The organism is Methanomassiliicoccales archaeon (assembly GCA_038740345.1).
Lineage (GTDB): Archaea > Thermoplasmatota > Thermoplasmata > Methanomassiliicoccales > UBA472 > JAJRAN01.
Genome location: JAVYMA010000002.1, coordinates 1 through 57671 on the forward strand (window position 1 = coordinate 1; position 57671 = coordinate 57671).

Consider the following 57671-nt stretch of genomic DNA (forward strand, 5'->3'; position numbering starts at 1 on the left):
GGAGACGAGAAAAATGGCCTTGCGCTCAGAAACGCTGTCCACCACATTGCGCAAGAAGCGCACCACACCCTCGAAGCCATTGTTAGAGATCAGATACTGGATGTCATCGAGCATGATCACTGCCTTCGGCTTTTGCTCCAGGAAGGACTCTATAATGCTCATGATCCTCTCCAGCGAAGGAGGGATGGTCTTTTCCTGAGACGACTCCCTATCCGTGAGCCATAAAAGCGTTAGGTCCAAATTACCTGCGCGGCTTCGCAATGCTTTGGGATGGCCACGCACAATGCCTAGCGAGGCATACCCCTCCTTGGCCTTGGTGAGGAGCAGCCTATGCGCGATCTCTGGCTTCACCTCCTCCACCAGGTAGGAGTGGCCATCCGTCAATTCCGAGCGTGGGAGGGCGTGTGGGACCTTGGGAGCCTCGATTCCTAGTATCTCGTGGGCCTTCTCCAAGGTGATCTCGGATTTGAGCAAGGAGGAGAAGGCCACCACTCGATTCAGCCCTCCTTCTAGCTGACGCACGTTATCCCTGAAGACCTCAGCTATTAACGTTAAAACTTCTTTAGGGACGCGCAGCCCCTCGGTTTTTACCCTTCGTTCCAAGATGGCAAGGCGCGTCTCCAGGTCAGGAGGCTGTATGTCTGCTAGCAATCCCGATTCGAACCTGGTGACTAATCTTTCACTGAGGGAGGGAATCTCCTTAGGCGGCCTATCTGAGGTCAGGACCACTTGCCCTCCTCGATCCAGTATGGCGTTGAATATCTGGAAGAGCTCCTCCTGCATTCGCTCTTTGCCTGCCAAGAATTGAGCGTCATCGATTAGGAGAACATCCGCCCGTCGGTAAGCTGCCCGCAGCTGATCCAGCGTCCTGTCTTGGATGGCATTTATTATCTCCGTTTCAAGAGCATCAGTGGGAGCGAAGATCACCAAGGCCTTAGTGGATTTTGAGATGTGATTTCCAATGGCCTGCAGCAGGTGGGTCTTCCCTAGGCCAGAGCGAGAGTAGATGAACAAGGGGTTATAGGAGCGCCCTGGCGCCTCTGCCACCGCTTTGGCCGCAGCCTCAGCGAAGCGGGAGTTGGGGCCGACCACGAAGTTCTCAAATGAATAGCGTGGATTCAGGGGACGACCGAAGGAAGGCTTAGTGGAGGTCGGGGCACAGGTGGGGCATGCCCCTGTGACATCCAATGAACTTCCGCAGCGGGGACATTTGGCTGGACTGGGGGTTTGACTGGTTATTTGTTTATGATACTGCATGATGAGCTCGTACACCCCATCAATCTTCTCATCCACCCTTTTGCGCTCCAGCTCTTTAAGGATCTGGGCCTTGGGGGTCTCCTCGGGAAGCTCTTCGAAACCCTCGATCTTCCGCCTAAGCGTCTCCAGCTCGGTCTCGATCTCCAAGACCTTTTCCGGGTCGCGCATCCTGCGCATGAGGGACTCCGCCTCCCTTTCATAACCCTGAGTGTCTAGGAAGCGCAGAACCTCTTCCAGTCCTTGAAGGCGCTGTATGTTGGCCTCGAAGTAGGGAAGAGAACGTGCCGCTGCTTTGGGGTCTGATAAATAAAGGCGGATGAGATTGCTCACATTGTATCCTTCCTTAGCCCAACCGTGGATGCGCAAAGCCACCTCGTCACTTCTGCCAGACAATCTCTGCACATCTCCAACCAGGCGGGGATTGGTAAGATTGGAAGGGGGGCCTAACTCCAGCCTCCCTATCTTGGCATCAGGGTGGCTGCGCTCGATGTCTTGAATGCTTACTCGGCTGTGCAGCGAGATAGAAGATTCAGGCAGAAGAGAATCCTCCCATATGAATTCCACGGCCTGCGCTCCTTTGTACAGCCGCTGTGACTTCATCACTCCGCCTTTGCGGAAAGCATATAAGGCCAGAACCGGCTCGCCGCTATTGAATACCAGGACTCCCTCCGCTCGGTCGATGTTGAACTCGAATTGAAGCTTTATATAACCAGAGAAGGCGTACCTCTTCACATCTTCCAGCACCCTTTTTAACACTCCCTCTCCACCACGATATCGATCTACCACCTGACCCTCGGGAATGCCCAGTTCCGCCAGCAAGGATACCCCTTGTAAAAAGGTCTTGGCCCGATATATCACTTTGGTTCAAGCCAGATTAGTTCATGAGGAAAAGTCACCATCGTTCGATACCGTGCGGGATTCGCTGAGTACCTGGAAAGGTTTAAATGAGGTAGGCCTGTTGGAGGATTTTGTGCCACTGTAGCTCAGCGGCAGGTCGGGCCATTCCCCGGTCCGCTAGAGAGCGACAGTTTCGTAAACTGTAGGTCGGGGGTTCGAAACCCTCCAGTGGCTCCATTCATCCCCCTTCTGGTTTCCCCCTTTGTTAAGTCTTCTTGAGATAGTTTCGAACAATCTTGATTGCACAAACGTCGCCGCACATGGAGCATCCTTCCATGTCCTCATTATGACCTCGAGCACGGAGGGCCCGAGCCTTTTCAGGGTCGAGCGCTTGGGAAAACATGCCTTCCCAATCTAGATTGCGCCTGGCCAAAGCCATGAGGTCATCTTTTTCTCTGCCTCTCCCCCTCGCCAAATCAGCAGCGTGAGCAGCTATCTTAGAGGCTATGAGCCCCTCCTTCACATCCTCAGGAGTGGGCAGAGAGAGATGCTCCGCAGGAGTCACATAGCAAAGGAAATCCGCACCAGCATAGGCCGCCATGGCCCCCCCGATGGCAGCGGTTATGTGATCATATCCTGGAGCGATATCCGTGACCAAAGGACCTAGGACGTAGAAGGGGGCCCCATCGCAGACCGCCTTCTGCAGGCGCACATTGGCTTCAATCTGGTCCAGAGGGACATGCCCCGGCCCTTCCACCATGGCTTGGACCCCAGCCTCCCGAGCCCGCTTAACCAGTCTACCTAGAATGAAGAGCTCGGAGAGCTGTGCTGCATCGCTGGCATCGTGAATGCAGCCAGGCCTAAGTCCGTCCCCAAGAGATAGTGTGAATTGGTGCTCTCTCGCCATCTCTAGCAGGTAGTCGAAACGCTGGTAAAGAGGATTCTCCAAATCGTGGTGTAGTATCCATGCTACCAGGAACGCCCCTCCCCGCGAAACTACGTCCGTTAGCCTTCCGGATCTCCTCAACCAGGAAACGCTCTCTCGGGTGATTCCACAATGGACCGTCATAAAGTCCACGCCATCCTTGGCATGCAGCTCTATGCCCCGAAAGATATCATCCTCATCCATGTCCACCACTGCGCCGTGCCTTGCCAGGCGCAATCCTGTCTGATATATAGGAACGGTCCCTACAGGGATATCAACCACCTTCAGTATGGATCTCCTCATTTCGTCAATATCTCCTCCAGTGCTAAGATCCATAATGGTGTCAGCGCCATAGCGCAGAGATATCCTGACCTTCTCCATCTCCTCCTCTGGAACGCAATGATCCCTAGACGTGCCTACGTTTACGTTCACTTTCACCCTCAAACCTTCTCCTATACCGCATGGCTTGGGGGCATGCCGTGGGTTTCGTGGTATGACGATCCTTCCTTTAAGAACCCCTCGGCGCACCGTTTCGAGTTCGACCCCTTCCTGCTCAGCCACCTCTTTTATCTCTCTCGACATTTCGGTGCAAAGTCTCTCCATCAATGTCATTCGTTCCCCTAGCCTGCAGCGTCCTATTTGAAAGTTCACCTAGAGAGCGGAACTCGTCTTGAAGACTAAAGGTAATCCGAGGTGAAAGGTGCTCGAACCTCTTCCCTAAAGCTCATGTTCAAAGCGCTTTCTCATTTATATATCCAGACAATCCTAGAAGGATATAAATACAATCAATCCTTTAGGAATTATCGTCGAAGGGGATGGGAAAGAGTGAACTCTCCAGTTAGTTCGCAGCGACCTTTGACCTAGGGCAAAAAGAGCATCACGGGTGAAATCGATGGAGGACTCAAGCTACACGGCCGATCGCATTCAGGTTCTCGAAGGTTTGCAGGCCGTGCGCAAGCGGCCAGGGATGTATATAGGATCAACAGACGCAAGAGGGCTGCATCACCTCGTTTACGAGGTGGTGGATAACAGCATCGATGAGGCCATGGCGGGATTCTGCAGCCGCATCGACGTCACTATAAATCAGGACGGAAGCGTCACTGTGGCCGATGATGGGAGGGGCATACCTACAGGCATCATCGAAAAATATGGAAAACCTGCGGTGGAGGTAGTTCTCACTCATCTGCATGCTGGTGGGAAATTCGATAGGAAATCCTATAAGGTGTCTGGCGGACTGCATGGCGTAGGCCTCACGGTAGTCAACTCTCTATCGTTATGGTTAGAGGTGCGCGTGAGGAAGGAGGGTAGGGAAAAGGCCATAAAATTCGAGCGTGGGGAACTGGTCGAGGCCCTGCATGACATCGGCCCGGCAGAGGGCACAGGTACCACCATCACCTTCAAGCCAGATCCAGAGATATTCCCTGATACAAATTTCGATGATGAGACCCTGGCCCATCGCCTAAGAGACTTGGCCTTTCTCAACCGGAATGTAGTGATTAATTTCAAGGACATGCGGAACGGAAGGGAAGAGCATTTCCATTATGAAGGTGGCATAAATGAGTTCGTAGCCTCATTGAACAAGACTAAAACTGTTCTGCATGAGAAACCGATTTACATCTACGCTGAGCCAGAGGGTATGGTGGTGGAGCTCTCTATGCAGTATACGGATGCATTTAATGAGAGCATCTTCACTTATGTAAACAATATTAACACCATAGAGGGGGGGACGCATCTAGCGGGCTTCCGCTCGGCCCTCACCAGAACCATCAATGATTATGCCAGGAAGTATAATTTCTTGAAACAGAACGATGAACCTTTCACTGGTGAGGATGTACGTGAAGGCTTGACCGCTATTCTCAGCATAAGAGTTCCAGAGCCTCAGTTCGAAGGACAGACCAAGACCAAGTTGGGCAATTCTGAGGTCAAAGGTATCGTGGAGAGCACGCTCAACACCAAGTTATACGAGTATCTCGAGGAGAATCCTAAAGTGGCTGAGACGGTAGTCAAGCGTTGCATGCTGGCAGCGCAAGCGCGGGAGGCAGCGCGCAAAGCTCGAGACCTAACCCGCCGAAAGGGGTACTTGGAGTCCACCTCTCTGCCAGGTAAGCTTTCGGACTGTACGGAAAAGGATCCGGCCAAGAGTGAGCTCTTCATCGTGGAAGGGGATAGTGCCGGTGGCAGCAGCCGTCAGGGTCGTAATCGTGAGTTTCAGGCCATATTGCCCATTCGAGGCAAGATATTGAATGTGGAGAAGGCGCGTATGGACAAAATCCTAAAGAACCAAGAGATACGCAATCTCATAACCGCTCTAGGCTGCGGAATAGGGCAGGATTTCAACATAGCCAATGTTAGGTATCATAAGATTATCATAATGACCGATGCCGATGTTGATGGAGCACATATCCGCACCCTTCTGTTAACCCTCTTCTTCCGCTACATGAGGCCGCTCATCGAAAGCGGCTACGTTTACATCGCTCAGCCCCCCCTATATCGTGTGTACCGAGGCAATCGAGAGAAGTACGTTTATACCGAAAAAGAGAAAGCCATGGCCTTAGAGGAGCTGGGCAAGGGTGCCCAGGTGCAACGCTATAAAGGACTGGGGGAGATGAATCCCCATCAGCTCTGGGAGACGACCATGGATCCAGCGAGAAGGGTGATGAAGCAGGTGACCATCGAGGATGCGGTCAGGGCGGATGAGTTATTCACCATCCTCATGGGTGACGAGGTTCAACCCAGGCGAGAATTCATCATCACCCATGCTAAAGAAGTCGAGAATCTGGATGTGTAGGTGGTCGAAATGGAAGGTGCAGAAGTTAAAGAGCCGCCCGCCCTGGAGAGGAAAGCGGTGGTTAACCGCCCTATCGAGAAGGAGATGGAGAAGTGCTACATTGATTATGCCATGAGCGTGATCGTCTCCCGAGCTCTACCAGATGTCAGGGACGGATTGAAACCGGTCCATCGCCGCATCCTTTACTCCATGTACGATTCGGGCATCACCTCAGGGAAACCTTATAAAAAGAGCGCCAGGGTGGTGGGTAACGTTCTGGGTCAATTCCATCCTCATGGAGATATGGCAGTGTATGACGCCTTGGTGCGCCTGGCCCAACCTTTCTCGATGAGATATGTGTTGGTGGATGGGCAAGGGAATTTTGGGTCCATCGACGGTGATGCCGCTGCGGCTATGCGTTACACTGAATGCCGCTTGAACAAGCTCGCAGAGGAGATGTTGGTGGACCTGGAGAAGGACACCGTGGATTGGGTAGATAATTTCGACAGCAGCCTCAAAGAGCCATCAGTTCTTCCTGCCAAGCTTCCTAACCTGCTGATAAATGGCACATCAGGAATCGCCGTGGGCATGGCGACCAACATCCCTCCTCATAACCTGAGGGAGGTAGTGGATGCTCTCACTGCCCTTATCGACAGGCCTGATATGGAAGTAAATGAGCTAATGCAGTACATCAAAGGTCCTGACTTCCCTACTGGTGGCATAATCTACGGGATGAATGGAATATTGGAGGCGTATTCCACTGGTAAAGGCCGTCTTAAGGTCAGAGCCAAGACCAAGATTGAGGAGAAGAATGGTAAAAAGAGCATAGTTGTGACCGAGATACCTTATCAGGTGAACAAGTCCACTCTCCTAGAGGGCATTGCCCAGCTAATCAAGGACAAGAAGGTGGAAGGCATCACCGATCTAAGGGACGAGAGCGACCGTGACGGTATGCGCATAGTCATGGACCTGCGCCGCGATGCGATGGAGGAGATAGTCCTCAATCAGCTATTCCAACACTCTGCGCTAGAGGTCACTTTTGGGGTCATCAACCTCGCCCTGGTGAACAATGAACCCAAGGTATTGACTCTGAAGGAGACGCTGCAACACCATCTGAATTACCGCAAGGAAGTAGTTACACGGCGCACTCGCTATGAGTTAAAGGAGGCGCAGAAGCGCCATCACATCCTTCAGGGGCTTATAAAGGCAGTTGATTCCTTGGATGAGACCATAGCTATTATCCGTTCCGCCCAGTCCACTGAAGAGGCCAGAGACGGGCTCATGGCCCGCTTTCAGCTCGATGAGGAACAGGCCAAGGCCATCTTGGAAATGCGATTGCAGAAGCTAACAGGGCTGGAGTTGGAGGCATTACATAAAGAATTCACCGACGTAGTTGAATTAATGCGGAAGCTGGAGGAGATATTGGCCTCAGAGCAGAAGATAATGAGCATCATACGCTCCGAGCTGCTTGAGCTTAAGGAGAAGTATGGTGATGACAGGAGAACGGAAATAATTCCATACGCGCAGGATCTGGACGAGGAAGATCTGATTCCCATCGAGGACATGGTGGTCATGATCACTTCCGATGGCTATGTAAAGCGCATTCCCTTATCCACGTACAAACAGCAGAGGAGAGGTGGTATGGGGCTCATGGGCATGGAGACCAAGGAGGAGGATCACGTCACTGACCTCTTCGTTTCCAGCACTCATGACGATATCATGTTCTTCACTAACAAGGGGAAGATGTTCCTGCTCAAGACTTATAAAATTCCTGTAGGGCAGAGGCATTCTAAGGGAAAGCCGATTGTCAATCTGCTTCCTCATTTGGAGGAAGGAGAGAAGGTAATTGACAAGGCGCCGGTGAAAAAGTTCTCCGAAGACCTCTTTGTGGTATTTGCCACCAAGCAAGGTATGATCAAGAAGACGCGCTTAGATGCTTATAAGAATGTGCGCTCAAATGGTATTATTGCATTGGGCCTGAACGAAGGCGATGAACTCATAGATACCAAAGTAACAGATGATAACAAGGAAGTCATCCTGGCCACAAGGGATGGTCGTGCCATCCGCTTTGACCTGAAATATGACCCGGAAAAAGGAACTGGGGTTAGGCCGATGGGTCGTCCTGCCACAGGGGTCATTGGCATACGCCTGCGAGAAGGTGATGAAGTGGTTAGCATGGCCCTGGTAACACCTGAGTCAAGGCTGCTCACGGTGACTGAGAAAGGTTATGGCAAGGTCTCTGTGGTGGGTAAACCCTCCTCCGTAGAGGAAGAGGACGAGGATGAAGGAGAAGAGGAGGAGACAGAGGAGGAGCAGGAGCGGGATACCTTCCGCAAGACCCATCGCGGAGGAAAAGGGATCAAGGCCATCAGGGTAACTGAGAAGAACGGTAAAGTAGTGGCTGTGCTGGCCGTTTCTGAGGAAGATGACATCTTAATCGCCTCCGACCGTGGAAACGTCATACGCACAAGCGTATCCGAATTCCGCGTCACGGGAAGGGTCACCATGGGCGTCCGGGCCAAACGCTTGGAGGAAGGAGAGAAGGTCATAGCTGTAGAGAGGCTTGTAGGCGAACATGAGAGGGCGACTGTGGCAGCTACGGATGCCAGAGAGGATGACAGCATGTTTCCCACCGATACCATTTCGGAGAGCGAAGACACCAATGGTGAATGACATGTCGATGTATGATTATCACCAGCTGATTCAACTCCCAAAAAGTTTTATAATGCTAGACCTGATTGAATTCTCATCCATCAGCGGTGCGCATCATGTTCAAGAACTCGATACCAGGCCTCGAGAAGGTATTTCGCACTGACATCGAGGCTCCCAAAGTGGTTCTAGTCACTGGACCTCCCGGCTCTATGAAGACAAGCTTCTGCTATTCAGTAATGTCCTCCTACCTAGAGAGAACAAAAGAGTTCGGACTCTATGTGACTCTGGAGGAGAGCGGGGAGTCGCACTTGCGCAATATGCGCTCATTAGGCATGAAGCTCTCCCCTAATCTGGAAATATCAGACTTCACTGACTTAAGGGAGCTTGATGAGATCGTGGAGGTAGATAATCCCACGGATTATGTACAGTTCGTGGAACAAATGCTCACGTATTATAAGAAGAAACATGGGGACAAGTTCACCGTCTTCACCTTGGATTCGTTAGGGGCCTTATACTCTTTGATGGAAAACTCTACAGGCATGAGGAAGCGCATGTTCTATTTCTTTAAGGCCTTGAGGGACCTGAACCTTATTTCCTTCATTGTGATGGAGCGCGCGCCTGGCTCTCCCTCAGATTTATTAGGAAATGAGGGCTTTCTGGTAGATGGTATCATTGAGATGGGACTCGATCGCTCGAAGGGGAAGATGGCGCGGTATATGAGAGTGGAGAAGATGCGCGCCTGCGAGCACTCCATGGAAAGGCACACCGTTGAGGTGAGTCCTGGTGCAGGCATGACCATACTTGGTCCCACAATGACTTAGGTCGACCACTTTGAATATGATTTACGAATCTGGAAATACTGGAAAAGGATTAATAGTGTGTTCCGTCAATTTCTGGCACGCTCTACAAAATAATCGTTGAGCTCATTGGAGGGGTAGATCTGTCCGGCGACAGTGTTCCGATCTGGCAGGTAATCGAGGAATTCAAAGAGAAGATAAAGGCGCAGGAAGCGGAGATAAAGAAGCGCAAGGACGAGCTCGACGCGGTGGAGGCGACACTGCGCCAACGCGCCGATTCCCTGGACAAACGGGAGGAAAAGCTCATATTACGTGAGAAAGAGGTCGAAGCCAGAGATGCCGAACTCAAGCCGAGGGAGATGAATGTCGCCAAGAAAGAGAAGGATTTGATTATGCTGGAAACTTCTTTGCGAGAGCTCCAGGATGAGATCAATATGGCCCGCATCACGATTGAGAAAAGGGATAAGGAACTTACGGAAAAGGAAGCTGAATTACTTCGCCTTTCAGAGTTATCCTCTCAATACGAAGCAGCGATTAAGGAATATGCAGCCAAGTATCAAGCTTTAGAAGAGAAGATGCTCTCCGAGGAGAGGAATTTGGCCAAAATCCTCGATGAATTATCGAGCCGGCGCGAAGAGATGCTGGTTAAGATAAAGGCGCTGCAAGAGCAAGAGGATCTGCTGGCAGAGAGCAAGCGCTTGGTGATGGAGGAGCAGAGAAGATTCGTGGATTGGGAGAGGAAGCTGAACGATAGGGAGGCAGAGCTAGCAAGAAGGGAGAGGACATTGGAGAAAGCTTCAAGCATCGCTAAAATGGAAGCCTCCTCGGAACCTCAACCTATCTGGCAGCAACCGACTTCATCAGAAAAGACTGGGGATAAGGCAGAAGTTGTAAACCAAACCGCAGCTGTAAAGGAAGTTGAAACATCTATAGTGGAGAGCGAGGAATCGGGCCTAGCCGAGATTTTCTGCCCTGAATGCCGCACCATCGTCAGCGCTTCCGCGGATTCTTGTTATGCTTGCGGGGCTGACCTGAAGAATCCAAAGCCCAAGGAACCCACAGTATCAGAGCCAAAGGCACAGCCCGTGCAGGAAAAGGCAGAGGAGAAGGTCGAACAGAAAGAGGAGCTAAAGCCTTTGGAGCCCAAGCCAGAGGAAAAGCGGAGCGAGGAGGAGCGCAAGGAGACCGAGGGGAAGAAATCGGTGTCCATTCGCAAAATCATCAAACGCAAGTGAGTTCATATCGATACTGGCTAAACTGATTCGATGCTATGGATGCGCTTGATGCATCTGTTTTTATCATCGATCTTTAGGTAGCGTTTTTCTGACTCTAAGAATTCAAAAAATACGACTTGTAAACGAATCTATTTATAGCCAGACTTTGCTTATTTCTGCAGGTGGAACCTCGAGTTAGGTGGGTGTCGCATGAGCAGTTCCATTGAGAATAGGATAATTAGCTTTGCAATTGTATGGTGTCTAGTGACTTCTCTGTTCGCCGGACTTCTAATAGTCGTCCCTGAAGAGAGTGAGGCTGCATTGCCCTCCATTCTGCCGAATGGGGATGTGATCATTGGCTCAGATTATGAGTTCAGTACTTGGCCGATAAATCCTAATCTTAACGGCGCTGAGATTAAGATGAGAGGAAATCTTACCATTCGATCCGGCGGTATTGTAACAATAAATGATGGTACGCTGAGCTTTGCCCAAGATATTGGTATGGATCGCATCCCTGGGACCGCTGACGATCATGTGTACAAATTAATAATAGAAGACGGCGGTCGACTTATCCTGAATCGTGCCACCCTTACCACCCATCTAGATACCATCTTCAACTATCCTAGCCTGGGTGTGCTGGTTCGCAACGGTGGGGTTCTTCAAGCCACCGACTCCGTGCTCAAATTCCCAGGTCATATTGTGGTGGATTCGTCTCAATTAGTATTGACGGATAGCGTGGTGACGGGACACTTATCAACCGACATAAGCAAATATTGTATCCCAAGCTATTTCCCATCCGATTTTTTCGATGACTCGGCTGTGATTCTATCGGTCTCTAGCACCTGCACTTTGATGAACTCGAGAGTAGAGCGCATCTATGAAAATTCGAGCGTGCCTCTCCCGCCAAGCACGTATAATCACAACTATCCCTTCGCCTCTGATGATGCTACGAGGAATCTCGTGCAGTACACCTTATCCAGAAATGTTAATTCCTTTACCGCGGCCAATACTGCCATGGGCCCTTTGGTGAATATAACCATGGATGACAGCAGGTATGTGATGGTAGGGCCTGGTCAGACCCTTTCTTTGGGGTCTGTGGCCATCGATGGATTGGTATTCCCCGCGTCAACAAGCTATTCCATCACCATGCATGTTAAATATAAGACCGATTTAGGCTATGACGGAACATCATACTTCTTATGGAGCTATGAGAACGGTGCCTTAACGACCACAACCATCCAGCCTCGTGACACACACCTCTCATATGATCCTAATGTGAACATCGAGGCCGTGGAATCATTCGCTATGCCAGCTATGTCCTCCGCCGATTTGAGGAATCTAAACATCAGTTTCTCCAACAACGCTGTCAGTTCGCCGGGCTTCGTTTATATCAACAGGGTATGGTTCGACATCACCTTCTCTCTACCTACTTATCGCAACATCACCATGGCAGGTTCGAGCAGCCTTATTGCCCTGGATACTTATCTGGACGTTGATTTCAACAACGATCGCATAGCTCACAATCAGCTGAATGTGAGAGATGCGTCAAATGCCTATTTGTATGGTGTGTGGGGGGATGTTGAAGAAGAGGACATCGAATATGAGCGCGTACCTGCTTACTTTATCTCCTCAGGCACAACTTCTGCTTATCCTATTTCTAAAGGAACTCTTGACAACACTACCTCCTCCTTGGCCACACTCAGGAGCGTGGATGGAGTATACTATGATGTGGCAGCCAATCAGGTAATGGCACTTGAGAACTTCAACGTAGGAGACATAAGCGGACCGTTATCAGCTGTCACCTTGACTGTATCTGTGAGAGTTGCAGCTGGCTATGTCGTTGATCAATATGTAAAATGGGGGACTTCATGGAGTTTGTTGTATAATACTAGCATTAGACCATCTTCAACTACTTTAACAACGTATAATTTTGATTTATATTCGGCAGGAATCACAGACGTTTCGAAGCTGAATAACTTGAAGATTTCGTTTACAAACACCAGAGCACAATTGGTACAGTTTGACCGCATTGCGATAACAGTTGAAACTGGACCTGCCATATACGTTTACCGCTGGGCGGATGTGAACGCGGTAGATGAGCAGCAGCTTCCAATAAGTGGTGCATTCGTGAATGCCACTTTGTTGAGCAATGGTGGACAAGCCTATTATTATACCCCATCTGGAGTGTCCCCTGTACCGCCCTCTGAAGTGCTCAGCTATTTGAATAGAAATACTGAGAACTACAAGATAACGAATGAGTCGGGCTCCGTAATGCTGCCTCTACTTTCAGATATTCTGACCCGAACTGACCAGCTACCAAATCTGGTACCCATCCATGGTTACAATTTATTCATTAATTATACGAATGTCAGCTCCGTGTTCTATTCAGGCCAGGTAGCGATCTCATTCGACTCTTATCCCGCGATCGGAAAAGAAAATCAAACAAGGATAATTGAGTTCACCATGCCTGATTTGTACTTGGATAGGCCAGACCTGCAGATCAATTCCATGTCTGTAGCACCTTCCACAATCTTCGTGGATGACATCGCCACAATCTCGGTTCAAGTGCGGAACAACGGTCTCACAGGTGCTCGGAATGTTGTGGTAAACTTAACTGATTCGCTAAGCACTTGGACAGGTGAGCAGACGGTGGGCATAATTGGACCGGGGGCCACGGTGGAAGTGCAGTTCTCTTGGGTGGCTACGCCAGCAGGTATGCACACGATTACCGCCCGCGTGGATCCGAAGAATGTGGTTGCGGAAAGTAGCGAGGTGAACAATGAGAGGTCATTATCTTTCACCGTCTTGGCGAATCTGCCCGAGCTTTCAGTTACATCCACCGACATCTCTTTCACTCCGCAGCCAGCCTTTTCCAACAGTCCTGTGACCACGACGGTAGTGGTATCTAATGCATTGGGCAGAGCCGACGCCAAGGACGTCACTGTATCTTTCTACATCGGAGATCCCAGGACAAGCGGTCAGTTAATAGGAACGAATATAATTAACGTCACCAAAGGTGCAGCCAACACTACAAATTTCGTCTGGACCCCGACTGAAATAGGAACATACGACATTTATGTGCAAGTGAATGCTGGACAATCTCCAAAAGAATACTCTTATGCCAATAACCTGGCGAGCAGAGCGATAACCGTTGATTTATCTCTTATGGACACAGATTTGGTAGTGGACGACTCAAATGTAGTGACATTCTCAGGAGCTTCGTTTAGTCAGCGTGGCCGCGTGATAGTAATGGAGCAAGGAACTCTTATCATCCGGTCGGCCACATTCACTATGTTCGAGGATTATGATGGCCAATTCCAGATATACGTTATGGACCAAGGAAGATTGATAATCGAGGGAGCCACCCTGGCTACGACCAAATCGATTTGGATGTATGTGATGGAGGATGCGATCGTATGGGTCAACGATTCCTTGCTCTCTGATGGGTTGAAGATTAAACTGGACGGTTATTCGCAGTTCAGCATTGAGAGGTCAACTGTTCATGCTGAACTGGTCGCCCCGACTTCATCGAATTCGATACTCAGGGCATCTTCTACTACTTTCACCAAATCGCTATCCTCGTTCGGTGGCAAAGCCATCGCCTATTTGACAAGCGTTTCCACTCCTTCTTTGGTCGCCAAGGAGAACGCACTCATCTACCACTATCGCAACATAGAGGTGACGGTGGTAGACCTGGCCAACAATAGGATAGCTGGCGCTGAGGTGGTATTGCGTTACTATGTCAATAGGAGTGATGTCTCAGCCGCGGTGACAAACGTGGCGGGTGCGCTAAGGTTCGCAGCTCTGTGCGATGTGATAACCGCGACTGGTAGCATGTATCATGGCAGGTATGCCTTGAATGCTTCATACGCTTTCATGGCACGGACATATTACGCATCTGAGGCTGCAGTTTCCCTGTCTCCCTATTCTGCTCCCTTGTCTGTGAGCGATGCTAAAATAACTCTCGTCATTCAAGCGATTATACCGATAAGCGAGTGGGACATCATAGTAGATGATAATAATATAGTGGAATTGGAAGGAACCACCTTCAACCATCGTGGCCGGGTTATCGTTATGGATAACGGGGCGCTGAGGATCAGAAATGGTGGTTTAGCCATAGATCAAGACAGCAATTATCAATTCCAGATATTCGTCCAGGACAACGGGCGATTAGAACTGTACAAGGCCACCTTGAGCTCCGACTTCAATATTTGGCTGTATGCATCAGGGAATGCTGTAGTACGCATCGAGGAATCCACGGTTCATTCCTCAGTAATTATGAGACTTGACGGCTTATCCAAAGTGTACCTCCTGAACTCCACCATTGGCTCCGGCATCTCAGCTCCCTCAAGCTCATCTGCAAGAGTGTGGGCCTGGAATACTACTTTCCTAACTTCGTGGAACGCCTTCGGTGGTAATGCCGTAGCTTATCTTGTGAGCGTAAGAGTCCCAGCCTTGAGACCGATTGAGGGCGCACTTGTGCTCCACTATAGATGGGTAAAAGCGACAGTTTTAGATGGTAATAATTATGCCATTCCCAATGCCGTGGTCCAGATCCGCTTCTATGTCAATGGTACCCTATTCAGCTCGGTACGCGCATCAGCGGACGGCACGGTATTGTTCGCTGCGCTTTGCGATCGAATAGACGCCAACGGAGCAAACTACCTGGGTAACTATAGGTTGAATGCCACTTATTGGTTCCAAGGCACACCATACGAATCCAGCGTGGTTCCAGTTTCCCTAGCACCATATGCAGAGCCATTATCAGCGTTGAGCTATGTCAAATCGATTAGCATCCCTTCGGCTCTACCGGATTTGGATCCGCCAATCTTCGTTTCCAACTCGCAGCCATATCGCAACGAGAATGTTACCATAACCACTCATGTAACCAATGTGGGAGTAGTCGATGCTAACAATGTGATGGTACGCTTCAAAGATGGCACCAGTGTCATTTCCGATATTATAGTACCAAAGATATCGCCTGGGGAGACCGTTATCGTGAGTGTTGTTTGGAGGGCGAGTTATCCACTAGGTTTGCATAACATCTCGGTGGTCATCGATCCCTTGAATTTGATAAAAGAGCTCACCGTGGATGACAATACAAATTGGACCTTGGTCGAGGTGAGAGGAGTAGTAGACTTATACATTAGCGAGGTAGATGTTACTGTGACTCCAGCATCGCCTACTACTAACTCTTCAGCATCCATAACTGTGGTTGTGCACAATAGTGGTGACATCGCCGCAAGCAATGTCAATGTATCCTTCACCGACGTGATGCCGGGCGGTCAGCAAGTGCTAATAGGATACGCGTTGATTCCTACCGTCCCGGGCCTTGGGGGTACTGGAGCAGCGAGTGTTTCCTGGGTGCCAACAATACCGGGGAATCATGTCCTAATTATAAGGGTGAATGTGGGCATACCCCCCATTCCAGAGCAGATAACCTCTAACAACAACGTGTCCTATCCTGTCATAGTAAGGAACTACGCTGACCTAACTCCTAGCAGCATAACCTTCAGGCCTCTAACTGCTATCTACGTGGGGAATCAGGTCTTTGTCGATGCAGCCATAGCCAATATCGGTCAGACGGCTGCGGCCAATGTCGTGGTCAACTTCTGGGAGGGTTCCATCGGGACAGGCAGGCTATTCGATACCAAGACCATTAGCTCTGTGGCATCTGGTCAGACAGTCACTGTTACCGGATCCTGGATAGTACAACCCATAGCTGGTGCCAAGTTCCAGACACGCACCATTTGGGTGGATGTGAACCCAGCCCGCACCGTGATCGAGACCAATTACAACAACAACCGCCTCTCACAGGGCGTGATTGTGGTCGATAACCGTCCTGATCTCATGTTCGTGGGTACCTTGAATTTCACCTCTGGAAGCAGCGAGGTTACCGAAGCCGTATTGGGAGAGACAATAGTGATGAGAGTCTCTCTAAAGAACGATGGCTTCACTAATGCTATGGGTGTAAAGATCAGGTTTGAGGCGGGAGACTCTGATGGCTACTATATGACTCTCTTCATAGTCTCGCGCGATGTGAGAGCCAATGAGACGATAAGAATAGAACAGTCCTGGATAGTGAACACCACCACATCGGGGAACTATACCATCCGAGCGACAGTGGATTACAATAGTCAGGTCAATGAAACCAATGAGGGCAATAACATCCTGACTAAAACGTTCAGAGTGAATCCGCCTGTGCCTCAGATCAGCATTAGCGTGCCTCTTGGAGAGCAAAAAGTAGACTCCAATATCATCGTCTCGGGAGTGGTAACCAATTCGCGTACAGGGGCGCCATTGCCCAACCAAGCGGTGGTGCTGACCATAATGACCACTGGCCTGCCTAGGCCGATAATTGAGAATGTGACAGTTTACACCGGCCCATCTGGCGTATTCCAGGGCACTCTGCATATACCAGCCAATGTGAAAGAGGGCACTTATGTGGCTTCAGCGAGTGTAACCATTGACAATAAGACCGTCTCCGTGATGTCCGCAGGCTTCCAGATCGTAAGAGGCCCTTCGGAGACTTCAGTGCCCTTCTGGGTATGGTTGTTGATAATTGCCTTGGTGGTCCTGATAATAGTCGCATTCTCCTTCAAGCTCTACCGCGGCCTGGGGAGAATGGTGGAATGCGGTGAGTGCGGTGCCCTCATACCGGAAAGCTCAAAGCGTTGTCCCAAGTGTGGCGTGGAGTTCGAGACGGGCACAGCCAAGTGCAGCAATTGTGGTGCCTGGATCCCCGTCTCCTCTTCGGAGTGCCCTGAGTGCGGTGTGAAATTCGTATCCGAGCCTTTGCCCGAAGAGGAAAGTGATTACGTGCGCAAGATGAGGGAACAATATGAAGCCTACGTTGCGCCATTCCGAGAGCAGGGCAAACAGGCACTGGGGAAGAAATACAGTGAGGCGAAGTTCCAGGAATGGTGGAAGAAGCAGCCTTCGTACATTTCCTTCGAGAAGTGGCTTTCTCAGGAAGAGCAGAAGAGAAAAGCTGCTGGATCAGCTTTCCCTTGCCCCATCTGTGGTACTTTGAACCCTAAGGGTTCGAATATCTGCAGCAAATGCGGCACCGTGTTCGACAAGACTATGATGAGCGAAGCGCCTACTACCGCATCCACGGAGCAATCCTCGGAGCCCTCAAAGCCTGCTCGTCGGATAGTTCGCAGAGCTGCAGAAAAGAAAACCATCACCAAAAAGCCTGAGGAGGCGGGGCAGCCATCCGAAGAACAACAGCAACCAGAGGAACAGAAAGCTCAGTGAGCCAAACCTCAAACCTTTTCCTTACCTTTTAATATCGATCTTATTTGTTTCTTTTCAAGATCTTCAGAGACCAATGAAGGTTTAGAATTTTTTTTAGAAATCGGTCATCATTCACATTTGAAATCATCGAAAAACAAGACCTTGAAGTTAATCACCTTGTTTTCTTGGACCTCAACTCCCTCCAAAGCTAGTAGCGAAGCCTTGATCTTAATTTTTTCTGGATCCGAGCCATGATAGCCACCTAATCTTCCATCCGACATCACTACTCTGTGGCAAGGAAAGTATGGTGAATAAGGATTAGATCTTAATATGGCGCCTACCAACCTGTAAGCTCGCCCTAATCCTGATGCTTTGGCCAGAGCGCCATAGGTAGTCACCCTTCCTTGGGGGACTTGGCTAAGGAGCTCGTAGACTCTCTTGGCTTTTTGCGTGGTCTCTATTCTCATATGTTCTTGCATCGTGCGTTCGCTTTTTGAAGACAAACTTTCCTTGGATAGGATAAATTATTTTAAGGGAGTTCTTGCATCTTCTCCCGAATCTCCTTGGCAACACGTTCTGGATCCTTATAATAGCCGGAGATGACTTTTGCCACCTGGCGATAATTATCGAATCCAGCCTTCTTCATGTATTCTAATATGTCCACTCGCCGTTTGATCTCTCGCTCCATCTCCCTCGGCGACCAATTCCGTATGGTACGAACTTTCTCATAAACATAAGAATGACCTGAATAGTTGAAGGTGTCATCCGCTGGGTTCCAGGTGTAAACAGAATTGGTTATCAGCTCTCCTGTCTCAGGGTCCATGCCGACGATTTCCGTGAGCGATTTCACGCGTCTGGTCATCTTCGTTCCCACCTTCACTTGCGCTTGCAGCAAAACGATGTCTAGGGCGGTCATGAGTGCGCGCGGGAGATTGATGGGGTCATTCTCCATTCTATGGACCATGGCCTGCACATCCTCAGCATGGAAGGTGGAATAAGCAGTCTTTCCTGTGGCCATGGCTTGGAATACCACATAGGCCTCTTTACCTCTGACCTCCCCTACCATCAGATACTGGGGCCTTTGGCGAAGGGCAGCAGTAAGCAGCTCGAACATATCAATCGTGCCAGCAGAAGAGGATTTCCTACCCCCGAACCCCTCTCTGGTGAGTGAAGGTATCCAGTTCTCATGGGGAAGGTTCAGTTCTCGAGTATCCTCTATGCTGACGATCTTCATTTGGGGAGGGATGAACAGAAGGACAGCGTTTAGGGTGGTGGTCTTACCTGAAGCCGTACCTCCACAGACCAGCATGGAGCTGCCGTATTCTGTGGCCGTCCAGAGATAAGCCATCATATCCGTGCTCATGGTCTTGAACTTGAGCAGGTCGATGGGGGTAAAGGGGTTCTCTTTGAATCGTCGGATGGTGAAGCTCGATCCTCTCTTGGTCACATGCTTACCAAGTGTGGCATTCAATCTAGATCCATCCGGTATGGTGGCGTCCAACAGTGGATCTGCCACCGAGATGTGCTTGCCACACTTCTGCGCTAACCAGACCACATAAGAGTCTAGGTCCAGCTCGTTTTCGAACTTGACATTAGAGCGTATAGATCCATATTTCCTATGGAATATGTAAAGGGGGATGCCGACACCATCACAGGAACAATCCTCCACGTTCGGGTCAATCATCATAACGTCGATGACCCCATAGCCTATGAAATCGCGGCGAAGGTAATAGAAGATCCTTTCTTTCGAAATTGGGTTGAGATTGATATTCATGCTTCGCATGAGCTGGTCGGTAGCCTCCCGCAATATCGACTCCTTCCCCTTCACATCCTCACTCTGAGCCAAATTCAACGTCATTACCAGTGCTTGCTTTAAAATGGTAAGAAGCTCTTTCTCGTCTTCTGTCAGTTGTGGCTCTATCACCTCATACGTGTATTCAGAACTTACATTGTCATAGAGGATTCTCACATAAGTGTAAGGAGGAGTAATCTGAGCCACTTCCACTTCTTCCACATTAGGATCCTCGATATGGGGGATCTCGGTTATAGACAACGACTCTCCTGTAGAGGTCTTTGCAGGCATGCGCACCCTGATAGGGCGATTCCTGATGCGGAGCAAGAGTTTCTGATAGCCAGATAGAAGGTCCACTCCACCACGTTCCTGAACTGCTCTTGCCCCTTGCTCTTCGCTGCTTGCCGCCATCTTCTCAGCCTCCGATTACTCTGGTACCTATCAGCCCTATCAGCAGCATTATGAAGCTGTGCCTCATCCCATTCGCGATCCTTCCGTCTTGGAGCACTCCTGCAAGAATGCCGTCCCCAAAGGCATGTATGACTACCGAAACGATGAAGATCAATTGTATGGTTGGGATTACTTCCGTTTGTATGCTCACAGGTAGCGACGATGCCCCTCCAGTTTGCGCCATGCCGGTAGTGATGGAGGTACCTGCCTCCACCATCTTAGGCAGGAAGGTAACATTGAGAATGAAAATGGTGGCAATGAATACGATGAAGGAAACGTAAATCACGACCGTGTAGGTAGCCATGGCAATGCGTCTCTCGTCCTCGGAGAGCATGACTTCTCTGGCGTCATGCGCTACCATGGTCAGGACATCAGCCACATTTCCCCCCGCATCGTTGGCCTTGATGATTATAGACATCATACGGTTGGTCAAAGGTGTGTTGACTCGCTCTGCGAAAAGTCGCATTGCCTCCGCGGCCGGTACCCCCCAATCGATTTGCGCCGCCATTCTCCTTATCTCTGGCGTCAGGCCTCCATACCTTCCACGCGATGATACCTTCACGGCTTCAGCGAGCGTCATGCCGAATCTGCCAGCTTCGGCCACATCGCGCAGGAAATCAGGTAGACGGGACTCTATCTCCTTTATCTTCTTATGTTTATAAGTGGCATAGAAACCATAAGGGCCGCATATGGCCATTAGACCAATGGCAACGTAATCGATCCAAAGGAGTCCTGTTTGCAATCCGCCTATGGCGTCCAAGGCTCCAATTAAGAAGAAAACTGCGCCTACTGCCAAGCCACCATAGAGAAGCAGCTTGGAATAGTCCTTTTTCCTCTTGGTCAATTCCCGCATGTCTAATATCTCTTCCTTCTTTGCCATGGCACCACCTTACATGGAAGACTCCTTGGTCGAGTTCCAGATGAAGAAAATGAAACCGAACTGCGAGATCGGCACCATCAAGAGCACCACCATCCAGAGAAGCATCACAGTGAAACTGGCGCTCCCCCCTCCTCCAGGGACTATAGCCATGATAGCCATGATGACGATTAGGAACAAGGGAAATGCTACCACCACCGTGACGAACGACTCTGCCATTAGCCCTAGTGTTTCCAGCTGAGAGCGCATTTCAAGCTTTGCCTCTTTCTCGAACTGTTCCGCCTTCTGCAGGAAATAAGGTTTCAATTGCCCTCCTGATGTTGAAGTCGTCACCACTCCTTGTAGGAATTCTTGGAACTTAGAGGACGGAGTCCTCTGCGCGGCTTTACTTATGGCAGTAAGTATGTCTATGCCGAGCAGCTCCGTGTCTCTGGTTATCCATTCAGCTTCGTTCTTTATCTCCCCATAGATATCCTGTCGCGAGAGCTCTTTGAAAATGACGTCAACGTTAACATCAGCTGAAGCCATGGCAGATATAAAGCTCATGGCGGCTCCGATCCTTTTGTCGATATCTCTAGCTCGAGCCTTCGCTTTGCTCCCTGGGCTAGAGATCAGGATCATATACGTCATCAGGGGAGGCAACATCACAATCATCACAGAGAATATGAGAACGAAGGCTGCATCAATCCCTAGCAAAGCTACGAATGTAGCCCCTAGGGTTATGGCAATCACAGCAGCAATCATGCCTACTAATATGGTCGTCATCCAAACATAGGCCATATATTCTTCAGGGCGCATACGCATGTGCGCCTGTAGGAGTGAAAGCTCGAGTTTAGGATTGGGCTTGGCTCTCATCTTCACCATTCTGCCTAGCGTGCGCCAGCAAAATTGCTGGTATTTTGTTAGCTTAACATATTCTGGCACGGCACCCTCTGGCAGCTTGATTAGATGAGGTCCGAAGTGTAAAGGCTCCTCCTCTGAAGTCTTGGTTTTCAAATAGCGCTTTTTGGACGATTCCAATCGAGCAAAAATATCAGAGACTTCAGGCGCCAACTTTTAAACCCCCCTCTTGCATTTCCTTGCGCACGCGCTCTATCGTTTTGTCTGGCTCTTTATAATATTGGTTTATCAGAGACCAGATCTTCCTATGGTCGGTCATGTCCTTGAATACCATATAGCGCACGATGTCTACCCTGCGTTCGAACTCGGCCATCATCTGCTCATGGGTCAAGGACTTCATCTCCATTATCTTGTCAAAAAGGAAAGAGTGGCCTTTGTAAAGGAACTTGTCCGTGGCCTGGTCCCATTCATATACGGTGTTGGTGATGAGCTCATTGGTCTCTGGCTCGAATCCTACTATTTCTATGACTTGCTTAATCCTTCTAGCAAGTTCAGTACCTACTCTAACATGGGTTTGTATGATCACGTTGCGTAGCGCTGTCAGCAATATCCTAGGACAGTTAATTGGAGGGTTTTCAAGTCTGTTGACCATGCTCTTCACGGAATCAGCGTGCATGGTAGAATAGGTGGTATGTCCGGTGGCCATGGCTTGGAACATGATGTAAGTCTCTTTGCCGCGAACCTCTCCCACTATGATGTAGTTCGGCCTTTGCCTCAGGGCAGCCCTTACCAGATCATACATGTCTATCTCTCCCGCGGCCTTGCCTCCTACATCCTTCTCCCCCACTCCAGTTCGCGTGGTACCGGGAATCCAGTTCTCATGGGGAAGGTTAATCTCTCTGGTATCCTCCATGGTGACGATCTTCGCCCCTGGTGGGATGAACAAGGCTATGGAGTTTAGCGTGGCCGTCTTGCCTGAGGCCGTGCCTCCCGCTATAATCGCAGATTCGCCATGCTCCACAGCTATCCAGAAATAAGCTACCATTTCCGGGCTTGCCGTCCCGAATTTTATGAGGTCAACGGGTGTAAAAGGCTTCTCCTTGAAGCGGCGGATGGTAAAAGTTCCTCCGCGAGTGGTTACTTCTCGAGAATATGTGGCTTGAACACGATGTCCTTCTGGCGTGGTACCGTCTAATATGGGATTGGACACAGAGATCTGTTTTCCACACCTTTGTGCCAGGGCTACAACGAAGGAATTAAGGGAATCCTCATCCGCGAATTTCAATTGGGTGCGTATACTCTCGTATTTACGATGGAATAGGAATAGCGGTACGCCCACGCCATCGCAAGAAATGTCTTCCACATTCTCATCGCGCATAAGAGGATCGATTGGTCCGTAACCCACGAAATCTCTTATGATGTAATAACCAATCTTTTTCCTGGTGATCTGGTCCACACGCATCCCGCGCGTTTCGAAGAAGGAGTCCACCGCCTCTCGCAAGTATTTGTCCTTGTCCAATTGGGTAAGCTTCTCCCATTCATACCCTAAGGTACGCTCTAGAGTATCCTTTACTAGCTTCAGCAGCTTCTCCTCTTCCTCGCTCAGCTTAGGCTCGATGGTTTCCAGCAGGTACTCTGAGTTCTCATTGTTGAAAGTGACTCTAATGTAGCTGAAAGGTTCATTCACAGGGTAGATGTCCGCCAGTTCTATGTTGGGGTTCTCGATCTTAGGTATCTCCGTGATTACCGAACCTTTTCCCTTAGACCAATCAATTCTCTCTTGGATTTTTCCTGCTGGTAATCGTACCATGGCCCCTTTCCTAGGCGATAGGCGAAGTAGGAACTTGTAATAGGAATCCCGAAGCTTGTTGGATTTGACCTTGTCCTCCTCTTGCGCTGAACCAGTCTCTACCTGACTCGCACCTCCGACCATGTCCTTCTTTAAGTTTTTCATATGCACACCTTCGCCTCAAGACATCTGCAGCGCCACCTGAACTACGGCCCGACTCAAAGAGAAATTACCCGCTCCTAATATTTTCAAGGTGACATTGTTGGAGGATTTGGAAAGTTGGTAGTCGCTGTTCTCTGCCATATTCTGGATATTCTCGATATAGGATTGGAGATAGCTATACCAAGCATCTGCATTCAAAGTCTTGAATTCAAAAACGACTGCACCATCGATCTGATAGGCCTGAGAATCGAAATGAATCAAATCTATATTCAGGCCTGCACTTGAGGTCCCGGCCACACTGCCATTACGCCCGATAAAATCCACTTGAGTGAAGCTTATCTCCACCTTAGAGGTGGCTAAAGGTTTGTCCAGGTTGAAGCTGGGAAATGCGCGAACGGTCTGACCATCCTCTTGACGAATCAATATGGCACCATTCTCATACGTCACCCACTGTTGGACATAATAGCGATTAGGGGCGTAGAACATTATCATACCACCCCCTAATTGATCGTAAAGTATGCTTGACGTGCCTATGGTATAATTGAATTTGATCCTAAGGCTGCTTTCTCCAATGGTGAAAGGGCTATAACTGAGAACACCAGCAGTAGGAGCTGCGAATACGGGTATGCCATCAGCCCCCAGATCCACGGGCTGATACATATTCAGATCGCTCATCCCAGAGATCCGTGCCCCAAGACTGAGCATGTCCACCTTGCTCTTCAACTCCCCAAATTGGTTGACCACAGTGTTCATGTGGTTCCTCTCATTATCTATCATCCAGACTGGTATGTATGAATTAGTAAAAAGGGTAAGAAAGGTTAAGAACACGAGAAGAGCCATTATGGTACCGACCGTCGATGCCACTCCTCTTTCATCACGATCCCGCTTTAAAAAGCGGCTTACATCCGTATTTTTCCATATATTTCGCTTGGGGCGCTCGAGCATACCTTGACCAGTCCCCCAACCAGCCTGGGATAATTGACGTTTTAAAGAATATATAAACGTACTGCTGCCAGTATCATCTGGGAGGGGGTAAATATAAATTTATTGCAAGGATAAAGGGCGATTTGCCGGAATCGAGTAAGTCTTTCTAAAGTGACTAAGTATCGCTTCGCCTAGGTCTCCTAGCTCGTGATGTACTCGCGGTCGATCTCATGCAATAAATTTAATACAGTCCTTCCCTTTTCACGATAGGCCCGCCGCAGTAACTCAGCTGGGAGAGTGCAAGACTGAAGATCTTGAAGTCGCTGGTTCAAGTCCGGCCTGCGGCACTTTTCCTTTTCTCTTAAGGTTGCTGAAAAATTCCACAAAATACTATTATTGAGCTGAACTATGAAGGGGAGGCATAATCATGCAGGTCAGGAATTTCGAGATCTCAGTAATCGAAGCCAAGAGGTTCTCTAAGGCGGGAGAGAAGGTGACTAACATAAGAATAGATCACAATAGCGCCGTAACCCAGATCTCAAGAGGTCCGGATGGGACGGCGTTGGTGGATTACCGCTTTACATCCAATTACGCAGGCCTGGGCTTCATCAAGATTGAAGGTCAACTAGTCCTCCAAGGAGATGTGGAGCCATTGTTGGATGAATGGACCAAGAAAGGCTCAATGCCTCCTGAGTGGGCTAATCTGGTGCATAACACCGTGGTCCCTAATTGCATACCCACGGCCCTATTGGTAGCCAGGGATATCCGTCTCCCTCCGCCCGTGCCCATGCCCCACATCAACATCCAACAGCCGCAGCTTGCCAAGCGACCAAGTCCCAGTCCAGAGATAACCTAATTTCCGCCTTAGGTTCTACAGGACAGTTGGTGCAGTTCTAATTCTAGCATCACCTTATGTGGTCCAGGGAGAAGGATCCAATGCTCAGGCCGTGCTTTCCCACGGTGTATCTGATGTAGGAGCGCGATTGCACCTCACATATGCCTTGCACGGAGAAATAGGTCTTCAGCTGGTCGAGCTTGAAGTCCACCATTCCATCCATGATCGATCCCAACATTTGTATTTCTTGCTCGCCGTGCATGCCCTTCTCTATTACATACATGCTTACCGCACCATCTCTCTTCCTGCGTCCACAGAAAGGATTGAGGAAGCGGAAAGCGGTGTTAGGATCAGAGTAGGCGATCAAAGTGGATACTGAGCGGAAGGCAAGACGATAATATTTGTGCTTCTCCTTGAATTCCTTGGCAACCTTATCCGTGGCTTCCATTATTCGGTCATGGTCAGTCGGTTCATCGATGTATATAGCATATGGATCCTCAGTCGTCTCTCCCATGCTGCGTGAGTAGGAGTCGATATACCTGACCAGCCCAAGGCGCTCATATTCCTCATAGCCAGATATTATCGGTCTCATCTCTTCCCGGATATCCTTCGGGGTCTTATCGGTGATCACCCAGATGCACGGTACACCTTTCTTCAGACCTTCAGCTATGAATTGGTTGATCATTATCTCCTTGCCGATGAAAGGAGGCCCGTGGATAAGCACATTAGAGCCGAATGGAATCCCGCCCAATAACAGATCGTCGAAGCGAGAGTTGCCTGTCTTTACCTTGGCTACGGTATATTCAATAGCCCTTTCCTCCTCGCGACGACGAATTTCGTCTTCTATGATTCCTTGTTCGCGAAGGCGCAACTCCTCCATTTTGGCGTTAAGGAACTTCTCTTTGGCGATTAGCTCCTCCTCTTTGCGCTGCACTTCCGCCTTTAGCTCCTCCAATCTCTTCTTCAATTCCAATTCGTCAATATTTGTGCTCTCGCGCTTGGCCTCGTCCAATTTTCGTCGCTCGCTGGCCATGAGTTTTTCGCGATACTCGAGATCCTCTTCGCGACGCAGCAGCTCTTGTTCCTTATAACCCACTACTTCCTTGATCTTGCGCAGCTCATCATCCCGCTCACGCAATTCTATTTTGAGCCTGGCAATCTCCTCCTCCATGAGCATCATGCGCTTCTCTTTGAGCTGTATCTCCCGCAGTTTCTGCTCCATCTCCTTAGCGGCCTGTGATGTGTCCATCTTGGCGAATTTGAGCTCGTCTTCCTTCTGTTGCTCCTCCAGGCTCTTGCGCTTCAATTCTTCCGCCAAGTACTCGACCTTAGCCTTATAGTCCTTCTCCTTCTCTCTAAACTCCATCTCTTTCTGGCGCAGCTCCGCTTGGAACCGCTCCTCCAACTCAGAAACGGAGGCCACGTCCACAGAATCCAGATACCCCTCCTCACGACCAATCTTGCGCGATTTCGCCTGGAGCAAAGCCTCCCTTTCTGCTAGCTCCATCTGCTTCTTTATTAACTCTTTCTGATCCTGGGGGAGGGTTGACATGGCATTCTCGAACTCTCGCCTCATAATAAGATTGGCCTGTTTCTCCTTCTCCAATTCAACTCGAAGATTTTGGTTGGCCTCCACGATTTGCTTTACCCTCAGCAACAACTCCTTTGGGCCCATATCTATTAAGGACTCCATGGAATAGCCATCCCCCAAAGCCTCCACTATTATGGCCCTCAAATCGTTCATGCATGCATCATCAATTAGCAAATGCTCTCCCTGTTCTATGGTTGATTCCGCACTAGAGGTGGAATGGGGGATCACTTCGGAGTTCTCAATGGGCTCCGATTCGCTGAGCCAAGAAAGAAGGTTGTCCTCCTCGCCTGTAAGCCATCGGCGAAGCTCCTCGGTTTTGTCAGCGTTCGCCCCGTCGGTAAGGGGTTCCGTCGAACCTAATTTCTCTGGCTCTGCAACCATTGGCTCATTTCTCAGCTGCGCGGCCTTCTTGGTTGTTCCCAACCCTCTTCACTCCTGATTATATTAACTACTTCGTTTCGCACACTCACCCAGACCATATTAATATATTTCGTTATGAATAGCATATTTGATTTTCCAGCTGGATGTAGCGTTATTTGCAGGATTGATATTCAACCCCTTCAGGTCACAGGTATGAATTTCAGTGATACCTGCTTTTTAGGGGCTTTTTGCCAGCACAAAAAAAGATTATATATCGTGGTAACCTCCTTACTAAGGGAACGGTCCATCGGAGGTACTGGATGACAGAGACGAAGGTTCATGTCAAGATCAGCAAGGATGGAGACATGACCCTAAGGGAAGTTTTGCGTAAGATACAGGAGATTCAGGAGGAGAACCCAGACCTAGATGTATTCTTCGATGGGGATATGTATGCCATATGCTCTAGACCACGTAAGCCAGAGGAGAGAAGAAGAAATTAAAAAGGGTAAGAGGGGCTCGTGGTGAGAGGGACAAAGTGGAAATACTAGGTTTCGATACATCTCTCGGTTGACTCCATGGTCAAAAGATCTGATGTGTTGAAGGAGAAGGTCAAAGCCATCGATTTCGATAAGATCACAACGGTCGCGGACCTGGTCGAGGCTTATAAAGATAGCTCCATACAAAGTAGGGCTCTTGCCACCTGTGCTATAGTTTACGAGAAAGCACTTTCAGATAAAAGCCGACCTACAATTATTCTCGGTCTAGCTGGCCCCCTCGTCGCCGCCGGCTTGAGAAAAGTCATCGCGGACATGGTCAAATTCGGCATCGTGGATGCCATTGTGAGCATTGGCGCCATTCCTTATCAGGACTTCTATCAAGCGCGCGGCTATCATCATTGGAAGACATCCCCGCGCACGGACGACTTGGCTTTGAGGGAATTGTTCATCGATCGCATTTATGACACCTTGGTGGACGAGAACAAGTTCCGCGAAACAGACGCCTATATAGGAAAGATCGCGGGAGAATTGGAACCGAGAGCATACTCCAGCCGCGAATTCATGTCCATCTTGGGCCAGGAATGCGAGAAGGATAAGGCATCGATCCTGGGCAACGCCTACAAATACGGCGTTCCCATATTTGTCCCTGCTCTCAATGACAGCTCCATCGGCATTGGACTGACAGGGCTGTACGTGGAAAGGCGGAGGGCCGGTAAGGACTTCATGCGCATCGACCCCATACGTGACAACTGGGAGCTAACGCAATTGAAGATACATGCGGACAAGACCGCCGTCATTTACATCGGTGGAGGAGTGCCGAAGAACTACATCCAACAAACAGAGGTCATTTGCGAGACGCTGGGTTATGATAAAGGAGGACACCACTACGCTATTCAGATTACTCAAGATACACCCCAATGGGGAGGGCTATCGGGCTGCACCTTCGAAGAGGCACAGTCTTGGGGCAAGATAAATCGGGATGCGGAAAAATCTGTGGCCTATGTGGAAGCGTCTATCGGCCTGAGCCTTCTTGTGGGTTATATCCTTCAGAAAAAGTTGTGGAAAGGACGGAAGCGTTTAAGCTACGAGTGGGACGGAGATATGCTGAAGTCAGTAAAGCAAGTTCCGCTGGGACTCTAATTACTACCTGAATGAGCCCCAAAATTAGTACCCTATGCCCCAAAGAGGAGAGATGACGCGCAAAAGAGGTAGAGCTACCATCGGGCTATGGAATTCATATGACCCCAATAATTTTCGGGAAGCTCACCGGCGCATACTCGCTCGCGCAGGCCCTCTAGCCTTGGCCTATGAGATGAATCTTGCCACCTTCGGATTCCCCTTCCCGAAAGAATTGAACACTCCCCAAGAAATGGCAGATTGGATTGCTACCACAACGAGTATAGGAGAGGATGGTTCTTATCTTAAGGAGCTGGCAAAAAAAGGTCGATTCCAGAGCTTTTCCTACTTCAGCAGAGGCTCGCCTCCCCAGCTAGGAGAGCTCGTTTTGACTACTTGTGAACCAGACTCGGCTAAGGCAAGGATAGTTGATGACATAGTAGATCTGCTCGCTTCAGGGACGAGCATTTGCCTTATTTTCGGCACAGGACCGAAGGGGGTGCCTAGGGATTTGCGTGAGCTGGTATCAAATCATCTTGACATCACCTTCGGTGGGCATTCCTTAGAGACATGCACCGCTCTGGGGGCAGTAGCAGCCGTAATCGCGCATAAAATGCGAGACCGATTTCTTCTGACAGAGTTACGCTCTGGAGACTTACATGTTTGAAGCGTTCGGTCGCACCGCCAATAAGAAGGATTCGACTGGCGAGAATTCAAAAAGGCTCAGCTTTGTTAACAACATATTCCCTTCCAATTTTATGCCAGGCATTAACATCCTCTCTCCTACATTCTTGACCCTCGGCTCATTCATATGCCTAATCATCTGAACTCTTCTGAAGGGCGTCGGAGCGAGCTCCAAGAGACCTGAAGGGGACACGCAATCGATTAACCCATTTTATTTGTTATCACTTCGAGCACAATTAATCACGATTAACTCATGCCCCTTTCTGTGAAGATATCGCAAACAAGTCACGCGGTAAATCAGGTCGGGCCCTTTTATTCAAGCATATAATCTTTGTATTTTCCTCTACAAATGCCAAATCGCCTAGGCCTTCGCCAAATTCAGGAATCACAACTCCATTCTCCCCTCTTTCCAATTTTTCGTAGCAAGGGCGTCGCCACGTCTCACTGAAATGTGACATCAAGGCTCTGCCTGATAGCTCTGCTGAGCATAATTCACATAAAAGTTAAGGATCAAGCATTTATGCTTCCCCTGGCGAAACATCCATGAGTATAATTCGCCATAAATCTCCAATAACCTCCAGTGATGATTGAGATAGGTAAAAGTAAAACGATTTTGAACCTCAACCAAGATAAAAGCCCTTCTTGCCCATCAAATCATATTCAATAAGAATGATATTCTAGGTCCAGAGGAGAACAGACGACTCCTTGGCCCTCCTCAACGCTCCCCACGATCTTGGCTCCTTTCCCTAATAGTTGCAAAGCTTCCTTAGAATCATTCTCTCTGAGCACTACCGCGAATCCCATACCCATATTGAAGGTCTGATACATCTCCTTATCTTCGATGTCCCCAAGCTCTTGTAGAAGTTGGAATATGGGTTGAGGTCTTAGCGGTCTGGAGATGGTGAAGCGAACGCCTTTTTTCAAGCGAACGAAATTGCGCAGACCCCCTCCGGTGATATCCACCATGCCTGTAGGGTGCACCACTTCGAGCATTCTTAGCACCTTTCGGACATAGATAGCGGTAGGCTGCAATAACTCCTCACCCACCGTTCTTTTCAACTCAGGCGGGCGCTCATGCAGAGGTACCTGACTTCTCTCCAACACCTTTCTTGCCAATGTAAGGCCATTAGAATGTACGCCCGAAGATGGCAAGCCGATTATGACATCTCCCACCTTGACTTCAGCACCAGTCACTATCTTATCCTTTGGGACGAATCCGAGGCAGCTGCCCGATAGGTCCACTCCTTGAACTATCTCAGGTAGCACTGCTATCTCTCCACCAACAATTTCACAGTTGGACAATCTGGCACCCTTTTCCAGCCCCATTCCGATGGCCTCGGTTATTACAGGATCAGGCCTATCCATGGCGATATAGTCAACGAAGGCCAAAGGCTCAGCTCCGACGCAGATGGTGTCATTAACGTTCATGGCGATGCAGTCGATCCCTACCGTATCCCACTTTCGCATGGCCTGGGCTACCAATAGCTTTGTGCCCACCCCATCTGTGCAGAGGGTTAGCGCCACATCGCCAAAGTCGATGAGGGAGGTGAATTGGCCCTTGACCTCCATCATTGTGCCTCGGCCACCGCGTCTATGTCTCAGCTGTTTTATCAAGGAAGATATAGCTTTCGATTTCGCCTCAATGTCCACTCCGGCTTTGGCGTATGTCATCCGTTCCTCGCTCATCCGAATCGCCTAAGTAATCAGACATGATGGAAATAATCTTCTGCCTAGGATCTCTTTATCTCAGGGCCTTTGAGGCAATGATAATCTTCCTTGAGAGAGAGTTCTAGATGGACAGGGCAGTCATGGCAAAGGCAGCCCAGCCGCTTGTCTATGCACATGGGGCTGCGCGAGGCCACACAATAAAGGCGCTCCGCGCTCTTCTTAGCGCACTCGTTGTGCGTCGGGCAATTGTAGCATTGACAAATATCCATTCTGGATAATATCCAGGCGGTGAACTCCTCATCGGGCATCCTCTCGAGGTTCCTTTTACTCGCCCCCCCTGGCCTTGGGCTACCTCTCATCCTCTCACCTTATGGATTTGATTCTCCTTTGAATATTTCAAATGATGCAAGAAAATAATACCAAATTTGTCCATTTCCTCGTTTACGAATCCTCGGCTAGCCACCTCATCCGTCCTTATGAAATTCGTTCCGATACGGTATTCTACCTCGCTTTCGACTCCTTGGGGGAATATGAATTCATGTCTAGCATCATGCGATGGGGGGAAGACATCCAATCCTTTTCTTCCATCCTTAATACAATTTTACAGACTTTTTATTGACCTCTGATTCCTTTTTTTAGTGTTCAACATCGTGGACAAAGCTTTATTCCTGTGATCGGATGGGTAACTCATGTCAAAGCGCTGGCTAGCAGAGCGCAAGAAAGATCCATATTATAAGGCGGCAAAGAAAATGGATTACCGTAGCCGAGCCTCCTTCAAGCTTATGCAGATTGATGACAAGTTCAGGATTCTCAAGCCTGGATATACCGTGGCCGATTTGGGGGCGGCTCCAGGTGGATGGCTCCAGGTAGCGGTGCAGCGGGTGGGCAAAAATGGAAAGGTAGTGGGCGTGGATCTTCAACCGATAGAGCCGCTTGATGGCGCCGTGACCATACAGGGTGACATGCGTAAGGAGGAAACAGTCTCAAACGTTCTAGAAACAATAGGTGGGAAGGCCGACGTTGTGCTTTCTGATATGAGCCCCAACATCTCGGGCAATTACAGCATGGACCACGCTCGCTCGGTGGATCTTTGCGAGCATGCGCTTAAGTTCGCGGTCGAGGTGCTCAAGCCGGGAGGGACGCTGGTGATGAAGGTGTTCGAGGGTGACATGATGCAAGATCTCATGAGGAAGGTAAAATCAGTTTTCAATGAAGTCAGGCTGTATGGGCCCGAGGCTTCGAGGGCGAGCAGCTCGGAGATCTATATCATCGCCCGAGGATTCCGAGCGAAAGAGGAGAGAGGGCTGTAATTTCGTATCATGCAAGCTAGACTTCGAAAAGGTTTATTGCATATATTTGCATGCATGAATCGATGCTGACCTACATCACGGTAATATTCAGCTCGGAAGGAGCCAAGCCCTCCAAGGTTTTCGACGCCTTGAACAACATGGGGTTCAAGCCCACAACAGGCAACTATGATGCCGTCTACACTTGGGACAAGAAGGCCACTTTAGAGGACGCTATTTTCTTGGCGGACAAAGTGGTGATGTCTCTCAAGGGAATGGGGGTCCTGGTGAAGCTGGAGACCGTGGGCAATAACGAAGATAAGCATGAGGATTGAACCGAGAAGCTCCATGCGTCCGGGAAAGATCGTCTGTGTAGGACAAAACTATCATGCCCATATAAGAGAGCTGAACTCGGAAATACCACAGGAGCCAGTGCTATTCCTCAAGCCCTCTTCGGCCTTGGTGGGTGATGGCGACGACATACTCATCCCGAGAGGTTTGGGCAGGGTGGACTACGAAGGGGAGCTGGCGGCGATCATCGGCAGAAGAGCCAGTCGGGTAAGCGCAGATGAAGCGTTGCAATACGTGGACTCCTTAGCCGCTTTCAACGATGTGACTGCCAGGGATGTGCAATCTCGCGCCCGGAAGGCAGGTCTGCCCTGGTCATTGGCCAAAGGAATAGACACCTTCGCGCCTCTGTCTGCACCATTCCCTTTGAAAAAGGTACCTGATGTCAAGGCGCTAACTGTAGAGACACGCCTGAATGGAGAACTGAGGCAGAGAGGTCGAGTGGCGGACATGATATTTTCATTGGAGGAATTGATCGCGTTCATCTCTAGCTATATGACTTTGGAAAAAGGGGATGTCGTGGCCACTGGGACTCCAGAGGGTGTAGGTCCTCTCAGGGACGGAGACGTGGTGGAAGTCACCATTCCCGGTGTGGCCAGGGTGAGGAATAGGGTTAAATCGATCTAGATCAGCTCAGTCCCAGAACCTCTTAGTGCGAGCGTAATTGACCTCCGCCATGAGGATGTCGCGCAGGAAATCGTCCTCCTCCTCGTGAAAGCCGCTCAAAATGCGAGCCGCTGCATCAGGGCCAACTCCCCTCGCGGCCAGGCAAAGCAGCGCCTTTGATCCATTGCCATTTACCAGGCTAGCGTTTTTGTACATGCGCTTCACTTCCGCCGCCTCATCTTCCGTCAAGGGCCGTTTGGATAGCAGCTTGACATGGTCCTTATTATAAGCGCGGAGAGCGGCTACCATCTTCCCTCCGCAGCGTTGGCAGAATATCTTATCGGGAGAATCCTTGACTTTGATCTTCCATTGCGCCTGACATTTGAGACAGGTAAGGAATAGCTGTTCCTCCTCTAGACGTTTCTTTAAAGCCATTAGAATGGAATGATCTGCGCGCTGAGGGGCAATTAGCTCTTTAGAATGCTCCAACCCGGCACGACCTATAGGCGTCAGGGAGGTTACTTCGATGCGAATCCTACCCTCCTGTAGCCATCGCATAATGCGCATCGTCCCCTCCAAGTCCAAATCCTCCCATAGCACGCGGTTCACGGCCTCCTCGAACATCGGGGTACCTTCATACGCCTCAAAAAGGCGATTGAAATTGATGGATTGATAGTCTGCATCCTTCTCCACCGCCCCGAACTTCTTAGCCACATAAACGAATCTCCAGCGCAGGAAAGAGGAATTCTTCATCACCATGCGCATGAGGGCTTCCACGTTTTCAGCCTTAATGGATAAAAGCGTATCAAGGATGGTAGCCGCACGCACATCCCGGGGAAGTTCCAGAACGATGCGATAGGGGTCAGTATGGGTGGCCACGGCCTCTCCCAGTCTAGCGGTCAAGAGCACTGATAACAGCTTTGAGAGGGTCTCATTTACTTTTGATCCGAAACAACAGTTAAGGATGGCGAGCTTCTTTCCCATTTCTAGCGTGAGCAGCTCGTCCGTAGGAACTTTGCCCACTGACTTCTGCTCTTCCAAGTAACGACGCAATTTGCCAAGCGCTTCCTCGTCGCCGGGATAGTTATGATAGTCCTGCAGGCGCCGTAAACGTCCTACTTCCATAGCCACATTGAAAGGCACAGGGATATCCTCGCCAACCCAGGAGGGTATTGAGCCTATCTCCTTAACTTGCTCCACTAGCAGCTCATCCTCCTTTATCTCGATAATGCGCCAGGAACGCCCCCTGGTGATAAACGTGGCATAAGGCTCAGCAAAGGAGATAACGAATGACTCATCCAACTGCCCTACTATCTTCCTGGTGGAGAGATCGCGTATGCGAAAGCTCTTTTCATCAGGTATCATAGAGAGGTTGTTATAGAAATAGCGCATGCCTCTGTTGGAACGTCGATATTCCTCGTTATTGATGAAGACCAGCCCTATGGAGCCTAATTGCTGGAGCACCGCTTCGAACTTCTCCCTGGTTAATGAATGAAAGGGATAGGCTCGAACTATTACGCGATAAGCATCGTCCCGGCGCACAGGACCAGACATGGCCATGGCCACCAATTGATTGGCCAGTACGGTGAGGGGGTTTTGCCTAACCCTCAGAGGCTCTAACTCTTCCTTGGCCGCTTTGCGCGCGATCACTAGCGATTCAGCCACCTCATCAGGGGTAGAGGCCACGACAGCGCCCTCGGATTTAACCCCCACCCTATGACCGGCTCTTCCCATCCTTTGTATTAGCCTGGCCACTTGGCGCGGGGAATTGTACTGGATGGCGAAGTCTGCGCTGCCTATGTCTATCCCCAGCTCAAGCGATGAGGTGCAGATCAGCCCTTTCAATCTCTCCTGCTTGAAAGCCTCCTCCATCTCTATGCGCGTCTCTTTGGATAGGGAGCCGTGATGAACACCGATGGGAAAAGTCTCGTCCCACACGTGGAAGCGTGCCGCTAGGGCCTCGGCGGTGTCTCTTGTATTAACGAAAAGGAGGGTGGATCGATGCGATTCAATTATGTCCTTGCAGCGCCTCATGCAAGCCACTAGTTGGGGATCACTCTGCAGCATCCCTGCTAGCTCCATATCCTCATCCTGCACCGTTGGGCTCTGTATTTCCACCGTCATGTCCTTAGCCACGCTTGCCTTCACTATGGTTACCTTTCTCCCCTTTCCAGCCAGATATCTAGCCACCTCTTCCACGCTTCCTATGGTAGCGGACAGGCCCACCCTCTGGAACTCACCTGACTCCTCCACAAGGCGCTCCATTGCCACCGCCAATTGCGCACCGCGCTCGTCCTCCGCCAACTCATGTATCTCGTCGATCACGAAGAAACGAACATTGGAGAGATGTTCTCTCAACCTCTTGCCTACGAACAATATTTGCAACGTCTCGGGCGTGGTTATAAGGATGTCAGGGGCTTTTCGAGACTGCCTGCTCCTTTCGCATTGAGGTGTGTCACCGTGTCTAACGGCCACGTCCAAACCTAAGGCGGTTCCGAAATCTTCCAGCCTGCGCAGCAGATCTCTGTTAAGAGCCCGCAAAGGGGTAACATAGATGCACCTTACTCCCTTGCCGCTGTAACTGAGCAAGCGGTGAAATATGGGAAGCATGGCGGCCTCGGTCTTTCCTATGCCCGTGGGAGCGACTAGAAGAACATTCTCTCCTTTGAGGATATGGGGTATAGCTTGACGCTGAGGGCCAGTGGGCTCGTGGATGTCCCTTTGCTTGAGCAGGATGCGGATACGCTCATCAAGAAGTTCGAAGACCATTCATCGCATCCAGAGTTTTGCGGTACATTAACCTATCGGGTCGATCTAAGCACATAGCGCAATGATTTCACCATTCCATGCAAAAACATTATTCTGACCACATCAATAAATTAAGAGGATATCTTGGTGAAACATTCGAGATGAACTCTCAGCAGCACATAACCTCTCAAGGAAACGGAAGCCCTGAACCGCATTCTCGTTGTTACGTCTCGCTATCCACGAAATTAAATCCTTTCAACGCCCACCAGTCTCAAGAGGGAGAGGTCGCTTGCGCCAAAAGCTCTGCAAGGTCTACCACCTTGATGTTAGAGCCAATCTGCTTCGCCCCTTGTTGGAGATTGAGTACGCAGAAGGGGCATGTAGTAACTATCATCTCTGCCCCCGTCTCCAATGCCTCCTGCACTCGCTTGGCAGCGATATTCACGGCATAATCGTTGAATTGCGACTTGAACCCTCCACCTGCCCCACAACAATGCGAGCCCATTCGGTTGTAACGCATCTCCACCAGCTCGATGCCGGGCACGGCCTTTATGACCTCCCGCGGCGCCTCGAAGACTCCTGCATGACGACCTAGATGGCAGGGATCATGGTAGGTGACCTTAGCTTTGATCTCCTTGGTGAACTTAACCTTCTTCTCCTTGATGAGCTTGAGGGCATACTGGGAGAAATGATAGACTTCAAAAGAGGGTCTGGAATAGAATCTCTTGTAGTCATGCAGGGTCGTTTTATAGCAACCGGCGCAAGCAGTGACCATAGCCTTGGCCCCCATGCGCTCAGTCTGGCGCACATTGTTCTCGGCCGCTTCCCTGGTAGCCTTGATTTGCCCCGTTCTTAGCATGGGCGAGGTGCAACACATCTCATTCTCTCCCATGATATTCTGTTTCACGCCGCAGCGGTCCATGAAGATCACCGCAGCCTGGGATATGCGTTGCATCCTGTAGGAGGCGGTACAACCGGCAAAGAAGCATATGTCCGGGTTCAAAGATTCCCTTTTTATGCTAGCGGGGAACCAGTCCCCCCGTTTGCTTGGAGGCTCACGGTAAGGGTTTTTATTGGCCAATATACTCTCGCCCAGCTTTTTATGAGCTGGAAGTGGGCCTTTCCCCTGTTCGACCACCCATTCTCTGACCTTCTCCCAGAACTCGGCGAACTCGATCTCGACATGGCATACTTGCCAACAGGCCGCACATCCAGTGCATTTGTATAACGCCTCAACGAACTCCTGATCGATCTCCACCTTTCGCCCAAGTAGCTTGTCTAAAGGCGTCTTGTTCTGCAGCTGCTTAAGATAATACAGCTTTCCACGGGGGCTGTTGGATTCCCATGGCTCCTGTGCGTATGTATCGCACACGCGAACGCAATAGCCACATTGGAGACAGGCCGACAACTCTCTGTTGATGTTCGGCAACCTTGCCATGCCACGCACCTCAAACCATTACCGCTTCAGCCGGCTGTATATGAATGCCCGCAGGGACCGGGGCAGGATTACTCTAGGCATGAAACCTAGGTATTTAGTTTTATTGACAGCCTACTGGTAACTCTTGACCTAGTGAAATTAACGCCTTTAATTAATCTTTACGGAAATATCATCCTTCAAGGATAGGCCCATATCCATACCAAGCCCCTTCAAGCTTGAGCATATGCAGGTTCTCCTCCAGAATTTCTTTATGTCTACGCTCCCATTTGACAAGCTCTTCTAAGGTAGCTCTGGTCCCATCATCCAAGCTCATTTTTAGCGCGTCTTGGTACATACGTATGGAGTTTTCCTCCACCTCAATCCCTTTCTGCAGGGCAGCGATCTCATCGCTGAGCGTCATGCATGAGCCCTTGGGCTTAACGAAGACCTTCTCCGGCAGTATCTTTAGGTATTCATCTATGGTCTCTACCTTGGTAGGATCGAGCCCCTTGGAGGCGCGCGCCATCTGGTCCGTGAGGATGCGCAAGTGCTCCCCTTCATCGTTTCCCAGGCCCCTTAACAGTGCCGAGCCCCTCTTGTCCTTTACGCACTGGCTCAACTCAGAATAAAAGCGAATGCCAAACTCTTCGATGGCCATGGCGGTCTTGAGCACGGCCGCGCTCAGCTCTCTCTGCTCCATTCCCTCCCACGCCTTCATCCTTTCTCACTAGATATCCGCGTGTATATTAACACGATGGCATCCTCTTGGGATTATTGCGGGAAAAACTTCATTCATACGATATCAGGACGTTCTATCGTTTCGCACAAGCCTCAATCGCTGTTGGGATTAACTTGTAGCAAAACGGGCAAATAAAGCATGCAGGGTGAGCTCAGGGAGCTTGAATGGCCAAAGGTATGATGATTTGATGCGCGGGATAACTGGCGTGGAAGAAGTAGAGGGAGGGAAGAAAACTCAGAGAATGGGGCTCAAGTCGCACGCATCGGGGGAGGAGGTGCAAGATGATGGCAGCTTATTTTACCTCTTCATGTTTTTACTGGCTTCCCAAGTGATTACTGTAAGAGGGGGGGGGGGCAAGAGCTTAGGGCCATCCTTTCTGCGGAAAGGGGCGTCTGCACACCGCACGACTTAAGATCGACCGGGTGGCTGGAATGGCAATCATTAAACCATCGAGTAACTCAGTGAGTCTGGGTTTACGAAACGCTTATATATGAGCATGATTTTGCCAGCCGAATAGCCCGGGTCTTTACCCAACTCCAACGCCCTTCTGGACGTGGAGTCGAGTAGGCCTGAAGAGGTGACAGATAACGCTTAGCAGTTACACCTTTGCAGCGCTGATCGTCTTGGGAGCGGCCGCATCGCTCATCGCTCTCCTCACCGCGCGGAAGGAATCCTTCGGAGCGAAGCTGGCCTTCGCCTTGCTCACGCTCTCTGCGCTCATGGGCATCCTGACCTCTATAGAGGTACTCATCGCTGACGATCTGGTCCTGGAGATATTGGCTTTCCCCTTCCTGGGGGCTTTCCGAGTGCATATCGACGCCCTCTCCTCCTTCTTCCTGCTTGCCATCTCCATAGTCGGTCTAGCTACATCTCTTTACTCCATCGGGTATGTGCAACATTATTCTGGCCATTATAGCTTGGCCAAGATGGGCTCCCTCCTACCCATTTTTTTCTTGTCTATGTGCTTGGTGGTGGCCGCTGGGGACGTGATTCTATTCTTGGTGGTTTGGGAGTTGATGTCGCTCTCCTCCTATCTTCTGGTGGTGTACGAGCACCGTGACGAAGGCGTCCGTTCCTCTGGCTGGTTATACTTCGTCATGACCCATCTCGGCACCGCTTGCATCGCCGCCTGCCTACTGTTCATCTCTACATCCGCCGGTTCCACGGACTTCCGCAGCATAGCCCTCAGCTCCGGTGAAGGCATTTCAGAGCTAGCGCGCAGTTTAGCCTTCCTCCTAGCACTGGTCGGTTTCGGTACCAAGGCTGGGGTGATACCTCTGCATGTTTGGCTTCCCAAGGCACACCCATCTGCTCCTAGCAACGTCTCCGCTCTGATGTCTGGAGTCATGGTGAAAGTGGCCATCTACATGCTCATCCGTACCACTTTCCAGTTCTTGGGAGTGGCTGAAGGATGGTGGGGGCTTATGCTGTTGCTGCTGGGCAGCGTAACGGCGATGTTAGGCGTACTCTACGCTCTGGCGGAGAGAGACATCAAGCGTTCCTTGGCCTTTTCCACGGTGGAGAATGTGGGCATCATCCTCATCGCATTGGGCACTTCCTTGGTATTCTTTTCCCATGGCCAGGAGAAATTGGCTGCGCTGGCCCTTATAGCCTGCTTGTTGCATGTGCTCTTCCATTCTCTTTTCAAGTCCCTGCTGTTCCTGGGGGCAGGAGCAGTGGTGCAGGCTACATGCACCAAGGACATGGAAAGAATGGGTGGCCTAGCTAAACGCATGCGTTATACCAGCATTTTCTTTTTAATTGGTTCTTTGTCAATCTCGGCCATCCCACCATTCAATGGCTTTGTTAGTGAGTGGCTCATATTCCAATCTCTCCTACGGTCATACACTGTAGATGATGTAACTATCAGCCTCTTGATGGCCTTGGCTCTAGGAATGTTAGCGATGACTGGCGCTTTGGTCGGGGCGTGCTTCGTAAGGATGTATGGCTCTGTTTTCCTCGCTCGGCCGAGAAGCTCAGAGGCTGAAAAGGCGCATGAAGTGTCTGTTACTATGATATTAGGACTGGCCCTATTGGCCGTGTTGTGCACGTTCACCGGGGTGATGAGCCCGCAACTCATCCCGCTAGCAGATACCGCTTGTCAGACGGTTTTGGATGTAAGCGTGGCTAGCGATCTTGTCAAGGGACTTAATTTTTATGTGGGAGGGGAGATGATTTCTCAAGCCTCACCCTTGATTTTGGCCCTTTTGATGGGATTTATGATTCCCATAATATTCTTGGCAGTTCGATACATCGGCTCCACCCCTCTGCGAACACAGGCTGACACCTGGGACTGCGGAACACCTCTGAATGCCAGGAATGAGTACACCGCCACAGGCCATTCCCAGCCATTACGTCGGGTGTTCAATTCTATTCTTAGGGAGAAAAGTGAATTCTCCTTTGAATCAGCATCATCTCCCTACATGCGTAAAAGAATGGCTTTCCATGCGTCGATTCCAGACATATTCGAGCTTAAGCTGTATCGTCCTCTAGCACAGATAATCACAGGGCTCGCCAAAAGGGCTAGCGTGATTCAAACCGGCAGCATTCAGAGATACTTGGCATACATTTTCGCAGTTCTCATACTCCTTCTCGTGAGTCTTAGGTGATGCCTATGCTAGAATTTCTCTTCATATTTTTGCAAACATTGACGCTCTTGGCCCTTGCGCCACTCATCATTGGAGTCATCCGCAAAACTAAGGCGGTGTTACAGAGTCGTAAGGGCCCACCTCTCCTTCAGCCATATTATGATTTGATAAAACTCTTCCACAAAGGCTCAGTAATATCAAAAGACGCTTCTTGGATGACTACCATAGCCCCCTTAGCTTGCCTTATCTCCATGGTGGTGGCTGCCCTCCTGGTCCCAGCATTCCTGACCACTACAGCAGGATTCATGGGGGACCTGATCGTCTTGGTCTATTTGTTCGCTAATATGCGCTTCTTCATGGCCTTGGCGGCTCTTGATGCAGGCTCTACATTTGGAGGAATGGGGAGCAGTAGGGAGATGATGGTCTCCGCCCTCATCGAACCTGCCATATTATTGGCCTTTTTTAGCATCGCTCTGCTCACAGGAACGACTTCGTTATCAATAGCATCTGGCTTGATTGTTGATTCAGGGGCTGAATTGATAGGCCCGACGTTGATTTTGGCCTTCTCCGCCTTCATCATCGCCCTGCTTGCTGAAAATTCTCGCATACCTTTCGACAATCCTGCTACCCACCTCGAGCTAACCATGACGCATGAAGGTATGTTGCTGGAATACTCAGGAAGAGACTTGGCTTTGATGGAGTATGCCAGCATGATCAAGCTCATGTTATTCATGACCATAGCCTGGAACGCCTTCCTCCCTTGGGGAATAGCGACGGAGTTGAGAATGGGCTCATTGCTCATTGGTGCTGGGCTGTTCTTGCTGAAGGTTTTCTTGCTGGCTGTAATAATTGCTCTGATCGAATCTTCAATGGCTAAAATGAGACTGTTCAGGCAGCCCAGCCTTTTGGCAGGAGCCTTTGTGCTGGCCTTTCTCGCTGTAGTTTCCTACTTTGTGCTGGAGGCGATGTGATGGCTGAAATGGCTGTGAATGCAATGAATGGTCTGGCGGCCGCTGTACTACTCTCTGCTGTGCTACTGATGGCCATTGGCCGCATGCGCACTCTGGTATCGGCCTTTGCCCTGCAATCGCTCTCCCTTGGCCTATTGGCCGCTGTGGTCGGTTATACCACCGGCTATATGCACATGTTTGTGGTGGCGGTCATAACTATTGGAGTGAAAGCGCTCCTGATTCCCAGCATCCTGAACTCAGTCATGCAGCGTATCGGGGTATCAAAGGAGGTTGAGCCATCCCTGAGAGCCCCCTCATCATTGCTCATCTCAGCTGGAATGGTGGTGCTTGGATATTACGTGGCGCAACCACTCATAGAGAAAAGTGGCAGCGTGACCGCTGGCGCCTTGGCCGTTTCCTTGGCTGTGGTGCTTATCGGCCTCTTCATCATGATTTCGCGTAGGAAAGCGATAACTCAGGTAGTGGCATTGTTGGTGACGGAGAACGGTATATTCATGGCGGCCATATCTCTTGGCTATGGCATGCCTTTGATCGTGGAGTTAGGCGTGTCGTTCGATGTTCTGGTGGCAGTGTTGATCATGGGCGTACTCGTTTTCCGCATCAATCAGACCTTCGATAGCCTTGACACGTCCTTCTTGAGGAGGTTGAGAGATTGATGCTTCAAACCCTACTAGTCATACCTGCTGTCACTGCTTTGGCCTGCTTCCTCCTGCGTTCTCCGCGTAAGGTAGAATGGGCAAGTACTGCGGGCGCTTCCATACTGGCGGTCTACTCAGGGTTCTTGGCCTGGATGGTATTCGAACGTGGTAGCCTTTACTCGGAAATGCTCTATCTAGATTCCTTCGGCGCCTTCGTCCTGATTATAACCGCGATAATGATCTTGGCATCCTCCCTATACTCGATAGCATACCTGCGTCACGAGATTAATGGGGGAAAGGTAGCGGAAGGCCGTCTGCGTTATTACTATTCACTTCTGCATGTATTCATCTTTACCCTTATTCTGGTGTGCATTTCGGACAATCTGGGTCTGTTGTGGATAGCCATTGAGGCCACTACCCTGGCATCCGCATTTCTAGTAGGCTTTTACAATACGGAAGGGTCTTTAGAAGCGGCATGGAAGTATATCATGGTATGTTCTGTGGGAATAGCTCTAGCCCTCCTTGGTACCATACTTCTCTATGCCGCTTCTGTGCAGAGGTTAGGCGAGTCAACAGGATCCCTAAACTGGTCAACCATATTCTCTATGGCGGATCAGCTCGATCCCACCTTGGTCAAACTTTCCTTCATCTTCGTCTTGATAGGGTATGGCACCAAGGTGGGCCTTGCCCCCATGCATACTTGGCTTCCTGATGCTTATTCTCAAGCTCCCATACCGACAGCTATTCTCTCGGGCGCGCTCTCCAACTGCGCCTTGTATGCCATCTTGCGTTTTCATATGGTGACATCCGAGGTCATAGATCCTTCCTTTTCCGGAAGCCTCCTGATGATCTTTGGCCTTCTCTCCTTGGCCGTAGCCTCGGTGTTCATAATTCTGGTGAGGGATTACCGACGCCTTCTAGCGTACAGCAGCGTGGAGCACATGGGCATAATCGCGCTAGCCTTCGGCTTCGGAGGTACCCTAGGCATAATGGGAGGGTTATTGCATATGCTCAATCACTCCCTTATCAAAAGCACCTTATTCCTAGGTGCAGGGCAGGTCTATTTGAGGGTGAAAACCAAGCTGATTGAGGAGGTGAAGGGCCTATCAGGCCTCATGCCATACACCTCTGTCATTTGGGCTACGGCCTTCTTGGCAATTATAGGTTGCCCCCCCTTTGGAATTTTTATAAGCGAGCTAACAATACTCTACGCTGGCTTCCAAGTGGGAGAATTCCTTCCCATCGCTTTCTACCTCTTCTTCCTGGCTATCATATTCGCTGCAGTTTTGCACCATCTTAGCGGGATGGTCATGGGTGCTCCATGTGATTCAGGCTGCAAGGGTGAGTCAGGCCGAGCTAGCCTAGCGCTAATGATCATTCTTCTGGCTGCGGCCTTGCTGCTAGGCACGTACATGCCTTCACAGCTGAACGATATCCTGATGGATATTGCTAGACTATTCCCAGGGGGTAATGTATGACCGAAAGGCGAATGATTGACATCCTGAGCTCAATGCCTCCCGAGCTCTCTGAAGCGGTCATTTCCCGTAAGGTCAAAGGTAACGAGATTTGGATGGAGATTCCTTCTTCACTTCTTCCCCCGGTGGCATCGCACATTAAGAATCTCTGGGGGGCGCATTTAGTTACATTCCACGCTGTGGATAATCGCGCGTTGACTGGCGACTTCAAGCTCATCGTGTTGATGGCGCTCAGCGGAGAAGACGACTTTGTCGTCTTACTTACCAGCGTGGATCCCGCTTTTCCCCAGTACCCTTCATTGACACCGCAGATACCATGTGCAGAGTGGTATGAGAGGGAGATAATGGACCTAATGGGCCTTAGGGCCAGTGGTCATCCAGAACTGAAACCGTTAGTGCTGTGGGACGATTGGCCTGAGGGCATCTATCCATTGCGAAAAGATTTCGATCCTGCCCAAATAATCCCACAGGAGCCTCACGCCTACCCTTATCGTCGAGTGGAAGGGTCCGGCGTCTTTGAAATACCCGTGGGCCCTGTTCACGCTGGGGTCATCGAACCGGGTCATTTCCGTTTCAGCGTCGCCGGCGAGCCGATACTGAATTTGGAGGTACGCTTGGGATACGTGCATAGAGGGGTAGAGAAACTTTCAGAGAGCACCCCTTATGCTAAGGGAGTCATGCTAGCGGAGAGGATATCTGGAGATAACGGTTTTGCCCATTCATTGGCTTATTGCCAAGCGGTAGAGTCGTTGGGGGGTGCACAGGTTCCCGAAAGAGCACTCTACCTACGAACGGCGTATGCCGAGCTGGAGCGCATTTACAATCTCCTTGGGGATATAGGTGGGATCGCATTGGATGTGGCCTTTAATGTCGCGGCTCAACACGCTTACATTCTAAGGGAGAGGTGCATGGAGCTTAATGATTTCATAACCGGTAACCGTTTCTTGAGAGGGGTGAACCGTCTAGGGGGAGTTTGGATCGATATCCCCTCAGACAAGATTTCAAAGATCCTCGCACAGTTGGTGCGATTCAAGCTGGACATCAAGGAATTCTCATCTTTGATGTTGCGCTCGCAATCCGTACTGGATCGCTTGGAAACGACAGGAAGGATCCCTCTCGAGGTCGCCAAGGAATTAGAGTTGGTAGGGCCTGTAGCCAGGGCATCAGGGCTGGATAGGGATGTGCGGCGCGATCATCCATACGCAGCGTACCGGCATCTCAGCTTCCGTGTGCCTCTACGCCGCGAAGGTGACGTGAACGCCCGTCTTTGTGTGAAGCTAGAGGAGCTTCAAGAGAGCATTAGCTTGGTGGAGCAGGCTCTGGGCTCTTTACCTAGCGGAGAAATTACTTGCTCTTCCTTCGAGGTACCAGAAGGGCGCACGGCCATGAGCTTGGTGGAATCGCCGAGGGGTGAATTGGTGCATTGGCTGATATCAGGAAAAGGAGGCAGGCCCTTCCGACATAAGGTGAGAGATGCCTCCTTCCACAATTGGAGAGCGATAGAAGTAGCAGTCCAAGGTGAGATAGTTCCAGACTTCCCTTTGATCAACAAATCCCTGAACCTTTCCTATGCTGGTAACGATCTGTGAGGTGATGGTTTGCTAGATATAATTAGGAAAGGGGTGCTGCGCAAAGGTATAGTGACATCTGATTACCCTCAGGAAGGCACCCCGCGGTATGCAGCTCGTCTAGGTTTTCCAAAACTGAGGACAGACCTATGCAAAGCTCATCATGTTTGTTTTCGTTCTTGTCCCACAAATGCTATCCAGGAGAGAGAAGGCGAGATAAAGGTGGATCTCGGGCTCTGTATTTTTTGTGCCCAATGTGCCCGTTCCTGTCCAGAGGGGGCCTGGACAATGAGTCCGGAAATCGAATTGGCAAAACGATCCAGGTCTGATTTGTTATCTTCCTCTTCTATTGAAAATAAGAGTATCCAGGAGTTGGGTAAGAGCCTTGATGCCATGATTGGGAAGGTATTTGGCCGCTCTTTGGCGATTCGTGAGGTGGATACAGGATCCTGCAACGCTTGTGAGGTAGAGGTCAACGCCTTGTCCAACGCCGTGCATGATATAGAGCGCTTCGGCATGCACATCGTAGCCAGTCCCAGGCATGCTGACCTCCTTCTAGTCACTGGTCCAGTTACCCGCAACATGGAGAGAGCCTTAATGCAGACTTACAAAGCCACTCCGGAGCCTAAGCTGGTTGTGGCTGTGGGGGCTTGCGCCTGCTCTGGAGGCATCTTCAGAGAGAGCTACGCCGTTAGAGGAGGGGTGGATCGGATGCTCCCTGTGGATGTTTACATTCCAGGTTGCCCTCCTAGACCAGAGGCGATGATATACGGCCTGATGCTAGCTGTGGGCAAATTGAATGATAAGAGTCGCTAATTCATCTGCCCCAGTCAAACTCCCTAACTTTTTCTATCCTGGAACTATCTTGCGAGATTCTCAATACTCCTATTGATATCACTCGTGCCACCATGGGTAGCTCTAAATTCTCCGAAGCAATTTGCACAGCTCTGCCTAAACGCTCTCGTGCCACACCATCCACAATGGTTACATGTGGCGTCCAGCAATCAGGTGAGTAGCGGCGCTCAGCGGACATTTGCTGACGGTCCGCTCGATCATAGAGGTCTTCGTGGTCCTTGAGAAGTGCAGAAGTGGGAGCGGGAGCTAGGAATATCTCTCTCAAGTCCAGAAAGACGCCCAAAGATTCCATTCTGAGTCCGAGGGGGGCCCTTTCATAGGCATAGCGGCGCAACAGGTCTAACAAGAGGGGTTCGTCCTCCACTCCCCCTAGCTTAATAAGCGTCAAGTGAGGACGCCATCTTTGTGACTCAGGTAGAACAGCAGACAAACCCTCTTGCACCATTTTTTCTTGTAAATGGCACAGCCTTGTCTCGCTCTTCTCATCCAGATAAAGGACGATGGCGTAGCGCATGATCACCCTGGGCTTATTTCACGACGATTACCGTGCACTTCGAGTTGCGCACGATATATTCGGACACGGAACCGATGAGAACTCTATCGATAGCAGTTTTTCCTGACGTGCCAACAATTATAGCCTCTGCCTTTACTCGTTCAGCAGCCTCAAGTATGGCTTCGTAGGGGTTCCCTGCTTCCAACATGGTAGTCACAGAAACACCTTCCTTAGCTGCTCTACTCTTGAGCTCTTCCAATAGACTCATACCGTGCTTTATGAGCCGCTCTTTGTCATCCTCAGCCCTTGGGCTTACAACATGGACTATGAATAGGTTCGCCTTCCTTAGGGAGGCGTAATCCAAGGCATAACGCACAGCCTTTTCAGAATGTGGCTTTCCATCGGTCGCCAGCAATATATTCATCTGCACCCCTCCTGCTGGGGGAGATTGATCTCATGCTCATTAAGGTTGTCGAAAAGCCGTCAATCAAAGCAGGGTTATCCATCCATCTTGGCAGATCAAAGGGATTTTTAGTTTTAACTCAAGCGAAGACCCGGAGGACAACATGAAATACAGAAACACTTCTTCGTAGGAGGTCAAGGCGAGGTGTTTATCTTCATTTGTAATCGTGATTTTTATAATATCCAATGGCCCAAGCACATGGCGCTCGTTCCATAGGGTGCTAACGTTAGACCTGCTCATGACCATTTCACACATGTATGTGTTTTTTGATGTGTAACTTGGGCTGAAGAGCAATTCGAAACGTCCGTCATCGTTAAGAAATAAGATAACTACCTCCTCCATAGCTATTTCAGGGCTACCAGGCTGTAATTTCATATAGAGTTCTATTCGATCTACGAGCCCGTCCTGTACATGTCCCAGAGCCTGGATGGGCCAAAGCCCCGTGGAAATCTCCATGAGGGCATCAAGCGCTGCAGCGTTGGCCTGGACCTGAGCTTCGTTAGTTTGGTCGATCACCAAGCTGGCGGCGCCAGTGGCGGTGAGCATTATGGTGATAAAAAGCACTGTTGTGCCTGCACCCACCTCCCCTTTTTGGTCCCTCCAAAGTTTCATCCACTTAATACCCCTTGATGTTCAATCAGCATCGAAAACGGTTTGAATGAGTATTATCTAAAGATATTATCAAATTATGCATTCACCTTTCTTTTTAATATCTTCACATTATCTAAAATGATAATACTTAATGAAAGAGCTGTGCAATAAATCCAGGAAATTAATTCTCGAATTAGATTTGAGTGCACGAATTATCATCGTGAAAAACCGAAAATGATTATCATTTCAGATTTTGGCTGTTGATAATAATTTTAAGAAAGAATCACCCGCTCATTAAAAGATAAAATCAAAGACCTCAGCATGGGGCTCCAAGCCCTCATACAACTTACCCTGGTGCTGAATAATTAGTTCTCAAGCCTATCTGGATCATGGTGCAACATCTCTAAGGTTTGTCACCTGTCTATTTTCGTCTAGAACATTTTTAAAGAAATGCAGTCAGCATTCAATGTTTTACTTATCATCATCGTGCCTGCCTGTCATCAAGAATTACATAGCACCCTACCAACATGAAAATAACATTAGATGAAATGTTGATAGTGTCGAGGGCAGAAGGTATTATGTTCTCGTCGAGTACTAAAATATAACGTGATGCAAAATGGGCATGGAGTTGTCGCTGGAGAGAAAGAAGCAGTTGGAGGAGATCGTGGATAAAATGAATACAGAGGCAGAGATGGCTTTATTCTATCCAGAAGGAACTCCTGAGCACGATAGGCATCTACGGACGCTTTTAGCTTACAAAGAGAAAATCCAGAAAATGGAAGAACATGAGCGCACTTTCGTCGAGAGCGGCCTGATTGATCGCAGAGATATCCACGATTTTTATTGGCCCGAATTGGAAGCTCAAAGCCCAGATGTGAAAGGGAAGAGAGCGCGATTATACTCTGAGGGCAAGATAGATTCTGACGAGCATTATAGGATAGATGGGGTAAGATGAAAGAATTGCCTATATTGACCAATGGCCGATAGCCGGTCTTAATTCGATATTCTTGGCCTAAAACGTGCTCAGGCATCCTTTCCCAATCTTTTTGAATAATATATGACGTGCATATCAGCCACATACCCCGCTCTTTCGAGCAGTTTTCGAGACCTCTCGTTATCACAGTTCACCAGGGCAGAAAAAATCCGTAAACCCTTCCTTTCGAGCCTGCATTCAAACTCTCGCAAAAGGGCCAGTGCAACTCCCTTACCTTGCCATTCTGGATGAATAGCAAGACGATTGATCCAACCCTTGCGGCCATCCGTTGTTCCGAGCAAGGAGTCGATTATTCTCCCTTTTGATTCAGCCACGAGGAATGATGCCATGGGAGTGCGCAGCTCTTCTTCGATATGCCTCCTGCTATCTCTTCCATCGGCATTAAAAGGAAATCCCGCCAATCGCCAAAGATGAACCAGCGCATCATAATCCTCAGCTTTCATATCCCTAATTATCAATGTCTCTTCAGGTCCCATATCATCTATTATTGTCATTACATGTATGACAAATATATCGGTAGCGCTAGGTTTAGAGGAGGATATCCTTAGGAAATGAGACACTAAGAAAGATACTTTTGAGTCCTATGTGTAATAAAGCCTCATTAAAGTAATCGCGTTTCATTTGCGTGTTGAGAGAATATCCCTTCGCGCAATAGTCAGAGAGAGAAATAGGAGCGAGCCCAGCCAAGCAGGTGGGCAAAGGAGGAACTAGGAGGGGGGTTGGGGATTCTAAGCTAGGGGTTCCACCTGTCATGCTTGGACCCGCTCTGGATTCGGAATATCTCTTCGTCACCGCGTAGGCTAGCATCCTCTCTCAACAGTTTCAATCCGCCGCCGCGTCGGGCAACCATCTTTTTTTGGCTCCATCGTCTCTTCCAATCGTAGGTGCAAGCCTTATTCTCATCATCCCTCAGCTCGCTCATTTCGCCATGAATCGATGGATAATCAGGCGCCTTTATGTCTGTGAATGTTTGCTCAGGATAATCATAGATGTCCCCAGCATCGTCACACTCATTATGCGAGATACCTCTCATCCAATCAGGGATGAGGTCTTCATGACATAATCTATCTAATTCATCATCATGAGCATAGGTATCAATCACCGAGGTCATAGTTTCACAGAAAGCATCGTTTCTTAGGCTCGCTCCAGGCTTCATCAACGCGCGAACAGTTCTCTTCAGCTCGAACAGCCGAGCCTTAAAATTACCATTTCTAGGAATTAGGATGCAGCCGTGGTGGGCCTCGATCTCAAATTGCAATGCTTCTAAATCGTCATGAGCGAAGAAGATGAAAGGTATTTGATTGCCCTGGCGCCTTAGTGACCTTAGCAGCTCCACTCCATTTCCACTTGAAAAAATCATACCTGATATGATGACATCGTAATCCCAATATCTCACAGCTTTTAGGGCCGCCAAAGCAGAATTGACTGACGTGGCGTATATATCCCCATCGCTTTGCAGATGGCTTTGAACAAGTTCCACAACCTTCTCATCACCATCCACGATAAGGACCTCGATCATCATCTTCACCGTTTTTCCGGCTTCTAGGTTAAATTTGTATTCAAACGTCTAGTATATATTATGCTGATGGCCAGGTATGATTGCTGATAATGATAATTGATAATACGAGCAATCCTTAGGAGAAATCTCCACAAGGATTTTTACAGAGGATACTGAGGGGCGAATCTAAAATTTTCCCTTTAGAGATTCATTTTCTGATTTTTTCTTCAAATTTTTCATTTCTGGATCGTATGCCCGAGGCGATTTCAAAGCAGAAGAGAGAGCTCAAGAGACCTTTAATCATTTACTCCCTACCTGTTCTCACGTAAAGGCCGTGAGCATATGGCAGATGAGGCTCAAACAACGAAGTTCGACGAGTTTTTCTGATCATGAACGACCTCTAATTTTAGGTCTCATTTCGATGTTCTAAGAGAGGTTGAATGAAAGGGCGTATAGGTCTTCTCATCGCCGTGAAGGAAGTTTCCTTTAGCAGATGCTATGGCGAATAACCTCTCATCTCGAGAATGACTTTTTCCTCAATCGTGATTTGGATAGCCTGCAAGACTTGCGATTTTTTCACTTCTGAAATTTTGAGCCATTATGATTTGGGTCATCTCATTGTAGAACTATCCCCACTGGGCAGTGATCTGAACCCTGCACTTGGGCCAGGATAAAAGCATCCTTGAGGCGAGGGCGCAGCCCTGCACTGATTAAGAAATAATCGATTCGCCAACCTATGTTCCGCTCTCGAGCACGAGTCTTCATGTCCCACCAGCTGTATTTACCTGGGGATTTATCGAACTCACGAAAAGTATCAATCAGCCCAGCTTCCATGAATCTATCTAACCACTCTCTTTCCTGCGGCAGAAAACCCGAAACCTTTGAGTTCTCTTTTGGCCTGGCTAGGTCTATTTCCTTGTGAGCGGTGTTGAGGTCTCCACAAACCACCAGTTCTCTTCCCTCTTGCATGAGATATCTCACCTTATCTAAGAAAGCGGAGTAGAACTCTAACTTGAAGGCCAGCCTCTCCTCTGATGCCTTCCCATTGGGGAAATAGATGTTCATAAGAATGAAATCGGGGTAGTACGCAATTAAGGTCCGTCCCTCCCTATCGAATCTTTCCCATCCCAATCCCTGCTCGACTTTCTGCGGTCTCTCCTGGGTGTAAAGCGCTACTCCACTTCGCCCCTTTTCCTCCTTAGCTTTTGGCGCCACAAGGTAGAAAAGATAATCATCCAGGTTAGTGAGCTCCTTGGGAAGATCTTCTGCCCTTGCTTTGACTTCCTGCACGCACAGAACATCTGGCCTATCCTTCCTAACAAAATCTATGAAACCCTTGCGGTGAACAGCGCGCAGACCATTCACATTCCAACTTATCAGACGCATGCAATCTGACATCTATCTCCATGGAAGGTCATGATATTTTTTTATCATTATGCCTTCTTGATAACCCTGAAATAGAGCCAGAGATAATAACCATATGGTACCGTGAGGCAATCTGGCACAAATCCTGAAGAGAGCGTGGACCCGCTAGAGTCCTGCAAGGAAGGCACGCCAAGACTGCTTTGCTATTTCAAATGGTTCGATAGGGCACCAAAACTCATCCAAAAAATATTGCGTTTAGTAATACCGTTTCTGGTCCTTATATTCTTCCTGCTACTTCCAATGAACATCAGCAATGAAATCAGGGCCATGCTGGCCATCTTCTTTTGTGTGGCTTTGCTTTGGACCTTGGAACCTGTCCCCTTGGCGGTGACCGCACTTATTGTGCCTGTACTATTGGTAGCTCTTGGTGTGGCCACTCCAGTTCAGTCTCTTCAATCCTTTGCTGACCCGATAATATATCTTCTCATGGGAGGATTGATCATCGCTGAGTCCTTTCGCGTCAATGGCCTGGATCGAAGGGCAGCCCTCTATCTTGTTGCGAAAATGGGGGGAGACGTGCGTAAGGTCTTGTTGGCTCTGATGCTAGTGACCACCCTGCTATCTATGTGGATTTCCAATACCGCCACCATAGCTCTACTGTTACCAGTGGCGGCAGGAGTGGCCTCGAAGGTGGTGGGCCAACAGCCAAAGGTGTTAGCCGCATTCCTTTTAGGCATGGGTATGGCGGGAATGTTCGGGGGAATGGCCACCATAACCGGGTCACCGCCAAACGCCATAGTAGCGGCCTTGATTTCACAGGAGGAGCCATTTAGCTTCTTGAACTGGATGACTATGGGTGTCCCGGTAAGCATTTCACTATTCGCTATCGCTTTTTTCCTCCTGCCAAGGCTGATGAGAATTAGTTCTCAAGTCATCGATATCGCGCAAGTTCACAAGGAGCTGGTAGCCCTGGGAAGCTGGTCGCATGGAGAGAAGTCTACCCTACTGATCTTCTTCCCCACCGTTCTCCTTTGGCTTCTAGGCGACAGATTGGGAGGCGTGTTCGGGCTCCCCTCCAATTTCTTCGTTCCGGCCATGGTCGCTCTACTATCCTCTTTCCTCCTGTTCGTCGTCAAGGCCTTGAAATGGGAGCAAGCCAAAGGCATATCCTGGGAGATCTTTCTTATTGTGGGTGCTGGGTTATCCCTGGGAAAGGCTTTGGAATATACTGGAACAGCCGCTCTCATAGCGGACTTAATCGTCATGGGATTCAGGGGCATGAGCGTTATTGCAATGATGATTTTTGTTGGAGTCATTAGCGTGCTCATAACCAATTTCGTCTCCAATACAGCCTCAGCAGCTATGCTCGCCCCGATCATGATAGGGGTGTCAAGCGCATTGGGCATAGACCCAAAATACCTGGCTCTCACAGTAGGTTTCTGCGTGTCTTTAGCTATCATCACTCCCATAGGCACCCCTTCCATGACTCTAATTTACTCCACCGGACAAGTTTCCCGAAAGGCCATGGCTGCAGCAGGCCTTGTGGTTTCAGCGTTGGCCGTCCCCTTGATCGTGGCTATTGTTTATATAATGGTCAATTCTGGATGGGCTTGAATTTATATCCCTAGGCGAGAACGGATATCATCACACCTTTCAGTATTGTCCCCTAGAGCTTAGCCACCCCTAGATAAATCATTAATATTCATATATACGTCCTATAAAGGCTGGGGGCCTGGCGTATAGCGTCAACTATGTTCGGCAAAGTGGTCCTGATAACAGGTTCCACTTCAGGAATAGGTCTGGTTACCGCTACGGCGATCTCTGCTATGGGAGCGACGGTGGTGATTCATGGGCGCGATGCCCGGCTGGCACAGGAAGTGGTCATGGAGATCAAAGAGAAGACGAAGAACCCAGCAGTCTATTTCCTCCTTGCCGATTTGGGGAATTTGAGCGAAGTGAGATCCATGGCCGATCGGTTCCGGCGCAACTTCCATCGCCTAGACGTCCTAGTGAACAACGCCGGAGCCATGTTCGGAAAGAGACAGGAAAGCGTGGACGGTCTGGAGATGACGTTCCAGGTCAATTATTTGAGCCATTTCCTGCTCACCAATCTTTTGATCGACATGCTTTGCGAGAGTGCGCCTGCGAGGATTGTAAACGTCTCCGCGACTCAGCATGAGAGAGGGCGATTGGATTTCAACGATCTCCAGATGAAGAAGAAATATTCCGCCCAGAAGGCCTATGCGGCCTCCAAGCTAGCAGTGATGCTATTCACCTATGAGATGGCTAGGAGGATCTCTTGCAAAGGGGTGACTTGCAACGCCGTAAATCCTGGCCTGGCCAAGACTCAGCTGGGATATAGGTCAGGGCTTCTGACTAGCCTTTCTAAGCGGATGACTGATTTATTGGGCAAAAGCGCAGAAAAGGCGGCCGAGACAACAATATATCTTGCCACCGCACCTGAGCTGGAAGGAGTTACTGGTAAGTATTTTGAGGATAAAGTGGAGCAAGAATCCTCGGAGATGTCTTACAACCAAGAGATGGCCAAACGGTTATGGGAAGTAAGCATGGAGCTATGCAAGCTATCCAAGAATTGACTTTTAAAATTCCATTTCCGCTGCCATCCTCCTTATCTCATCGAAAGGAGGTGGCACACCTTCAGCTGTCGAGACCCACCGGTATTTAATGATACCATCCTTTCCAATGATGAAAATGGCCCTTCGAGGCATACCTTTAAGGAGACCGCTAGTCTGCAGCCCGGCATATCTCTGGCTCACTTCGCCCTCTGCGTCGGATAGAAGAAGGAATGGTATATTCATGCTCTCCTTCCAAAGCTTATGCGTGAGGATGGAATTACGACTGATCCCGATTATTCTTAAACCTGCTGTCTCTAACTCTTTCATTTCTTTGAACTCCCTCATCTGCAGGGAACAGACTACACCAAAGTCATTGGGGTAGAACATCAGCATGACAGGTCCGCGAGAGAGCTCTCGGCGCAAATGGAATATATGATCGTCAGTTCCTGGTAGTTCGAAGTCTGGCGCCTCCTTGCCTACGTCAGCTCCCTCATCTTTCATCGCCTAGATATCGGGAAGAGGTCTTGATAAGGATTGAGGCACAACTTATCGCCGAAAGGTTCTATCTCCAGGTATTATATCCTTGAGAAACTAACTTCCTGGTGTGGAGGCTGTCAATGGCTCAATTGCCTAAGGAAGTCATCAAGCTGCTTAACAGTGAGAAAGCCGTAAAAGTCCTGGCTACAAAAACGCCCGAAGGGGATGTCCATGCCATAATCGTAGGCAGCGTGAACGCTCCCAATCCAGAAACAATAGTTTTCGGAACTCTGGTCATGAGGCGGAGCAGCGAGAACTTGCGCGTGATGATGGAGAGGGGTGAGTTGGCGTCGGTGTTGGTTGTTCAGGGGATAGAAAGCTACGAAATTAGATGCCGAATACTAAAGCAATCAAATGAAGGTCCCGAGCTGGAGTTGATGAACGAGAAGCTGAAACCTATGGGTTTGAAGATGACCAGTGTGTGGTATCTGGAACCTGTGGAGGTGTGGGACCAAAGCGCTTCCTACAATGCTGGCTCTAGGGTGGTGTGACACCTTTCTCTAGGAAATCGGAAAGAACACTTCGGGTTTGTTCCCAGCTTACCAGAGGAGGCTTCTCCACCACGGTTATTAGCACTTTCTTCCCCTGCACCTTATAAGTCCCTCTGAATTTGAATTCAAGTCCGAGAATGCGCGGTCCGCCAGAAAATCCCCCACTCTTCAAATCACCTTTGAAATGCATCTTGTACTTCTTGGCGAATTCCGCTACTGACTTAAGCATCTCCTCGGGAGTGCCTTTCAATTGGAACTCAAAAGTCCGGCTTTCCATACGGAAATGTGATGGCCTCAACCCATATTTGTATTTGCCAGATAGGGCCACTTTTCACCTTTTCAAAGTGGCTTCGATCCCATCCCCTTGAAGGATGACAAGAGGTACATGTCGTAGCATGATCGCGCCTAAAGCCTCCATCTCTTCCAGGCTTGGGCTGGGCCTCTCAATGCCTTCGAAGGGCAGATCATTTCCCCCGCTCATGAACTGTATCAATTGAGCCTCCTCCACATACCCCTCTAACTGCTGCCCCATGCGCTCCATAGAATGAGAGTCGATTATGGTTGGTATCACCCTCGTCATGGACCTTACCCTTTGCCCCTTAAGCACTTCCAGGCTCTTCCTCAATGCAATAAGATGTGATTTCGCTCTTTCATCATCCAACGAGGTCATCCTTTTGATGGCTTCGACATCATCCAAAGGTGCCCTGATCTCTACGATATAGCGGCTGATCATGCCTAAAGTGTCTTCAAGGAACTCAGGATCGGTCCCAACGGTTTTTAACGTGATCTCCTTTCCACGTTTGCTAAGCACTTTTATAAGCTCTAAAAGTTCATGCTTTTGCATAGCAGGTTCAGCTCCCCCAATGAAGATTTTCTTTACTTCATACTCAGAGAAATACTTCATCACCTGGTCTAAGGGAACGTCTCTTTTCTCCCTTAATCTATGCGCGCAGAACCTGCATCCAATGGGGCATCCATACAACTCTAGATTACCCTCACCTATCTTCTTGTACATGGTAATGAGGCGCATGAGATGATATCTTCTAGCAGCGTTATTTTAATGATGTGAACATTACCAATGGTTCGTTCATGTCGGAATCTCTCTCATACTTTCCCTGACTATGACGTAGAGAAATAGCGTCCATGCCGCACTTAGAGCGCTTATTATAACGGCGATTGCTAAAAGCAGCTTTGCTATCTCACTCGTCATCCAGTCCAGGATGAATCTTAAGCCGGGTGGAAAAAGGTCTGTCAGGTGTGCCATGTTGAAGGGGAATACTGACAGAAAATATAGGGCGGAAATGATAAAGATGATGCTGCCCAATACCTCAAACGGTCGAACTTTATTACGTCGCTTCGTGAGCATGCGCATCACCGCTGGGACCATACCGTAGAGCAAACTTCCATAGAACAATACCATTTCCAGGGTCTTGAATTCAGATGTAAAGAACCCAGTCATGAGCGTCTGATTTCTTACGAAGAAAAGGGCGACCAAAAGGATTAGCACGATCGAAATGGTCTCTCCAATATAGTCTGCTGGCTTGAGAAGGTCCTTTTGCCTTTCTCTTTTCGCCAATGTTTTTGTCCAAGTCATTCAATTTCCTTCTAATTAATATTTAGCATGAAAGGCCGGCATGCTTAACTAGTTTCCTTTCATCACACCTCCACCGCCACTTCGTTGCGCCTTAAGAAGCCTGGAGTGCCTGGTCCATTGTAGCGCATCAGGAAAACATCGCCCTTTACTCTTAACCCCCTTTCTTCTATAGCTTGGAGCAGCTCTCTCTCCTTGGCCTTCACCGTCTCTTCATACACCTTGCCTGAGAACCTTAGGACAGCCAGGATCCTAGATTTTATCTCCACGAGCTTCACTCTCTCATCCAGAGGCTGCGGGGCAGTGGAGATAGAGTAGTAGGAGGGAAGCACAAAGGCGAAGAACCCTGTGCCGGAGATGGCGGGTCGGGTCATGCTTATTCGTTGATAGGTGTTTCCTTTGGAAATGACTGGAACGGTCATGGAAATGTCTTGGCGGGCTCGGTTCTCACCACTGATGTATCGAAAGAGGAGACGAAAAGCTGACTCATCGCTCATTCCTTCCACCATGGCCAATACCATCGTGGGATATCTCCTCAATTCGAATCCTTGAGCGCTTTC

General features: G+C 49.5%; 50 protein-coding genes and 2 tRNA genes (1 of these 52 running past the window's edge). 26 read left to right on the plus strand and 26 right to left on the minus strand.

Going from position 1 to position 57671, the window contains the following annotated elements:
• The coding region (locus tag QW520_00915; protein ID MEM0448371.1) for a DnaA/Hda family protein at positions 1 to 2076 on the minus strand (2076 nt) is incomplete at its 3' end.
• Positions 2077 to 2229: 153 nt separating this feature from the next.
• On the opposite strand from QW520_00915, the gene QW520_00920 reads away from it, so the two are divergent.
• Positions 2230 to 2331, plus strand: a tRNA-Thr gene (locus tag QW520_00920).
• Positions 2332 to 2359: 28 nt separating this feature from the next.
• Here the strand turns inward: QW520_00920 and thiC are convergent.
• Positions 2360 to 3631: a phosphomethylpyrimidine synthase ThiC gene (gene thiC, locus QW520_00925; protein MEM0448372.1), complete on the minus strand. Its 1272-nt coding sequence runs from the start codon at positions 3629 to 3631 to the stop codon at positions 2360 to 2362.
• Between the two features lie 280 nt (positions 3632 to 3911).
• Here thiC and gyrB point away from each other — a divergent pair, with 280 nt between their 5' ends.
• The 5 genes from gyrB (at position 3912) to QW520_00950 (ending at position 17709) form a co-directional block, all read left to right on the plus strand.
• Entirely contained in the window at positions 3912 to 5807 is a 1896-nt protein-coding gene (gyrB, locus tag QW520_00930) for a DNA topoisomerase (ATP-hydrolyzing) subunit B (protein ID MEM0448373.1), read from the plus strand.
• Positions 5808 to 5816: 9 nt separating this feature from the next.
• On the plus strand, positions 5817 to 8459 hold the full coding sequence (gene gyrA, locus QW520_00935) for a DNA gyrase subunit A (GenBank protein ID MEM0448374.1): 2643 nt from the start codon (positions 5817 to 5819) through the stop codon (positions 8457 to 8459).
• Between the two features lie 65 nt (positions 8460 to 8524).
• Positions 8525 to 9259 carry an RAD55 family ATPase gene (locus QW520_00940; protein MEM0448375.1) on the plus strand — a complete coding sequence of 245 codons (735 nt, stop codon included), beginning with the start codon at positions 8525 to 8527 and terminating at the stop codon, positions 9257 to 9259.
• Between the two features lie 224 nt (positions 9260 to 9483).
• Positions 9484 to 10470: a hypothetical protein gene (locus QW520_00945; GenBank protein ID MEM0448376.1), complete on the plus strand. Its 987-nt coding sequence runs from the start codon at positions 9484 to 9486 to the stop codon at positions 10468 to 10470.
• Between the two features lie 189 nt (positions 10471 to 10659).
• Complete coding sequence (locus QW520_00950; GenBank protein ID MEM0448377.1) at positions 10660 to 17709, plus strand: CARDB domain-containing protein; 7050 nt, start codon at positions 10660 to 10662, stop codon at positions 17707 to 17709.
• Between the two features lie 107 nt (positions 17710 to 17816).
• Here the strand turns inward: QW520_00950 and QW520_00955 are convergent, their stop codons facing one another.
• The 6 genes from QW520_00955 to QW520_00980 all read right to left on the minus strand — a co-directional run bounded on the left by QW520_00955 (position 17817) and on the right by QW520_00980 (position 24543).
• On the minus strand, positions 17817 to 18155 hold the full coding sequence (locus QW520_00955; GenBank protein MEM0448378.1) for an MGMT family protein: 339 nt from the start codon (positions 18153 to 18155) through the stop codon (positions 17817 to 17819).
• A 62-nt stretch (positions 18156 to 18217) separates the two neighbouring features.
• Positions 18218 to 19891, minus strand: a complete 1674-nt coding sequence (locus QW520_00960; protein ID MEM0448379.1) for a type II/IV secretion system ATPase subunit — start codon at positions 19889 to 19891, stop codon at positions 18218 to 18220.
• 4 nt (positions 19892 to 19895) lie between these two features.
• The gene (locus tag QW520_00965) at positions 19896 to 20810 is read right to left on the minus strand and encodes a type II secretion system F family protein (GenBank protein ID MEM0448380.1); all 915 of its coding nucleotides are present in this window, start codon (positions 20808 to 20810) and stop codon (positions 19896 to 19898) included.
• Between the two features lie 9 nt (positions 20811 to 20819).
• Positions 20820 to 21860, minus strand: a complete 1041-nt coding sequence (locus QW520_00970; GenBank protein MEM0448381.1) for a type II secretion system F family protein — start codon at positions 21858 to 21860, stop codon at positions 20820 to 20822.
• On the minus strand, positions 21850 to 23601 hold the full coding sequence (locus tag QW520_00975; GenBank protein MEM0448382.1) for a type II/IV secretion system ATPase subunit: 1752 nt from the start codon (positions 23599 to 23601) through the stop codon (positions 21850 to 21852). The genes QW520_00970 and QW520_00975 overlap by 11 nt, the downstream gene beginning before the upstream one ends.
• 15 nt (positions 23602 to 23616) lie before the next feature.
• Positions 23617 to 24543 carry a hypothetical protein gene (locus QW520_00980; protein ID MEM0448383.1) on the minus strand — a complete coding sequence of 309 codons (927 nt, stop codon included), beginning with the start codon at positions 24541 to 24543 and terminating at the stop codon, positions 23617 to 23619.
• 253 nt (positions 24544 to 24796) lie between these two features.
• Between QW520_00980 and QW520_00985 the strand changes: the two genes are divergently transcribed.
• Positions 24797 to 24869, plus strand: a tRNA-Phe gene (locus QW520_00985).
• An 80-nt stretch (positions 24870 to 24949) separates the two neighbouring features.
• On the plus strand, positions 24950 to 25378 hold the full coding sequence (locus QW520_00990; protein ID MEM0448384.1) for a hypothetical protein: 429 nt from the start codon (positions 24950 to 24952) through the stop codon (positions 25376 to 25378).
• A 49-nt stretch (positions 25379 to 25427) separates the two neighbouring features.
• Here QW520_00990 and QW520_00995 read toward each other — a convergent pair whose 3' ends face one another.
• Positions 25428 to 27371: an ATPase domain-containing protein gene (locus QW520_00995; protein MEM0448385.1), complete on the minus strand. Its 1944-nt coding sequence runs from the start codon at positions 27369 to 27371 to the stop codon at positions 25428 to 25430.
• Positions 27372 to 27628: 257 nt separating this feature from the next.
• Between QW520_00995 and QW520_01000 the strand changes: the two genes are divergently transcribed.
• The 4 genes from QW520_01000 to QW520_01015 all read left to right on the plus strand — a co-directional run bounded on the left by QW520_01000 (position 27629) and on the right by QW520_01015 (position 29748).
• Positions 27629 to 27808 carry a hypothetical protein gene (locus QW520_01000; GenBank protein ID MEM0448386.1) on the plus strand — a complete coding sequence of 60 codons (180 nt, stop codon included), beginning with the start codon at positions 27629 to 27631 and terminating at the stop codon, positions 27806 to 27808.
• 75 nt (positions 27809 to 27883) lie between these two features.
• Complete coding sequence (locus QW520_01005) at positions 27884 to 28945, plus strand: deoxyhypusine synthase family protein (protein MEM0448387.1); 1062 nt, start codon at positions 27884 to 27886, stop codon at positions 28943 to 28945.
• A 52-nt stretch (positions 28946 to 28997) separates the two neighbouring features.
• Positions 28998 to 29588, plus strand: coding sequence for a DUF531 family protein (locus QW520_01010; GenBank protein MEM0448388.1), 591 nt, complete (start codon positions 28998 to 29000; stop codon positions 29586 to 29588).
• Positions 29581 to 29748 (plus strand): hypothetical protein, encoded by a 168-nt coding sequence (locus tag QW520_01015; GenBank protein ID MEM0448389.1) that lies wholly within the window; start codon positions 29581 to 29583, stop codon positions 29746 to 29748. The genes QW520_01010 and QW520_01015 overlap by 8 nt, the downstream gene beginning before the upstream one ends.
• Before the next feature lie 517 nt (positions 29749 to 30265).
• Here the strand turns inward: QW520_01015 and purM are convergent.
• The 3 genes from purM to QW520_01030 are packed head-to-tail and all read right to left on the minus strand — an operon-like array spanning position 30266 to position 31847.
• Positions 30266 to 31291 (minus strand): phosphoribosylformylglycinamidine cyclo-ligase, encoded by a 1026-nt coding sequence (purM, locus tag QW520_01020; protein ID MEM0448390.1) that lies wholly within the window; start codon positions 31289 to 31291, stop codon positions 30266 to 30268.
• Positions 31292 to 31335: 44 nt separating this feature from the next.
• Positions 31336 to 31632 carry a DUF2769 domain-containing protein gene (locus QW520_01025; protein MEM0448391.1) on the minus strand — a complete coding sequence of 99 codons (297 nt, stop codon included), beginning with the start codon at positions 31630 to 31632 and terminating at the stop codon, positions 31336 to 31338.
• On the minus strand, positions 31629 to 31847 hold the full coding sequence (locus QW520_01030; GenBank protein MEM0448392.1) for a hypothetical protein: 219 nt from the start codon (positions 31845 to 31847) through the stop codon (positions 31629 to 31631). The genes QW520_01025 and QW520_01030 overlap by 4 nt, the downstream gene beginning before the upstream one ends.
• A 115-nt stretch (positions 31848 to 31962) precedes the next feature.
• Here QW520_01030 and QW520_01035 point away from each other — a divergent pair, with 115 nt between their 5' ends.
• From QW520_01035 to QW520_01045, 3 genes are all read left to right on the plus strand, one after another.
• Positions 31963 to 32583, plus strand: a complete 621-nt coding sequence (locus tag QW520_01035) for an RlmE family RNA methyltransferase (protein MEM0448393.1) — start codon at positions 31963 to 31965, stop codon at positions 32581 to 32583.
• Between the two features lie 62 nt (positions 32584 to 32645).
• Entirely contained in the window at positions 32646 to 32894 is a 249-nt protein-coding gene (locus QW520_01040; GenBank protein ID MEM0448394.1) for a hypothetical protein, read from the plus strand.
• Positions 32895 to 32907: 13 nt separating this feature from the next.
• A complete protein-coding gene (locus QW520_01045; protein MEM0448395.1) occupies positions 32908 to 33534 on the plus strand; it encodes a fumarylacetoacetate hydrolase family protein in 627 nt (208 codons plus the stop codon).
• Between the two features lie 6 nt (positions 33535 to 33540).
• On the opposite strand, the gene QW520_01050 is transcribed toward QW520_01045, so the two are convergent.
• From QW520_01050 to QW520_01060, 3 genes are all read right to left on the minus strand, one after another.
• Positions 33541 to 36282 carry a DEAD/DEAH box helicase gene (locus tag QW520_01050; protein ID MEM0448396.1) on the minus strand — a complete coding sequence of 914 codons (2742 nt, stop codon included), beginning with the start codon at positions 36280 to 36282 and terminating at the stop codon, positions 33541 to 33543.
• A 250-nt stretch (positions 36283 to 36532) separates the two neighbouring features.
• Positions 36533 to 37699 (minus strand): (Fe-S)-binding protein, encoded by a 1167-nt coding sequence (locus QW520_01055; protein MEM0448397.1) that lies wholly within the window; start codon positions 37697 to 37699, stop codon positions 36533 to 36535.
• Positions 37700 to 37868: 169 nt separating this feature from the next.
• Positions 37869 to 38396 carry a ferritin family protein gene (locus tag QW520_01060; GenBank protein MEM0448398.1) on the minus strand — a complete coding sequence of 176 codons (528 nt, stop codon included), beginning with the start codon at positions 38394 to 38396 and terminating at the stop codon, positions 37869 to 37871.
• Between the two features lie 166 nt (positions 38397 to 38562).
• Here QW520_01060 and QW520_01065 point away from each other — a divergent pair, with 166 nt between their 5' ends.
• The 7 genes from QW520_01065 (at position 38563) to nuoB (ending at position 46473) form a co-directional block, all read left to right on the plus strand.
• The gene (locus QW520_01065) at positions 38563 to 38829 is read left to right on the plus strand and encodes a hypothetical protein (protein ID MEM0448399.1); all 267 of its coding nucleotides are present in this window, start codon (positions 38563 to 38565) and stop codon (positions 38827 to 38829) included.
• Positions 38830 to 39040: 211 nt separating this feature from the next.
• Positions 39041 to 41026: a hydrogenase 4 subunit B gene (hyfB, locus tag QW520_01070; protein ID MEM0448400.1), complete on the plus strand. Its 1986-nt coding sequence runs from the start codon at positions 39041 to 39043 to the stop codon at positions 41024 to 41026.
• On the plus strand, positions 41026 to 41976 hold the full coding sequence (locus QW520_01075) for an NADH-quinone oxidoreductase subunit H (GenBank protein ID MEM0448401.1): 951 nt from the start codon (positions 41026 to 41028) through the stop codon (positions 41974 to 41976). The genes hyfB and QW520_01075 overlap by 1 nt, the downstream gene beginning before the upstream one ends.
• On the plus strand, positions 41976 to 42632 hold the full coding sequence (locus tag QW520_01080) for a hydrogenase (protein MEM0448402.1): 657 nt from the start codon (positions 41976 to 41978) through the stop codon (positions 42630 to 42632). The genes QW520_01075 and QW520_01080 overlap by 1 nt, the downstream gene beginning before the upstream one ends.
• Positions 42632 to 44092 carry a hydrogenase 4 subunit F gene (locus QW520_01085; protein ID MEM0448403.1) on the plus strand — a complete coding sequence of 487 codons (1461 nt, stop codon included), beginning with the start codon at positions 42632 to 42634 and terminating at the stop codon, positions 44090 to 44092. Before QW520_01080 ends, QW520_01085 begins: the two co-directional genes overlap by 1 nt.
• A complete protein-coding gene (locus QW520_01090) occupies positions 44089 to 45678 on the plus strand; it encodes an NADH-quinone oxidoreductase subunit C (GenBank protein MEM0448404.1) in 1590 nt (529 codons plus the stop codon). The genes QW520_01085 and QW520_01090 overlap by 4 nt, the downstream gene beginning before the upstream one ends.
• A 9-nt stretch (positions 45679 to 45687) precedes the next feature.
• Complete coding sequence (nuoB, locus tag QW520_01095) at positions 45688 to 46473, plus strand: NADH-quinone oxidoreductase subunit NuoB (protein MEM0448405.1); 786 nt, start codon at positions 45688 to 45690, stop codon at positions 46471 to 46473.
• Between the two features lies 1 nt (position 46474).
• Here the strand turns inward: nuoB and QW520_01100 are convergent, their stop codons facing one another.
• From QW520_01100 to QW520_01110, 3 genes are all read right to left on the minus strand, one after another.
• Entirely contained in the window at positions 46475 to 47026 is a 552-nt protein-coding gene (locus QW520_01100) for a 2'-5' RNA ligase family protein (GenBank protein MEM0448406.1), read from the minus strand.
• 13 nt (positions 47027 to 47039) lie between these two features.
• Complete coding sequence (locus tag QW520_01105; protein MEM0448407.1) at positions 47040 to 47429, minus strand: universal stress protein; 390 nt, start codon at positions 47427 to 47429, stop codon at positions 47040 to 47042.
• A gap of 63 nt (positions 47430 to 47492) precedes the next feature.
• Positions 47493 to 48080, minus strand: a complete 588-nt coding sequence (locus tag QW520_01110; GenBank protein ID MEM0448408.1) for a hypothetical protein — start codon at positions 48078 to 48080, stop codon at positions 47493 to 47495.
• 601 nt (positions 48081 to 48681) lie between these two features.
• Here QW520_01110 and QW520_01115 point away from each other — a divergent pair.
• Entirely contained in the window at positions 48682 to 49014 is a 333-nt protein-coding gene (locus QW520_01115; protein MEM0448409.1) for a hypothetical protein, read from the plus strand.
• Between the two features lie 68 nt (positions 49015 to 49082).
• Here QW520_01115 and QW520_01120 read toward each other — a convergent pair whose 3' ends face one another.
• From QW520_01120 to xth, 3 genes are all read right to left on the minus strand, one after another.
• On the minus strand, positions 49083 to 49613 hold the full coding sequence (locus QW520_01120; GenBank protein ID MEM0448410.1) for a GNAT family N-acetyltransferase: 531 nt from the start codon (positions 49611 to 49613) through the stop codon (positions 49083 to 49085).
• A 173-nt stretch (positions 49614 to 49786) separates the two neighbouring features.
• The gene (locus tag QW520_01125; protein MEM0448411.1) at positions 49787 to 50575 is read right to left on the minus strand and encodes a response regulator; all 789 of its coding nucleotides are present in this window, start codon (positions 50573 to 50575) and stop codon (positions 49787 to 49789) included.
• A gap of 591 nt (positions 50576 to 51166) precedes the next feature.
• The gene (gene xth / locus QW520_01130) at positions 51167 to 51949 is read right to left on the minus strand and encodes an exodeoxyribonuclease III (GenBank protein MEM0448412.1); all 783 of its coding nucleotides are present in this window, start codon (positions 51947 to 51949) and stop codon (positions 51167 to 51169) included.
• 90 nt (positions 51950 to 52039) lie between these two features.
• On the opposite strand from xth, the gene QW520_01135 reads away from it, so the two are divergent.
• Both QW520_01135 and QW520_01140 read left to right on the plus strand, forming a co-directional pair.
• On the plus strand, positions 52040 to 53530 hold the full coding sequence (locus tag QW520_01135) for a DASS family sodium-coupled anion symporter (GenBank protein ID MEM0448413.1): 1491 nt from the start codon (positions 52040 to 52042) through the stop codon (positions 53528 to 53530).
• 137 nt (positions 53531 to 53667) lie between these two features.
• Positions 53668 to 54513, plus strand: a complete 846-nt coding sequence (locus tag QW520_01140; protein ID MEM0448414.1) for an SDR family oxidoreductase — start codon at positions 53668 to 53670, stop codon at positions 54511 to 54513.
• Between the two features lie 3 nt (positions 54514 to 54516).
• Here QW520_01140 and QW520_01145 read toward each other — a convergent pair whose 3' ends face one another.
• Positions 54517 to 54993, minus strand: coding sequence for a redoxin domain-containing protein (locus tag QW520_01145; protein MEM0448415.1), 477 nt, complete (start codon positions 54991 to 54993; stop codon positions 54517 to 54519).
• A gap of 116 nt (positions 54994 to 55109) precedes the next feature.
• On the opposite strand from QW520_01145, the gene QW520_01150 reads away from it, so the two are divergent.
• The gene (locus QW520_01150; GenBank protein MEM0448416.1) at positions 55110 to 55520 is read left to right on the plus strand and encodes a hypothetical protein; all 411 of its coding nucleotides are present in this window, start codon (positions 55110 to 55112) and stop codon (positions 55518 to 55520) included.
• On the opposite strand, the gene QW520_01155 is transcribed toward QW520_01150, so the two are convergent.
• From QW520_01155 to QW520_01170, 4 genes are all read right to left on the minus strand, one after another.
• Positions 55507 to 55797, minus strand: coding sequence for a hypothetical protein (locus QW520_01155; protein MEM0448417.1), 291 nt, complete (start codon positions 55795 to 55797; stop codon positions 55507 to 55509). The two genes, QW520_01150 and QW520_01155, sit on opposite strands and share 14 nt — an antisense overlap.
• 54 nt (positions 55798 to 55851) lie before the next feature.
• Entirely contained in the window at positions 55852 to 56550 is a 699-nt protein-coding gene (locus QW520_01160) for a radical SAM protein (protein ID MEM0448418.1), read from the minus strand.
• Positions 56551 to 56607: 57 nt separating this feature from the next.
• Entirely contained in the window at positions 56608 to 57114 is a 507-nt protein-coding gene (locus tag QW520_01165; GenBank protein MEM0448419.1) for a hypothetical protein, read from the minus strand.
• Positions 57115 to 57176: 62 nt separating this feature from the next.
• Positions 57177 to 57671 carry the 3' portion of a heme-binding protein gene (locus QW520_01170; GenBank protein ID MEM0448420.1) on the minus strand. 30 nt of this gene lie beyond the right edge of the window, so the window shows 495 of its 525 coding nt (coding positions 31–525); its start codon lies beyond the right edge, outside the window; its stop codon occupies positions 57177 to 57179.

Excerpts from the sequence above, each read along its gene's own strand:
- thiC (MEM0448372.1), bottom strand. The coding sequence starts at position 3,631 with ATGACATTGATGGAGAGACTTTGCACCGAAATGTCGAGAGAGATAAAA.
- gyrB (MEM0448373.1), top strand. The coding sequence starts at position 3,912 with ATGGAGGACTCAAGCTACACGGCCGATCGCATTCAGGTTCTCGAAGGT.
- gyrA (MEM0448374.1), top strand. The coding sequence starts at position 5,817 with ATGGAAGGTGCAGAAGTTAAAGAGCCGCCCGCCCTGGAGAGGAAAGCG.
- QW520_00950 (MEM0448377.1), top strand. The coding sequence starts at position 10,660 with ATGAGCAGTTCCATTGAGAATAGGATAATTAGCTTTGCAATTGTATGG.
- QW520_00955 (MEM0448378.1), bottom strand. The coding sequence starts at position 18,155 with ATGAGAATAGAGACCACGCAAAAAGCCAAGAGAGTCTACGAGCTCCTT.
- QW520_00960 (MEM0448379.1), bottom strand. The coding sequence starts at position 19,891 with ATGGCGGCAAGCAGCGAAGAGCAAGGGGCAAGAGCAGTTCAGGAACGT.
- QW520_00965 (MEM0448380.1), bottom strand. The coding sequence starts at position 20,810 with ATGGCAAAGAAGGAAGAGATATTAGACATGCGGGAATTGACCAAGAGG.
- QW520_00975 (MEM0448382.1), bottom strand. The coding sequence starts at position 23,601 with ATGAAAAACTTAAAGAAGGACATGGTCGGAGGTGCGAGTCAGGTAGAG.
- QW520_00980 (MEM0448383.1), bottom strand. The coding sequence starts at position 24,543 with ATGCTCGAGCGCCCCAAGCGAAATATATGGAAAAATACGGATGTAAGC.
- QW520_00990 (MEM0448384.1), top strand. The coding sequence starts at position 24,950 with ATGCAGGTCAGGAATTTCGAGATCTCAGTAATCGAAGCCAAGAGGTTC.
- QW520_01000 (MEM0448386.1), top strand. The coding sequence starts at position 27,629 with ATGACAGAGACGAAGGTTCATGTCAAGATCAGCAAGGATGGAGACATG.
- QW520_01005 (MEM0448387.1), top strand. The coding sequence starts at position 27,884 with ATGGTCAAAAGATCTGATGTGTTGAAGGAGAAGGTCAAAGCCATCGAT.
- QW520_01010 (MEM0448388.1), top strand. The coding sequence starts at position 28,998 with ATGACGCGCAAAAGAGGTAGAGCTACCATCGGGCTATGGAATTCATAT.
- QW520_01015 (MEM0448389.1), top strand. The coding sequence starts at position 29,581 with ATGTTTGAAGCGTTCGGTCGCACCGCCAATAAGAAGGATTCGACTGGC.
- purM (MEM0448390.1), bottom strand. The coding sequence starts at position 31,291 with ATGAGCGAGGAACGGATGACATACGCCAAAGCCGGAGTGGACATTGAG.
- QW520_01025 (MEM0448391.1), bottom strand. The coding sequence starts at position 31,632 with ATGAGAGGTAGCCCAAGGCCAGGGGGGGCGAGTAAAAGGAACCTCGAG.
- QW520_01035 (MEM0448393.1), top strand. The coding sequence starts at position 31,963 with ATGTCAAAGCGCTGGCTAGCAGAGCGCAAGAAAGATCCATATTATAAG.
- QW520_01040 (MEM0448394.1), top strand. The coding sequence starts at position 32,646 with ATGCTGACCTACATCACGGTAATATTCAGCTCGGAAGGAGCCAAGCCC.
- QW520_01045 (MEM0448395.1), top strand. The coding sequence starts at position 32,908 with ATGCGTCCGGGAAAGATCGTCTGTGTAGGACAAAACTATCATGCCCAT.
- QW520_01050 (MEM0448396.1), bottom strand. The coding sequence starts at position 36,282 with ATGGTCTTCGAACTTCTTGATGAGCGTATCCGCATCCTGCTCAAGCAA.
- QW520_01055 (MEM0448397.1), bottom strand. The coding sequence starts at position 37,699 with ATGGCAAGGTTGCCGAACATCAACAGAGAGTTGTCGGCCTGTCTCCAA.
- QW520_01060 (MEM0448398.1), bottom strand. The coding sequence starts at position 38,396 with ATGAAGGCGTGGGAGGGAATGGAGCAGAGAGAGCTGAGCGCGGCCGTG.
- QW520_01075 (MEM0448401.1), top strand. The coding sequence starts at position 41,026 with ATGCCTATGCTAGAATTTCTCTTCATATTTTTGCAAACATTGACGCTC.
- QW520_01080 (MEM0448402.1), top strand. The coding sequence starts at position 41,976 with ATGGCTGAAATGGCTGTGAATGCAATGAATGGTCTGGCGGCCGCTGTA.
- QW520_01085 (MEM0448403.1), top strand. The coding sequence starts at position 42,632 with ATGCTTCAAACCCTACTAGTCATACCTGCTGTCACTGCTTTGGCCTGC.
- QW520_01090 (MEM0448404.1), top strand. The coding sequence starts at position 44,089 with ATGACCGAAAGGCGAATGATTGACATCCTGAGCTCAATGCCTCCCGAG.
- QW520_01100 (MEM0448406.1), bottom strand. The coding sequence starts at position 47,026 with ATGCGCTACGCCATCGTCCTTTATCTGGATGAGAAGAGCGAGACAAGG.
- QW520_01105 (MEM0448407.1), bottom strand. The coding sequence starts at position 47,429 with ATGAATATATTGCTGGCGACCGATGGAAAGCCACATTCTGAAAAGGCT.
- QW520_01110 (MEM0448408.1), bottom strand. The coding sequence starts at position 48,080 with ATGAAACTTTGGAGGGACCAAAAAGGGGAGGTGGGTGCAGGCACAACA.
- QW520_01115 (MEM0448409.1), top strand. The coding sequence starts at position 48,682 with ATGGAGTTGTCGCTGGAGAGAAAGAAGCAGTTGGAGGAGATCGTGGAT.
- QW520_01125 (MEM0448411.1), bottom strand. The coding sequence starts at position 50,575 with ATGATGATCGAGGTCCTTATCGTGGATGGTGATGAGAAGGTTGTGGAA.
- xth (MEM0448412.1), bottom strand. The coding sequence starts at position 51,949 with ATGTCAGATTGCATGCGTCTGATAAGTTGGAATGTGAATGGTCTGCGC.
- QW520_01140 (MEM0448414.1), top strand. The coding sequence starts at position 53,668 with ATGTTCGGCAAAGTGGTCCTGATAACAGGTTCCACTTCAGGAATAGGT.
- QW520_01145 (MEM0448415.1), bottom strand. The coding sequence starts at position 54,993 with ATGAAAGATGAGGGAGCTGACGTAGGCAAGGAGGCGCCAGACTTCGAA.
- QW520_01150 (MEM0448416.1), top strand. The coding sequence starts at position 55,110 with ATGGCTCAATTGCCTAAGGAAGTCATCAAGCTGCTTAACAGTGAGAAA.
- QW520_01155 (MEM0448417.1), bottom strand. The coding sequence starts at position 55,797 with ATGGAAAGCCGGACTTTTGAGTTCCAATTGAAAGGCACTCCCGAGGAG.
- QW520_01160 (MEM0448418.1), bottom strand. The coding sequence starts at position 56,550 with ATGCGCCTCATTACCATGTACAAGAAGATAGGTGAGGGTAATCTAGAG.
- QW520_01165 (MEM0448419.1), bottom strand. The coding sequence starts at position 57,114 with ATGACTTGGACAAAAACATTGGCGAAAAGAGAAAGGCAAAAGGACCTT.